Below are 54,421 nucleotides of genomic sequence, written 5' to 3'. Positions count from 1 at the left end.
GCGCGCCCGCGGCGAGGAACGGCGCGTCCGGCACCCTGCGGGTGGCGAGCCGCAGGCCCGCAAGCTCCTCGAGCGAGGAGGAGAGCAGCCGGCCGAGGGAGTCCTGCCGCGCCTCGGCCGCCACCGGCGCGTCCTGAGCGGCGAGCACGACGGCGTCCGCGTCCTCGAGCGCGACGCTCCACTCCGCGCGGAATGGCTCGCCGCGGCCGAGAACCGCCGCCCACGTCAGGGCCGGGTGGCCGGTGGGGAAGCCGTCCGTGTCGTCGGCCTCCTCGTCGATAGCGGTCGTCGCGGCCGCCGGCGTCCCCGACGGCTGCCCGGCGCGGGCGGCGACCTCGGCGGAGTGCGCGCCGTGCGACCACGCCAGCCCGGCGCGGAGCTCGGCGCCGTCCTGCGGCTCCGGGGCCACGGGCTCGCCCGCGCCGCCCACGCGCACGGCGTCCATGGGAGCGAAGTCCGCGCCGAGGTGCACGGCGAGCGTGCACTCGAGCCGGTCCAGGGACGTGCTGAGCTCGATCCGGTGGCGCACGCGGCCGGGCTCGACGCTCCAGTGCTGGCGGACGCGGACGGCCGGGTCGAGGGTGGGGCCGGGGATGGCGCGGGCGAGGCCGTCCACGGTGAGGCGGGAGCCCGAGCCGGAGACCCCGACGGGCTGCGGCTCGGCGCCGTCGACCGTGACAAGCGCGCGGGAGAGGAAGCGGGTGTCCCCGTGGAAGATGCCGGTGAGGCCCCCTCCCGGCGCGCCGGGCTCGAGCCGCCCGTCCGGATCGAGCCAGAGCTGGGTGGGGGCCCCGAGGACCACATGCTGGCGGTGCAGGGACGGCTGAAGCGGTGCCTGGGCGCTCATGCGGGCCACGCTACTTGACCCGCCCGGGCTGCGGGAGGGGTGGCCCGGCGCGGCGCTCCGGCCGACACTGGAACCATGACGTGGTTCCGGCAGGGGCGCCATAGGGGCGCGGAGGGGGAGGCTGAGGGCGTGCCGGCGGACGTACCCGAGGCGCGGCTGCACGCGACCGTGCGGGGGATCGTCCAGGGGGTCGGGTTCCGCTACTGGACCCTCGGCGAGGCCGAGAAGCGCGGGCTCGTCGGCTCGGCGGGGAACCTGCTCGACGGCACGGTCGAGGTGACCGCGGAGGGCACGCGCGAGGAGGTCGAGGGTCTCCTGGACTGGCTGCGCTCGGGGAACACGCCGGGGCGCGTGGACGGCGTCGAGGCCACGATCGGGCCCGCGACCGGGGAGTTCACGCGGTTCAGTCTGTTCTAGGCCCGTCGCCTTTCCGGTTGGGCCGTCGGACTTTCGGGCCGTCGGCCTTTCCGGCCGTGCCGTCGGTTTACGCCCAGCCGCGGAGGTAGTCGAGCTGGGCCGCGACGGAGTTCTCGGCGGCGCGGCGCACGGACGGGTCGATGTCCGTGTACACGGCGTCGGTGACCGCAGCGATCGGGGCGTCTGGTCCCAGCTGCGCGAGCGCCGCGCGGACCTGCCCGAGCCGCTCCTCGCGGTGGGCCAGATAGGCGCGCGCGATCTCGCCGACGCTCGGCAGCACCGGTCCGTGCGCCGGGAGCACAGCGGCGTCCCCGAGGGTCTCGAGGCGGCGCAGGGACGCGAGGTAGTCGCCGAGGCGCCCGTCGGGGAAGGCGATGACCGTGGTGCCGCGGCCCAGGATCGTGTCGCCCGTGAGCACCGAGCCGTCGTCGCCGTCGTCGGGCAGGTGCAGGCAGACCGAGTCCGCGGTGTGCCCCGGGGTCGCGATGACCTCGATGCGCGCGCCGGCGGCCTCCAGGACCTCGCCGTCGGCCAGCGGCGGGGCGCCGAGGCACAGGGCCGCGTCGAGGGCGCGCACCGGCGCCCCCGTCATGCGGTGGAATTCGCCGGCGGCCTCGGTGTGGTCCGGGTGGTGGTGGGTCAGCAGGATGAGCTCGACGCGTCCCGCGGCGGCGAGCTCGGCGAGGTGCTCGCCGTCGAGCGGGCCCGGGTCCACGACGACGGTCGACCCGGCGCCCGGCGCGGCGACCACGTACGAGTTCGTCCCGTCGAGGCTCATGGGGCCGGGGTTCGGTGCGAGCCGCGAGCGGGTCAGCGCGGAGCTCGCGGTCCAACGGTCGGAGGGTGCGTCGGCCATGGAGCCAGCGTAGCGGCGCACGACGGCGGCGGCCGCCCCGGTGCGTCCGGCGGCGCCGGCGCGTGCCCGCCCGGGTGAGTCCCGCCGTCGTGCGTACCAGGAACGGCGAAAGCGCATGGGGGATGCGTACCAGGAACGGGAAAGGTGCGTCGAGATCGAGATGCGTACCCGAAAGGGAAGGGCGGAGGTCAGACGACGGGGAAGGCGACTCCTTCGCCGATGACCTTGAGCGCGAGGTCCATCCCTGCCCGGGCCATGGCCGCGTTCCAGTGCCGGATCGTGATGACCTCGCCGCCGCCGGGGATGCGCGGGTCCGCGGGACGCTCGGGAAGTTTGATCCGGACCGAGGACTCGGGGCCGAAGTAGTCCCAGTCGAGCACCGTGCCGTGGATGGGCGAGTCCGACGCGATCCGGATCTGCTCGGGGCGCAGCATGAGCTGGACCCGGCCTTGGACGGTCGGGCGGCGCACGGGGATCGCCCCGAGCGAGCACATCGCGAGCGAGCCCTCGAGCCACGCGTCGAGGATCACCGCGTCGCCGAGGAACTCCGCCGTCGCGCGGTCCGCGGGCCGCGTGTAGACGACGAACGGGTTGCCGATCTGCACGAGCCTGCCCCCGCGCATGACGGCGACCTGGTCGGCGAAGGAGAGCGCCTCGGCCTGGTCGTGGGTCACGAGGACCGTGGTCACGCCGGCGTGGGCGAGGACCCTGCCGATCGCGCGGCGCGTCGCGACGCGCAGCCCCGCGTCGAGGGCCGAGAACGGCTCGTCGAGGAGCATTATCTCCGGCTCGCGGGCCATCGCGCGGGCGAGGGCGATGCGCTGCTGCTGCCCGCCCGAGAGCTCGTGCGGGCGGCGGCGCACGTACGATCCGTCAAGGGCCACCATGTGCAGGAGCTCCTCGACGCGCGCGGCGACGGCCCGCCGCCCCCGGTACCGCGCGCCGTCGAGCCCGAAGGCGACGTTCTGCCCCACCGACAGGTGCGGGAAGAGGGCGCCGTCCTGCGCGACGTAGCCGACGTTGCGCCGGTGCGCCGGGACCCACGTGCCGCCGGCGACCTCGCGGCCGTCGAGCAGGATCCGGCCGGCGTCGGGGGCCTCGAAGCCCGCGATGAGGCGCAGGAGCGTCGTCTTGCCCGACCCGCTCGGGCCGACGATCGCCGTCGTGCCTGCGCGCAAGACGGTGAGGTCGATGCCCGCGAGCACCTGCAGGGCCCCGAAGGCCTTCGTGACGCCCTCGATCTCGAGGTGCCAGTCGGTGTCCTCGGGGGCCTGTGCGGCCGCCGGCGCGATGCGTGGTTCGGGCGGCCGCGCCGCACCGGCCGCCGGGGCAGGGCCCTGCTTCTGCTCGGTCACTGTCCGGCTGCTTTCTTGGACTGCTGGAACAGCAGGTACGTCATGGGCGCCGACAGCGCGATCATGAGGATCGCGTACGGGGCGGCGCCCCGGTAGTCGATCTCGCTCGAGAGGCTCCAGAACTCCGTCGCGAGGGTCTTGGTACCGATCGGGGAGAGCAGGAGCGTCGCGGTGAGCTCGTTGACGACGGCGAGGAAGACGAGGGCGGCGCCGCCGGCGGCCGCGGGAGCCGAGAGCCGGAGCGTCACCCGCGTGAAGGCGAGTAGCGGGGGAGTGCCGAGGGCCTGGGCGGCCTCCTCGAGCTCCTTCGGCGCCTGGGAGAGGCCCGCGCGGAGGTTCACGAGGGCGCGCGGGAGGAACAGGAGCACATACGCGGCCACGAGCAGGCCCGTCGTCTGGTACGCGCCGGGCACGGAGCGCAGCGACACCGTGACGAGCGCGAGGGCCACGACGATGCCCGGCAGCGCGCTCGTGACGTAGTTGGCCAGCTCGAGGCCGTGGCTGAGCCGGCCCGCGTAGCGCACGGCGAGGAACGCGATCGGGAACGCGACGGCGGTCGCCGCGAGCGCGCCGAGCAGCCCGAGCCCCAGGCTCGAGCCAAGGGCACGGCCGAGCTCCGCCGTCTGCCAGACGCCGGGCCCGCCCGCGGCGGCCCACCGGCCCACGATCCCGAGCGGGACGCCGACGGCGAGGGCCGCGACGACGCCGAGGGCCGCCTGCGCGGGCGCCTGCCACGTGCCGAGCGCGAGCCTCGTCGGGACGGCCTGGGCGCCCGAGCCGAGGCGGGCGTACCTCGCGCTGCCGCGGACTCGGGCCTCCACGAGCAGAAGGGCCAGGCACGCGGCCACGAGGACGCTCGCGAGCATGTTCGCGGCCGCGCCGTTGAAGGTCGAGCGGTACTGCTCCATGATCGCCGTCGTGAACGTGTCGAAGCGGATCATGGCGAAGGCGCCGTATTCGGCGAGCAGGTGCAGTGCGACGAGCAGCGCCCCGCCCGAGATGGCGATGCGCAGCTGGGGCAGGACGACGCGGAGGAAGACAGCCCAGGGGCCGAGCCCCAGCGACGCCCCGGACTGCTCGATGGCCGGGTCGAGGCGGGCGAGGGTCGCGGCCGCGGGGATGTAGACGAGCGGGTAGTAGGACAGAGTCGCGATGAGCGTTCCGGAGAGGACGCCCTCGAGCGAGGGGACAGCCGAGACCCACGCGTAGGAGTTCACGAAGGCCGGGATGGCGAGCGGCGCGGCGAGCACGACGGCCCACAGCCGGTGCCCGCGCAGGGCGGTCCGCTCAACGAGCCACGCGCCGCCCACGCCGAGCAGGACGCACAGGGGCACCGTGAGGGCCATGAGCGCGAGCGTGTTGCCCAACAGCTCGCCCGTGCGGGGCCGCAGGATGAGCGCGAATGCGGTTTCCCAGCCGGTCGCGACCGTCATGGCGACGACGAAGCCCAGCGGGACGAGCGAAGCCGCCGCGACGAGGCAGGCCGCGGCGATCAGCCCGAGGGGCGGGCGGGAGCGCGTGCCCCTGGCCGCCCGCGGGGCCGCGAGGCCGCCTCCCGGGCGGGAGGCGGCCGGCGCGGGTGCTGGGGCCGGGTCCACGGCCTAGAGCAGCCCGGCCTTGGTCATGAGCTCGGTGACCTTGGCCGAGTTGAGCTTGGCGGGGTCGACCACGGGGGCCTTGAGCTCGGCGAGCGGGACGAGCTTCTCGTTGGCTGGGACGCCCGAGGCGATCGCGTACTCGAAGGAGGTGCCCTTCTGCAGGACCTCCTGGCCCTTCTTCCCGGTGATGAACTTCAGGAGGGCCTGCGCCTGCTCCTGCTTCTTCGAGGACTTGAGCACGCCGCCGCCCGAGACGGACACGAACGCGCCCGGGTCCTGGTTCTTGAAGTAGTGCGTCCCGACGTTGGTCGAGTTCTCGCCCGTCTTCGCCTGGTCGCCATAGTAGTAGTAGTGGTAGATGACCGCGCCCTCGACCTCGCCGGCGTTGACCGCCTTCATGGCGGTCGAGTTGCCCTTGTAGGCCTTCGAGTTCTCCTTCATGGCGGTCAGCCACGCCTCGGTGGCGGCCTCGCCCTTGAGCTCGAGGAGGGCCGAGACGATCGCCTGGAAGTCGGCGCCCGACGGCGAGGCGGCCCAGCGGCCCTTCCACTCCGGGTTCGCGAGGTCCAGGAGGGACTTCGGCAGCTTGTCCTCTGTGAGCTTGGTCTTGTCGTAGACGAACACCGTGGAGCGGGCGGCGATGCCGGTCCACTTGTTCGTCGAGGGGCGGTACTCCGCGGGGACCTGGGCCGCGGTGTCGGCGGCGACGTCGGCGAAGAGGCCCGCGTTCTCGACCTGAGTCATCGCGGGGGAGTTCTCGGTGAGGAAGACGTCCGCGGGGGAGTCCGCGCCCTCCTGGATGATCTGGTTGGACATCTCCGTGTCCGAGCCCTGCCGGTAGTTGACCTTGATGCCGGTCTCCGCGGTGAACCCCTCGATCCACTCCTTCGTGAGGGATTCGTGCTGGGCGTTGTACACGGTGAGGGCGTTGGGGTCCTCGGTGGGCTGCTGCTGGCTTCCCGGGGAGGCTCCGCACGCGGCGAGGCCGAGGGCGGCGGCGGCCGCCAGCGCGATGCTGGCGAGGGCTCGGGGGCGGAACGTCATGGTGATTCTCCTCTTGACGCGGCCGCCGCGTGTAGGTTAGCCACACCTAAGAAAACGGCCGATATGGCCGCCATTGTTGCCGACTCCGCGGCGAATAGGCAATTGTTGAGTGCTCTATTTCTCGGCCTCCTTCTCGGCTTCCCCGGGGGCGCGGGTGAGCTGGTGCGCGAACTCGATCACCATCCAGGCCTGCAGCTGCGTGGACAGCTCGACCCTCGCGCTCGGCGGGTAGGCCGTTGACGCCGGCTGGCCGGGATGCATCGGGAAGGTGAGGAGCTGACGCCCTGTGCCGTCCCGCCGCTCCTCGGCCCCGGCCCACAGCGCCTCGGCCGTGTCCACGACGAGCCGCGAGGCCTCCGCTCGCGCCGTCGCCGGGAGCCGGCCATGCACCGCGGCGGCCGTGAGGTAGCGGGCGAGGATGCCCATGAAGAGCCCGCCGTCGCCGTCGCCGTTGGCCTGGAGGGCCCGCACGACGCCGCCCGGCACCTCCGCGCCGCCCGTCGCCGCGCCGCCGTGCTCGCCGGGAATCCCTACCTCGGTGGTGAGCCCGCGCCCGACGGCGGCGATGAGTGCCTCGGCGCGGGCGAGGTTCGCCTCGCCCCCGAGCTCGAGGAGGGCGCCGAGCACGGGGCCCTGGTTGTAGGTCCAGACGTCCGTGACGAGCTCGGCCGTGTCGCCGGGGCCGATGCGCAGGCCGTCGAGGTAGAGGCCCAGGTCTGGATCGAAGAGCCGCGCCCCGAGCCAGTCGACGAGCCGCTGGGCGCGCTCCCGCTTACCGGTGCGCGCGAAGAAGAGCGCGGCGGGGGCCGTCGCTGGGGCGTTCTTGAAGTCTCGCCGGGTGTTCCAGAAGAGCCCGCCGCCGAGCTCGGCGGTGTCGGCGGAGGCGAGCTGTCGGCCCAGGACGCGGGCGGCCGTGCGGGCACCGCGCAGGCCGCGGCGGCGGAGGCGCTGGATGAGCGCCTCGGCGCGGCCCGCGGCGAGGGCGAGCCAGGCCATGTCGTCGTAGTAGTCGTTCTCGAAGCGGAACGCGTTGCGCAGGCGGATGGTGCGCAGGAGCCGGGGGGCGAGGGCCAACGTTGCGGGGTCACCTCCCAACATTGCGGGGTCACGTCCCTGCGATGCGGGGTCACCTCCCAACGTTGCGGGGTCACCTCCCAACATTGCGGGGTCACGTCCCTGCGATGCGGGGTCACCGAGCCGGCGCCACGCGGCATCGACGAGGCAGTCGAGGTAGTGCGCCTGCCACCAGTAGTGCCACGGACCGCCTCCGGCCGGGGCCGGCCTGGCCGTCCGGGCGAGCCACGTGCCCGGGACGAAGCCGAGCAATCGGTGTCCGTAGCCGACGTTGACGCTGTCCGCCGCGGCCTGCGCGCGCCGGGCCCACTCCGCTGCGCTCGTCGGGAGTCCGGGCGACTCGTCCATGCCCGTCAGCCTAGATGGCCTCGATCGCGTGTGAAACTGCATAACTCAGGTGCGCCTGAGGGTGAATCGGACCTGTTTCCGGCGTGACGTGTGCAGCTTCGCCCGCGCTCGCTTCTGCCGTCCTCGTGACGGACCTCACGCGGCTGGCTAGGATGGCCCCAGTTAGCGATGATTAACTCAAGGGGGAGCGATGGAGCTTCAGGGAACGACGGCGCTCGTCACGGGCGGCGCCTCGGGGCTGGGGGCGGCGACGGTGCGGCGCCTGCATGCAGGCGGGGCGGCGGTCGTGATTGCCGACCTCCCGGGAAGTGCTGGGGCCGAGCTGGCCGCCGAGCTCGGCGAGCGGGCGGCGTTCGCCCCCGCCGACGTGACGGACGAGGAGCAGGTGCGTGCCGCCGTCGCGCGCGCGAGTCAGCTCGGGCCGCTGCGCGTCGTCGTGAACTGCGCGGGGATCGCGACGCCGGGCAAGGTCCTCGGGCGCGAGGGCGTGCTCGCGCTCGAGCAGTTCGAGCGCGTCATCCGGGTCAACCTCCTCGGCACGTTCAACGTCGTCCGGCTCGCGGCCGAGGCCATCGCCGCCACCGACCCAGTCGAGACGGAGCTGGGCGGGCCGGAGCGCGGGGTCATCGTGAACACGGCCTCGGTCGCGGCGTTCGACGGGCAGATCGGCCAGCCGGCTTACGCGGCGTCGAAGGGCGGTGTGCACGCGATGACGCTCCCGCTCGCGCGCGAGCTCGCGCGGCACCTCATCCGCGTCGTGACCATCGCCCCGGGCATCTTCGCCACGCCCATGATGGCCGGCCTGCCCGCCGAGGCGCAGGAGTCCCTGGGCAAGCAGATCCCGCATCCGTCCCGCCTCGGCCGGCCTGAGGAGTATGCGGGCCTCGTCGCCCACATCGTGGACAACGCGATGCTCAATGGTGAGACGATCCGGCTCGACGGCGCGATCCGCATGGCCCCACGGTGACCCCGCGTCGCAGGGAGGTGACCCCGCGTCACAGGGAGGTGACCCCGCGTCACAGGGAGGTGACCCCGGGTTGCAGGGCCCTACCCCGCGTTCGGGAGTTTCTCCCCCGCCTCGACGGCGAGGTCCAGAGAGTTCCCCTTGACCGGCATGGGGCACGTGCCGAAGGGCGTGAACGCGCTCGGGTAGTTGATGGCGCGGTTGAAGTCCACGATCACCGTCCCGTCCGGCCGGGGTGCGGCGGTCGTGACCTTGCGCCAGTCGTCCGTGCCCTGGCCGTTCGTCTCGTCGTGGAACGTGATCGTCAGGTCCTTGAGCCGTCCCTGCTCGGCCTGGAGCCGGTACTCGTGCCCGTGCCGGTGGAACACGACCTCCCCGGCCGAGGTGTGCACGCCGTCGACCAGCGGGTTCGCCGTCGAGATCGGCACCTTGCGCGGTTCCGGATACGGCTCCCAGCGGGCCTCGATGACCCACTCGGGGGCGTAGTCGTAGACCGGCACGCCGCGGAACTCGGTGAGCGTGGGCGACTGGGAGTCGCGCGTGCGGATCGCGTAGGAGCCGCCGCGCATCACGAGCTCGACGACGATCGTGCCGTACCGCACCCAGTTGAGGGACTCCTCGTTGTCCAGGTGCGCGGCGAACGTCCCATCCACGGGGTCGCCCTCCTCGACGAAGACGAGGCCTTCATCGGCACGGGCCGTGAGCACGGCGGTCTCAAGCCCCGTGGACTCGTCCGTGTGCCACAGTCCCGGGACGAACTCCATCGGGGAGGGCTCGGGCGTGAGCCATTGGAGGGACGTGAGCGAGAGCCAGCCGTGTTCCTCGGCGAGGGCGTTGTTGCGGTTGTCGCGGAAGCGCTGCCAGCGTTCGAGCTGAGAATCCTCGGTCATGCACCGACAATGCCACGCCGGCCGGGGGAATTCCCAGACCCTGAGGGTTACTTCCGCGACCGGGCCCGCAGCCCGAGGTAGGCCCCCATGAGCCTGGGGACGACGACGTACACGGCGAGCGGCACCACGACCAGCGTGAGCCCCAGGGCGCGCAGCACCGGGTGCCAGCCCTCCATGAGCGGCCCCAAGGCCCACAGTCCGAGCGCCACGAGCGGGAAGATCGCGAGCCAGGTCACGAGCGCTCGCTCGTGCACAGTGGGGACGGCCGGGCTCGTTGCGCTCGACGGCGCGTGGGCACCAGAGGCACCAGAGGGGGTGGCGGCGGTCTGGCTCGGGGCTGGGGCGAGGTCCTGGGAAGTCGTCACAAGGGTCCCCAACCCGCCGACCGGCCGATCTGTTCCCGGGCCGCCTATGCGTGCCGCGGCTCGAGCACGGCGGCGACGCCGAAGGCCCCTAGGACGGTCCCGGTGACCCGGTCGATCCACCGCCGGAACTGCGCCCCGTTGAGCCACTTGGAGAAGAACTGCGCGGCGGTCACGATCGCGGCGAACCACACGATGGCCTCGAGGTTGCTGACAGCCGTGAGCGCCAGGCCCATGAGCACGGGCGGGACGTCCGGGACGAGGAACTGCGGGATCACGGCGATGCAGAACATCCCGTACTTCGGGTTGAGCAGGTTCGAGACGAAGCCCTTGGCCCACGTCCGCCGCAGCGGCTCGAAGCTGTGGTGAGGGAGCACCCCGGGCGGCAGGTCGGCGTCGTCCCCCGCGAACGAGGCGCGCCACAGCCCCACGCCGAGCCACACCATGTACGCGGCGCCGGCGAGGCGCAGGATGTCGTAGGCGACGGTCGAGACCGTCAGGAGGGCCGAGACGCCCGTCGCTGCCGCCGCGCCCCAGACGAACGCGCCGGTGATCATGCCGAGCGCGGCGGTGTAGGCGTGGCGGCGGCCCTGGCTGATCGTGTACCGGAGCACGAGAGCCGTGTCAGTCCCCGGGATGATCGTGATGAGTGCCGCGATCGCAGCGAAGCCAAGGAGGGAGTCCGTCAGGGTCACCGTCCAAGGATACGGTGGGCCCATGCCGAGCTACCGCGCCGTCCTGCAGATCACCGGCCTTCGCCCCGGGAACGCCCCAGAGCGGGTCATGGAGGCGGCGAAGGAGGCTGTCGGGTCGCTGCACCTCGTGGAGGGGGACCGGCTCGACGTCGTCAAAGGCGTCCCCCAGATCACCGTGCGGTACCTCGTCGAGGCCGCGAACGACGGCGACGAGCTCGCCGCGGCGCGCGCCGCCGCCCTCGTCATGCAGGACGCCGTCGAGGACGTCGCGACGACCGGGCGGCTCCAGGTCCTGCGCCGGCGCCGCGGGGCGTGGGTGCCGGTGTAGGGCGGCGCTACTCGGCGGCCTCGCTGCCGAGGGGCCGCCCGCTGTCCCGGCGCCGCCGGTGCCGCGCGGCCGCGACGGCCGCGATGCACAGGCCGACCGTGAGGCCGATCCCCGCCCCGATCGCGCCGCTCGCCCAGAACGGAAGGCCCGTCGCATGGCCCGTGACGAAGCCCAGCCCCACGTGCCACGCCGCCCACAGGACCCCGCCGACGGCGGTGCTCGCCGCGAAGCCGCGCGGGGAGACCTCGGCGATCCCCGCCGTCGCGCTCGTGGCGAGCCGCCCGCCGGGGAGGAATCTGGCCCCGATGATCGCGCCGTAGGTCGAGGACTTGCCGAAGCGCTCGACGGCGTCGTGGATCGTCCGGTGCGTGCGGCGGCCCCAGCCCGTGCGGTCGAGCAGGCCGGTGAGCCGCCGCCGGAACACGAGGTAGACGCCGAGGTCGGAGAGCCACGAGCCCACGGCGGCGACGGCCACGAGCAGGATGGGGTTGGCCCGGCCCTCGGCCGCGATGGTCCCAGCTGTGATCAGCGCGATCTCCGAGGGCACGGGCGGGAGGAAGCCGTCGAGGACGATGATCGGCAGGAGCCATGCGAACAGCCAGGGGCCCGTGAGGTCGGCGGCGACGTCGGGTCCCATGGCCGCGGTCAGCCGAGCTCGTTGAGGGCGGTGCGGAACTCAGCGGCCATCTCGGCGCCGAAGAGGACGAACTCGACGAGCTCGAGGCTGCCCGGCTCGGCGGAGTGGACCGTCCCGACGGCGGTCTCCGCGACGGTCCGGCGGTCCCAGCCGTAGATCCCGGCCGAGATCGCGGGGAACGCGACGGACGCCGCGCCGAGCTCCCGCGCGACCCGCAGGCTCTCGGCGAAGCACGAGGCGAGGAGCTCGGGATCGCGCTCGCCGACGTGCCAGTTGGGGCCGACCGTGTGGATGACCCAGCGGGCCGGGAGCCGGAAGCCCGGTGTCGCGACGGCGGCGCCCACGGGAAGCCCGTCCGGCAGCTCGGCGCGGCGCAGCTCCCGGCATGCCTCGAGCAGCTCGGGGCCTGCGGCCCGATGGATGGCGCCATCCACGCCGCCGCCGCCCAGGAGCGAGGAGTTGGCCGCGTTCACGATCGCGTCCACGGCCCGCGTGGTGATGTCACCTTCGACGATCTCGATGCGCATGGAACCAGTGTGCGCCACGGTGACCCCGGTGGTCGGGAGGTGACCCCGCATCGCAGGGAGGTGACCCCGCATCGCAGGCACCGCGGGGTCAGACCGGCGGGGCTTCCTGGAGCCCGAGCCGGCTGCGGAACTCGGTCTCGGCCCTTGTGAGCGGGTCGCGGTACCGGATCCCGCGGGCGAGGAGCTGGAGCGGGCGCGCGTAGTCGTCGGGGGCCTTGTCCAGGAGCACTGGATAGAACGGGTCGTGCATGATCCCCGCCCCGAGCCCGGCCATGTGCACGCGCAGCTGGTGCGTCTTGCCCGTGTGCGGCTCGAGCCGGAACAGCGCCCGCGGCGCCTCCGCCGGCCCGCCCACGCGCTCGAGGCTCACGCGCGTCTCGGCGTTCGGCTCGCCGTCCACGACCGAGGCGAGCAGGTAGTCGCGCCGCTTCTCCATGCGGTTGCGCACGACGACGGGCGCGGAGAACCGCTGGGAGAAGCCCGCGCCGTCGTGCGCACCACCCAGAGGATGACGCGGCACGGCGGAGACGCACTCGTACTCCTTGACGACCGCGCGCCGCTCGAAGAGGACCTGGTACTTCCCGCGCGTGGCCGGGTTGACCGAGAACAGCAGCACCCCGGCGGTCATGCGGTCGAGGCGGTGCATGGGGATCAGGTCCGGCAGGTCCAGGGCGTTGCGCAGCCGCACGAGCGCGGACTCCTGGATGTACGTCCCGCCCGGGGTCGTGGGCAGGAAGTGCGGCTTATCCACGACGAGCACGTGCTCGTCCCGGTGCAGGATGGCGAGCTCGACCGGCAGCCGCTCCTCTTCGGGGAGCGTGCGGTAGTACCAGATGAAGGTGTGCTCGGCCAGAGGCGTGCCGCGGTGCAGCGGCGAGCCGTCGGCGGCGACGATCTCCCCGCCGTCGAACCTCGCGAGGATCCCCTCGGGGTCGATGTGCCCCCAGCGGTGCAGCATGTAGTCCAGCGCCGTCTCCCAGCCGTGCTCGGGCAGGCGCAGGCGCGTCGCGTTGACGCCGTCGCGCACGGGGAGGGGGGATGCCATCACCCATCTAGGGTACCGGTGAAGGGGAATCGGGCAGCCAGCATGCGGACGCCCGGGGCGGGGGCGGGAGGGGCTCCGGTATCCTCGTTCGCTGGAAACTAGTAGTCTGGCTCACAGTATCCAGCGCCGCATACGAGCCCCTCACCCGCTGGAGTCGCCCATGCCTGCGCCCGCCGATGCCCCGGAAGCCGCAGCGGAAGCCCGCGCCGGGGACGCCGCCCCCGCCGCGGCGCCCGCGGCAGAACTCAGGGCCGACGTCCGCCGCGTCTCGACCCTCCTGGGCGAGTCGCTCGTGCGCCAGCACGGCCCCGAGCTCCTGCGCCTCGTCGAGGAGGTCCGCCTCCTGACCAAGGAGTCGAAGGAGGCGGCCCGGGGCGGCGCGGGCGCGCTGGGGCCGTGGAACGCGGCCGACGTCGCGCAGCAGGTCCGCGAGCTGCTCGCCTCCCTGCCGCTCGACGAGGCGACCGAGCTCGTGCGCGCCTTCGCGTTCTACTTCCACCTGGCGAACGCGGCGGAGCAGCTGCACCGCGTGCGCGAGCTCGGAGGCCGGGCGGAGGACGCCGGCTGGCTCGCCTCCGCGGTCCGGGACATTGCCGAGCAGGTCGGGCCCGAGGGACTCCAGCAGGCGGTCGACAGGCTCGACGTCCGGCCCGTGTTCACCGCCCACCCCACTGAGGCCTCGCGCCGGTCCGTACTCGACAAGCTGCGCGCGATCTCCCGGACCCTCGCCGTGCCGTCCACCGAAGGAACGGCGCTGCGCCGCCGCCAGGACCGCCACCTCGCCGAGCTGATCGACCAGATGTGGCAGACCGACGAGCTGCGCCAGGTCCGCCCGAGTCCGCTCGACGAGGCCCGCAACGCCGTCTACTACCTCGGCGAGATCCTCACCGACGCCATGCCGCACGTCCTCGACGAGCTCTCGGGACTGCTCGCCGAGCATGGCGTGTCCCTCCCCGAGGACCGGGCGCCGCTGCGCTTCGGCTCGTGGATCGGCGGCGACCGGGACGGCAACCCCAACGTCACCCCCGAGGTCACGGGCGAGATCCTCGCGCTGCAGAACCAGGCGGCGGTGCGCATCGCCGTCGGCCTCGTGGACGAGCTCATCAGCACGCTCTCGAACTCGACGGCGCTGGCCGGCGTCGAGCCCGCGCTTGAGGAGTCGATCCGCGTGGACCTCGAGAAGCTGCCGGGTCTCGACAAGCGGATCCTCGCGCTCAACGCGCAGGAGCCCTACCGGCTCAAGCTCACGTGCATCAAGGCCAAGCTGCTCAACACGGGCCGCCGCGTGGCCGCCGGGACGCCGCACGAGCCCGGGCGGGACTACGTCAACGCCGACCAGCTCGGCGCGGACCTCGCAGTGCTCGAGCACTCGCTGCGCGCCCACGCCCCGCTCGCGGCCGACGGCGTGCTCGCCACGACGCGCCGCGTGCTCTCCTCGTTCGGGCTGCACCTCGCGACGCTCGACATCCGCGAGCACGCCGACTACCACCACGAGGCCGTGGGCCTCCTGCTCGACCCCCTCGCCGAGCTGTCCCGCCCGTACACCGAGCTGCCGCGCGCCGAGCGACGCCGGATCCTCGCGCAGGAGCTCGGCTCGCGCCGCCCGCTCTCGGGCCACCCCGTCGAGCTGCCCGGCCACGCGGGCCGGGTGTACGAGACGATGCGCGTCATCCGCCAGGCCCGCCGCGTCTACGGCCCGGACGTCATCGAGACCTACATCGTCTCCATGACCCGCGGCGCGGACGACGTCCTGGCCCCCGCGCTCCTGGCCCGCGAGGCCGGGCTCGTGCGGCTCTACGGCGAGGCGCCGTACGCGCACGTGGGCTTCGCGCCGCTGCTCGAGACGGTCGAGGAGCTGCGCGCCTCCGCGGAGATCATTGACCAGCTGCTCTCGGAACCGGCCTACCGCGAGATCGTGCGCCTGCGCGGGGACGTGCAGGAGGTCATGCTCGGCTATTCGGACTCGAACAAGGAGTCCGGCGTGCTCACGAGCCAATGGGAGATCCACAAGACCCAGCGCAGGCTGCGCGACGTCGCCGCCCGGCACGGCGTGCGCCTGCGCCTCTTCCACGGCCGCGGCGGATCGGTGGGCCGCGGCGGCGGCCCGACCTACGAGGCGATCCTGGCCCAGCCCAACGGCGTCCTCGAGGGCGAGATCAAGTTCACCGAGCAGGGCGAGGTGATCAGCGACAAGTACTCGCTGCCCGAGCTCGCGCGGGAGAACCTCGAGCTCTCGCTCGCCGCCGTCATGCGCGCGTCGGCCCTGCACGTCGCGCCCCGCACGACCGTGGACGAGCGGGAGCGCTACTCCGGGGTCATGGACCTCATCTCGGATGCGGCGTTCGCGCGGTACCGGAGCCTCATCGAGGACCCCGACCTGCCCGCCTACTTCCTGGCCTCGACGCCGGTCGAGCAGCTCGGCCAGCTGAACATCGGCTCGCGCCCGTCCAAGCGTCCCGACTCGGGCGCGGGCCTCGAGGGCCTGCGCGCGATCCCGTGGGTCTTCGGCTGGACCCAGTCGCGGCAGATCGTGCCCGGCTGGTTCGGCGTCGGCTCGGGCCTCAGGGCCGCCCGGGCTGCGGGCAAGGAGGCCGAGCTCCGCGAGATCGCCGAGCGCTGGCACTTCTTCCGCTCGGTCATCTCCAACGTCGAGATGACCCTCGCGAAGACGGACCTCGAGATCGCCTCGCACTACGTCTCGACCCTCGTGCCGCCCCCGCTGCACCACGTCTTCGAGGCCATCCGGGCGGAGTACGAGCTGACCGTGGCCGAGGTCGAGTGGCTCACGGGGGAGTCCGAGCTCCTCGATGCGACGCCGACGCTCAAGCGAACGCTCGAGATCCGGGACCAGTACCTCGATCCGATCAGCTACCTGCAGGTCGAGCTGCTGCGAAGGATTCGCGAGAACAGCATGCGTCAGGAGCGCACCAGCGAGGAGGGCGCGGGGGGCCAGGCGGCCGATTCGGAGACCGCCGAGAGGCTTCAGCGTGCCCTGCTCATCACGATCAACGGCGTCGCCGCCGGCCTGCGCAACACGGGCTGAGAGAGGGGTTTCCCCTGCGCCACGGGCGTCCGATCCTTAAAGGGGCGGCCCGCTCCAAGGTGTCTCGCAGGGAAAGGGGAAGGCGATGTCAGAGTTGACCAAGTGGTTTGACAGCCGCCGCACGCCGTTCGAGCTGATCGAGCGGCTCTTCGAAGGGGATGCGTCCAGCGCTGCCATCAAGGTCGAGGAGGTTCAGGAGGGCGACGCCCTCGTGGTCAGGGCCGAGCTCCCGGGCATCGACCCCGAGAAGGACGTCGACGTGAGCATCACGGACGACGGGCTGCACATCAGGGCGTACCGGGAGGAGAGGGCGGAACAGAAGGACAAACACTCGTACCGCAGTGAGTTCCGGTACGGCTCGTTCTCCCGCACGGTCCCGCTGCCCGAGGGCGCGACGGCGGACGACGTCACCGCGACCTACAAGGACGGCGTCCTCGAGGTCCGCGTGCCCGTCCCCGCCCAGCCGTCCCCGCCGCCGTCGTCCAAGATCCAGGTCAAGCGCGGCTGACCAACTCGGGTACGTATCTCGTCGCCCTCAGGGCAATCCGGGTACGACGCCGGGTGCCCGGCCCGCGCGGGCCGGGCACCCGGCGTCGTGCGTACCAGAAACGAAGGCGAGCGTCTCCCGTCCTGCCCCCGCCCCGCCTGCGGGTACCCTCGGACCGGAGCTTTGAGGTTTGCTGCGTCAAGCGCTTGCCGGCATGGTGCTCGTCAGCTGATGGGTCAGCTGCTTGGCGGCGTCGAGCAAGGTCCCCAGACGGCGTTGGATGGTGTCCTCGACGTCGATCCGATGCTTCGGGGCGACCATGGCCAGCGCTGCGAAGAGTTGGCCGACGTTGTCCCGGAGCGGGACGGCGATCGCGAAGATGCCGTCCTCGAGCTCGTCGTCGATGTGTGCCCATCCTTGCTGCCGGACACGGTCGAGCTCTGCGTGCAGTTGGCCCATGTCCGTGATGGTGCGGGCAGCCAGCTTGGGCAGCTCCCCGCCGATGACGCTCGTCACCTGTTCGGGGCTGAGTTCGGCCAGGAGCAGCTTTCCGGTGGCCGAGGCGTAGAGGGGCCAGCGCATGCCGCGCATGTCGGACATCGTCACCCCGATGGTGCGGGGCGACTCCTGGAGGACGAGGTCGTAGTCGAAGAGGCCCTGGCGCAGGCTGAGCGTCACCGTCTCTCCGAGCCCTTCGGCCAGGGCGTGGACGGTGTCCCGTACCCGGGCGACGAGCCCGGCGGCCGGGTCCGCAGACCGTGCGACGCGGGCCAGGTCCCAGCCCAGCGAATAGAGCGTGTCTCTCCGGTCGACGAAGCCCTCCTCCTCGAGGGTCAGCAGGAGCCGGAACACCGTCGGACGAGGCAGACCGACCATCTTGGCCACCTCTGTGGCAGAGCTTCCCCGCGGGCTGACGGCCAAGGCCCGTAGCACGCTGATGGCGCGTGCTACGGACCTGTTGGCGCTGATGGTGCTCTTGGACCGTGGGTCCTGGTCGCTCACGGGAGAGGCTGCCTTCCGAGTTGTTTTCTCTCAGGCTAGCCGCCTCCCGGCGATTTCCGCTCGGCGCTGCGGTCAGCTGGCGCTGTCGAACCAGCTGTCCGCCGTCTTGCGGTTCTCGGGCGTCTCGAGCCACTTCTTGGCGCCCTCGACGGGGTCCTTGGCCTCGCTGACGGCCAGCATGAGGCTCGCGAACTGCTCTTCGCTGAGCTTGCTGTTGGACATCCACGTGACGACCTCGGGCGCCTTCTCCGCGAACTTCTTAGAGAGCACGGGGTAAGAGCCGTCGGGCTTGGGCCAGCCACCCAGGTCGTCCTCAAGCGCTTTGATGGGCATCGAGGCGAAGGCCCAGTGCGGGGTCCACAGGGTTGCCACGACCGGCTCGTTCTTGGCGGCCGCGTCCTTCAGGGCGGCGAGGGCCGCGGGCGTGCTGCCCTCGACGATCGAGAGCTTGTCCTGGGCGCCGTAGGTCTTGAGGACGTCCGGGAGGATCTTCATCATGCCAGCGCCGGCTTCGATGCCGACGACCTTCGACCCGTACTTGTCCGCGTTCGCGACGACCTCGCTGATGGTGTTCTCGGGCACGGATTCGGGGGCTGCGAGCACGAGGCGGTCGTTGTCGAAGAAGGGCTTCTCGGGGATGACGAGCTGGTCCCGGTACTTGTCGACGTACGAGGCGTGCGTGGTGGGCAGCCAGGCATTGAGGTAGCCGTCGAGGTCGCCGCGGGCGATGCCGGAGAAGCCCGCCGCCAGGTCGACGGTCTTGGTCTCGAGCTTGTAGCCGTGCTCGTCGAGCAGCGCGGTCCACAGCCCGGTGATGGCTACGGTGTCATCGAACCCGGGAACTTCGGCAACGGTGATGGTCTTCTCGTTGGCCTGGGGGCCAGCGGCAACGCCCGAGCAGGCGCTCATGGCCGCGGTGAGGGCCGCGCAGGCCAGGGCGGCGCTGATCTTTGTGATCATGTCAGTCTCCAGAGGGTGGAACGGGATAGTGGGTGAAATGGGGGTGAGTAGGGGAAGGTGGGTCTAGCCCGCGGCCGCGGCGACCGGGGCGGTTGCGGCCGCGGCGCGCTGTTCCTTCTTGGCGCGCCGGCTGCGCAGGACGTCGCCGAGGGAGCGGGCGCCGCTCGTGACGCGGTCGAGGTACACGGCGAGGATGACGACGGCGAGGCCGCCTTCGAAGCCGCGGGCGGTGTCCAGCTGGGCCACACCCTGGACGACGACGCCGCCGAGGCCTCCGGCTCCGACGAGCCCTGCGACCACGACCATGGACAGGGCCAGCATGATGACCTGGTTGACCCCGGCCATGATCGAGGAGAAGGCCAGCGGCAGCTGGACGTCCTTGAGGATGAGGCCCTTCTTGGCTCCGAAGGCCATGGCCGCCTCGAGCAGCTCGAGGTCGAGCTTGCGGATGCCGAGCTCGGTCAGGCGCACGGCCGGGGGGACGGCGAACACGATGGTGGCCGCGATGCCGGGAACCATGCCGACGCCGAAGAAGAAGACCGCCGGGATGAGGTACACGAACACGGGCATGGCCTGCATGAGATCGAGGACGGGACGCACGACCGCGCTCACGGTGTTGTTCAGCGCGGCCCAGATCCCCAGGGGGATGCCGATGGCCAGGGAGAACATCACGGACACGAGCACGACGGCGAGGGTGGACATGCTCTCGACCCACAGTCCCATGGCGACGATGACCGCAAACGCCGCCGCCGAGAAGAGCGTCAGGCCCAGGCTCCGTGTCAGGGCGAGGGCGGCGCCGGCGAGCAGGGCGATGATCAGGAAGGGATGCAGGCCGATCAGCACGATCTCCACGGCGCCAACGATCTGGCTCACGAGCCAGGCGACGCCGTCGAAGAACCACCCGACATTGGCCAGCATCCAGTCGATGACCGAGGCGAACCAGTCTCCGATGTTAAAGCGCATGGCTGTACTCCTTGGGGGCGAGGGCTGCAAGGACCGTCTCCGCGGTCACGTGGCCGACCGGTGTTCCGTGCTCGTCGACGACCTCGACCCGCTCTGTCCCCGCCGCCAGGAGCGGGAGCAGCTCGGTCAGCACCGTGGCCTCGGACACGCGCACGGCGTCGTGTCCTGAACGTGCGGGCACGCCCGGCGCGGCGGCGGCCATGCCCGGATCCGGATCCTTGGAGATCATCCCGGCCGTGAGGACTTTGCTGCGGTCGACCTCGGCGACGAATTCCTCGATGTAGGGGTCGGCGGGCGCCTCGAGCAGGTCCAGCGCGGTGCCCGTCTGGACGTTCCTGCCCTGCTTCATGACCATGATCCGGTCGCCGAGGTACATGGCCTCGTTGAGATCGTGGGTGACGAAGACGATCGTCTTCTTGAAGTTGCGCTGCAGCTTGACCAGGAGTTCCTGCATGTCCTTGCGGATGAGTGGGTCGAGGGCGCTGAAGGGCTCGTCCATGAGCAGGATCTCGGCGTCCGTGGCCAGGGCGCGGGCGAGGCCGACGCGCTGCTTCATGCCTCCGCTGAGCTGGTCGGGCATCGCGTGGATGCGGTCGCCGAGCCCCACGAGGGTCAGGGCCTCGGCGGCCTTGGCCTCCCGGGTGGCCCTGTCCACGCCGCGGACCTTGAGGCCGAAGGCGACGTTGTCGATGAGGGACTTGTGCGGGAAGAGCCCGAAGTGCTGGAAGACCATGTTGATGGTCTGGTTCCTGTACGCGCGCAGCTGGGCGGGCGGAAGTGAGCGGACGTCCCTGCCGTCGACGGTGATGGACCCGTCGCTGGCGTCGATGAGCCGGTTCAGCATGCGGATGATGGTCGACTTCCCCGAGCCGGACAGGCCCATGATGACGAAGATCTGCCCGCGCTTCACGTCGAAGGAGACATCGTCGACGGCGGTGAACCCCTTCGCCTGGGACCTTCTGCCCGGCAGCCCAAGCCTGGCGGACTTGCCCAGGCTGTAGACCTTGGTGAGGTGGTCCACCCGGATGAAGGGGCCTTCTGTGTTCATGGCGTCCCCGCGATCGCCTGCCGGTGCCTTGACGGGTGCGGCGCTCACGCGTTCCTCCTGATCTGCTCGCCGAGATGCCAGATGTTCATGGAGGAGAGGAGCTCCCGGGGGTCCCAGACGGTCCATTCCTCGGTGATGAGCCCGTCTCGGTGGCGCAGGAACGACGCGCCGTTGACGGTCACCGTGCGGTTCGTGGGCGGGACGCCCATGAACGTCCCGGTGTGCGTGCCGACGCTCTGCCAGTGGATGGCGATGAGGTCGTCGCCTTCGACGGCGTGCAGGACCTCGACCGTGAAGTCCGTGAACGCGGCGTGGGAATCCTCGACCTGGCGGAGGACGTCGGGGAGGGACACGTCCGCGCCGCCCTTCGAGTGGCGGACGTAGCCCTCGGCGGTGATGCGCTCGAAGGCGCTCGTGTCGCCGTCGCCCCAGGCGCGGCTCCAGGCCTCGGTGATGGTCTGCAGCATGGTCATCGGTCTTCTGCTTTCTGGGTGGGTGTGGGTGCGGGTGCGGGGGTGGGCGTGGGCCAGAGCGTGAACTCGCCGAACGTGCCTCCGCGGAACACGAGGGCCTCCCCGGTGCCGGGCTCCATCGCGGTGACGGAGCCGACGATCATGTAGGCGCTGTCCTCACGGGGCCTTGACTGAGAGGGCGTCGCGGTAGGCGGCGCCGGGATGGTCAGCGGCCAGCCGGGCCTGGCCGGCGCCGAAGAGGTTCTCGCGCAGGGTCGAGCCGTCGTAGCCCGTGCGCATCAGCCCTCGCTGCTGCAGCTCGGGGACGACGACGTCGACGAAGTCCTTGATGTCCTGGTACTTGACCGCGTGCGCGATGTTGAAGCCGCTGATGCCGGTCTCGTTGACCCAGGAGGTGAGCTCGTCGGCGACTGTCTGGGGGCTGCCCACGATGACGGGGGACGTGCCGTCCGATGCCGATGTAGTCGGCGATGTCCCGTGGCGTCCACTCCTTGGTGGGGTCCATCTTCGAGAACAGGTCGACCATGGTCTGGCCGGCGTTGGTCTTGACGTTCTTGAAGGGCACGTCCGGGTCGAAGGCGGACATGTCGAGCCCGGCCCAGCCGCTGTAGCGGGCCATGGCGCCCTCGTAGGAGACGTAGCTCTTGTACTCCTCGTACTTCGCCTGGGCCTCGGCGTCGGTCGGCGCCGTGATGACCGTGATCATCTGCAGCACGGCGATGTGCGACGGGTCGCGGCCGGCCTCGACGGCCTTCGCGCGGAGGGTGTCTACCTGCTTCTTGAGCCCGGCCTTGGACGTCGCGTTCATGAACACGGCCTCCGCGGTGGCGGCCGCGAGGGCCACGCCCTTGCTCGAGCCGCCGGCCTGGAAGATGACCGGGGTGCGCTGCGGGGACGGCTCGCACAGGGCGATGCCGGGGACGGTGAAGTGCTTGCCCTGATGCCCGATCGGGTGGATGCGCGTCGGGTCCGTGTAGGTGCCGGAGGCGGCGTCGGCCGGGACGGAGCCGTCCTCCCACGATGCCTCCCAGAGCTTGAGGGCGACCTCGATGAACTCCTCGGCGAGCTCGTAGCGGTCGTCGTGCGCCTTCTGGACGCCGGTGCCCAGGTTCTTCGCGGCGCTGTCCGAGTACGAGGTCACGACGTTCCAGCCGATGCGGCCGTTCGTGAGGTGGTCCAGCGTGGAGAACTTGCGGGCGAGCGCGTAGGGGTGGTCGTACGCCGTCGTCGACGTCACGCCGAATCCCAGGTGCTTGGTCGCCGCGGCCATCGCCGGGATCAGGTAGGCCGGGTCGTTCGCGGGGATCTGCGCGCCGTCCTTGAGGGCGGCATCGACGCTGCCCTTGTAGACGTCGTGGTAGCCGACGTTGTCGGCGAAGAAGATGCCGTCGAAGCACGCGTCCTCGAGCATCTTGGCGTACTCCACCCAGTACTTCAGGGACCTGTAGTCGCGTCCACGGTCTGCCGGGTGCCTCCACAGGCCCGCCGAGAGGTGTGCAGGGCCATTGAAGTCGAAGGCGAAGAGCCTCATCTGGTTCATGGGGGAGTCTTTCGTTCGTTCACCTGTTCACTGAATGAACTAAGTGATTACTCGATGAACAACAAGCTAGGTGAGCGCAGTCACAGCGTCAACAGCCATTCCGCGAAGCGCCTCTGGGGAGTCATGTGACGGCGCTCACTTGACGTTCTCGACCCAGCGACCGTACCTTGAACGGACCGCTCATTCTATGAACGCGACCACGGTCCAGAACAAGGAGAAACCAGGAATGTCAGAGCAACTCAGGGGCATCCTCACGGCCCTGACCGTTCCCTTCGCTGAGGACGGCAGCGTCGACTACCAGCGCCTCCGCGACGTGGTGGAGCGCTCGATCGACGGCGGAGTCCATGGGGTTGTCGCCTGTGGCTCGACGGGCGAAGTCTCGGCGTTGAGCGGCGACGAGCGCCGCCAGATCGTCGAGACGGTCGTCGACCAGACGGCAGGGCGCGTGCCGGTGATCGCCCAGACCGGGGCCACGAGCACCGCTGAGGCCATCGCGCTCTCGCGGCACGCCGCGGCCGCGGGCGCCGACGTCCTCATGACCCTTGCCCCGTACTACGAGCCGCTGTCCCTGGACGAGACGCTCAGGTACTTCCGCGCCGTCGCCGGGTCCGTGGACATCCCGGTCATGCTCTACAACATCCCCTCGGTCACGGGCGTGAATCTGGAGCCCGAGATCGTCGGGAGGCTCGCGCGCGAGGTCGAGAACATCCAGTACGTCAAGAACACGAGTCCGGACGCGGCGCAGTCCGCGCAGCTCATCCACCACTTCGGCGACGTCGTCTCGACCTTCGTCGGTTGGGACACCCTCATCCTGTCCTCGCTCGTCGAGGGCGCGGCCGGTGTCATGGCCGGAACGGCCAACATCATCCCCGCCCGGATCGTCGCGGTCTACGACGCCGTCGCGGCGGGCAGGATCGACATCGCGCGCCAGGAGTGGAACCGCATCTACCCGCTGCTCGACGCGATCATCAGCGGCCCCTTCGTCCCGGCCGTCAAGGCGGCCCTCGCGGCGGACGGGTTCCCGATCGGGGAGCCCCGCGAACCGATGACGCCGCTCGACGCCGAGTCCGCGGCAAGGATTGCGGGGCTCCTTGCGCGGGTGCAGGAAGCACCCGTGCCGACCGTCGGCGTCGTCCGCTGACGCCTTCCCCATCCACCCATCCATGACGGAGGTACAGCCCATGTCCGTTTCAGTTCCCAGCACTACGTCCATCCGGCGCGCCCCGGGGAGCGAGCCGCTCCTCGCATCCGGTGACCTCGCGCCCGCAGGCCACTTCATCAACGGGGCCTTCCAGCCCGGCTCCGGTCCGGCCCGGCAGGTCATCGACCCCTGCACGGGTGAGACCATCGCCTCCGTGGCAGATGGCACCGTCGAGGAGGTCGACGCCGCGGTGGCGGCGGCGCTCGCGGCCAAGGACGCGTGGGGCCGGCTCGTTCCCAAGGAACGCTCCGAGATCCTGCACCGCATCGCCGACCGTCTCGCCGAGAACGCCGAGCTCCTGGCACGCCTCGAGTCCGCCAACTGCGGCAAGCCGTCCATGGTCTCCGAGGACGACGTTGCGGGAACCATCGACACGTTCCGCTTCATGGCCGGCGCGCTCCGGGCGACCACGTCCATGGCCGCCGGCGAGTACGCCCAAGACCACCTGTCCCTCATCCTGCGCGAGCCGCTCGGCGTCGTCGGCGTCGTGACGCCGTGGAACTACCCGCTGCTCATGGCCGCGTGGAAGATCGCGCCGATCCTGGCGGCCGGCAACACCCTGGTCCTCAAGCCCTCGGAGCAGACCCCGCTCACGACGCTCAAGTTCGCCGAGCTGGTCGCCGACATCCTGCCGGCGGGGGTGTTCAACGTGGTCGCGGGCGCTGGGTCCGTCGTCGGCTCCCGCCTCTCGGAGCATCCGAACGTGGACATGATCGCGCTCACTGGCTCGGTCCGGAGCGGCCGGGCCGTGGCCCGCGGCGCCGCTGAGTCCCTCAAGCGCGTCCACCTCGAGCTCGGCGGCAAGGCGCCCGTCGTCGTCTTCGCCGACGCGGAACTCGCCGCGGCCGCCGAGTCGCTGCGCGCCGCCGGCTACTGGAACTCCGGCCAGGAGTGCGGCGCCGGCTGCCGCGTCCTCGTGCACGAGTCCGTCGCCTCGGCGTTCACCGACCTGCTCGTGAAGGAAGTGGGCACGCTCGTGGTGGGCGAGCCGGGTGCCGGCTCCGACGTCGAGATCGGCCCGCTGACGTCCAAGGAGCACTTCGAGCGCGTCCTCGGCTACCTCGAGCGGGCGCAGGCTCAGGGCATCCGCGCCGCCCTCGGTGGCGGGGCGATCGAGGGCCCCGGCTATTTCGTCGCCCCGACTGTCCTCGTCGACGTGCCCGACGGCGCCGAGTGCTCGCGTGAGGAGATCTTCGGCCCCGTCGTGACCGTCGAGACGTTCTCCGACGAGGCCGAGGCGATCGCCCGCGCCAACGACGTGCCCTTCGGCCTCGCCGCCTCGGTCTGGACCAACGACGCCCGGCGCAGCCACAGCGTCGCCTCGAAGCTCGACTTCGGCACCGTCTGGGTCAACTCGCACCTCGTCCTCGCCAACGAGGTCCCCTGGGGCGGGTTCAAGGGCTCCGGCTACGGCCGCGACCTGTCTGTCTACGCCCTGGACGACTACTCAAGGACGAAGCACGTCATGCACCACCAGAGCCGGTGATCCTCACCCGCTGACTCGCGGAGCTCCGAGGGGCCCCTGCCCTTCGCGCCTGGTGCGCGGGAAGCAGGGGCCCTTCCGCGTGGCGCTCCGCTCCTCGGGTCATCCGAATGCCTGAGAGTTCTTGACAAAAAAAATTGTCGGTGGAATCCTCGAGGCATGCAGGATGTCGTGGTCATCGAGGATGCGGCCGCCGCCGCGGCGAGCCTGGACCCGCTCAGGGCGAGGCTCCTGCGGGAGCTGGCCACGCCGTCGTCCGCGGCCGGGCTCGCCGCGAAGGTGGGCCTGCCACGGCAGAAGGTCAACTACCACCTCCGCTCGCTCGAGGAGCACGGGCTCGTGACGCTCGTCGAGGAGCGGCGCAAGGGCAACGTCATGGAGCGGGTGCTCCAGGCGACCGCAGCCGCCTACGTCATCTCGCCCGCCGCGCTCGCCGTGGTCCAGCCGGACCCCGGACACCTGCGCGACCGGTTCAGCGCCTACTGGCTGCTCGCGCTCGCCTCGCGCATGGTGCGCGAGGTCGGCCGGCTCATCGCGGGCGCGGCGGCAGCGCGGAAGCAGCTCGCGACGTTCGCGGTCGACGGCGAGATCGCCTTCGCGTCCGCGGCCGCCCGGGCGGCGTTCGCCGAGGAGCTCGGCGCCGAGGTGGCCCGGCTCGCCGCGAAGTACCATGACGCCGCGGCGCCGGGGGCGCGCAGGCACCGCCTCGTCGTCGCCCTCCACCCCAGCCTCACGGAAGACGCAGGCCCCGCCGAGAACACAGCCGACAAGGAGATCCAGCCATGACCCAGAACGAGAGCCCGCAGAACCACCCCTTCGAGATCGTCCTGGACACCGTGCTCCGCGCGGAGCCCGAGCGGGTCTGGACCGCGGTCACGGACGGCACGGCCGCGTGGATGTACCCCTTCCCGGAGCGCTACCCGCACGAGCGGCTCACCGAGGACTTCCCGGCGCGGCTCGTGCAGCGCATGGAGGGCCCGGACGGCTGGTACAACCAGCTCGAACACGTCCTCACTCCGGGCCCCGACGGCACGCACCTGCACTACGTGCATTCGGGCGTGCTCACCGACGACTGGGAGCAGCAGTACGACGGCGCCGTGAAGCACACGTGGTTCTACCTCCACACGCTCGGGGAGTACCTCGAGCACTTCGACGGCCGCGCGGTCGCCTTCGGCGAGGCCTTCGGGCCCGACGGCGCGACGGCTCCGGACGCGTTCGAGCGGTTCGTCGCGGCCCTCGGGCTCGAGGGCGCGATGCCGGGGGAGAAGCGTGACCTCGACCTTCCCGGCCTGGGCCGCGTCGAGGCCACCGTGGACTACCTCGACGAGAACTTCCTCGGCCTGCGCACCGGGACCGCCCTCGTGCGGGTCTTCGGGCGCAACGCGTTCGGCGACCGCGTGGGCCTGACGGTCCACGACTTCTCCCTCGACACCGCCTCCGAGGACGAGCGGCGGGCGCGCGCCGCGCGGCACGAGGCGGCGTGGGGGACGTACCTCGAGGGCCTGTACGCCTAGTCCGAGCGCGGCCTAGGTGAGACCCCGCGGCGGTGCTTCTGGAAGCCCCCGAGCGCCGCGAGCGTCTCGAAGCGGACACCCCGGGCCAGGAGGTCCGGCAGGGCGCGCGCAAATCCGGCGGCGGTCCCGGATCCGGGGCGGTTCATGTGGCCGATCGAGATGTCTCCCGGCTGGATGGTCGCGAGCCGCGCGGCGACCTGATCGGACGTGAACGTCGCGCCGCCGTCCGCGTTGACGCTGAAGTTGACCGGGAGGCTGCCCAGCGCACGGCAGACCTGTACTGCCACGTCGTCGACGTGCGCGGTTCCGGAGCGGAACCAGGGGATCTCGCGCTGGAGCTCCTGCTCGAGCGCGTCGCGGCTCGCGCGGACCTCCTCGGCGGCCTCGGCGACGTTGGCCGTCCCAGGGATCCCGTAGGCCGCATGACTCCGGACCGAGAGCGGGAGATGCCGGGCCCCATGGCTCCCGATCGCGAAGAGGGGGTCGGCGGCGAGCTCGTGGGCCAGCCCCGGATTCGCGGCCACCCAGCGCGTGTTGAGGAACACGGTCGCGGGCACGCGCTGGGCGCGCAGGGTGGTGATGAGCCGCTCGTCGAACCCGAGGCCCTGCGGGCCCCCGCAGGCGTCGAAGGTCAGCGCCACGCTATGGGGCTCGGTCCTTGTGACCACTCCCGTGACCTCGAGCCCCCATTCGCGCGGCACCGCGGTGCCGAAGCGGGCCACGAGCTCCGCGGTGGACGGGAGGGACGCCCGATCGGGGACGGCGCGCGTGGGGGACGGGACCGCCCGGGCGCTCGCGATGCCGCCAGGGACAGGCATCGAGGTCGAGTCATCCGGGTCCGGGGAGGGGAGGTCGGCCGCCGTCGCTCTGAGGGAGACCAAGGCGTCGGCGTCGGGCGCGCATGCGGCCAGCGTCGGGAGGACGAGGCCGAGCGCGGCGAGGGCGGCTCGGCGGCTGAGGCGGGGCATGGCACGGTCGTGTGACTGGTCCATGGACAAGGAAGATCTCCCGAGGGAAAGGGTGCAGGACGGGCATAGCCCCTCGGAAGGCCGGACGCGTTCCGGGTCAACCGTAGTGCATGTGCCGCGCGCGGTCCCGGTCCATGCCGCTGTGTGTCACCGGCGGGGCTGGCAGCTGGGGCACCAGTAGATGTCGCGTTCCCGCAGGTCCCCGGTCCGTGCCCCCGTGCCGGGGACGGGCTCGCCGAGCGTGCCATGCTCGATCCGGGTGCGGCAGCGCAGGCACGGCTGGCCCGTGCGCCCATACACCCACGTGGCGTTGCGCGGTCCGAAGCCGCCGACGGTGTTGCGGGGCCGCGACTTGTTGGCCTCGAGCAGCCGCTTGGCGGTCGCGACCATGCCTGGAAGGTCCGGGACGGACGCGACCGGGTCGGCGGGGTGGACGCGCCCGAGGAAGCACAGCTCGCAGCGGTACACGTTGCCGATCCCGGCGAGGTTGCGCTGATCGAGGAGGGCCTGGCCGACGGCGCGCCCCGGCCGGGCGCGCAGGTTCCCCTCCGCGAGGGCGGGGTCCCAGTCGGGGCCGAGGAGGTCCGGGCCCAGATACCCGACGGCGGAGCCCTCCTCGGCGGTCGGGATCACCTCGAGCGACCCGAGCGAGAAGCCGACGGCGCTCGTCCCATCCTCGGCCGTGAGCACCGCCCGGGCGGTGTGCGCCGGTTTGCGCCACCGGGAGCCCGGGGGATAGACCTGCCAGCTGCCCTCCATCGACAGGTGCGAGTGGATGCTCAGGCGTTCGCCGCCGTCGTGCGCGCGATGTCCGCCGCGCGCTCCGCCGCCCCCGCTGTGCCCCGCGGGCGGGGCGAGCCGGTGCAGGAGGTGCTTGCCGCGCGAGACGACCTCGAGGACGGTCCAGCCCGCGAGGTCGAGGGTCGCGAACGCGGGGACGCGGAAGTCGCTGCCCGCGAGCCGTTTCCCCCCGAGCGCTGCGTGCATGGCCTGCGCTGCCTGATAGACGTTGTCTCCCTCGGGCATCAGGGACGGATCCTGACGCCGCGGGGAGTCGAATAGGCACCGGCGTCCATGAGGGCCCGGGCGAGGGGCGTGTCGAGGAGGTCGTGGCCGTTGACCTTCTCCATCGCGAGCCTGTCCACGGCCCCGGCCCGCACGACGCCGACGAGCGCCGCCGCAGCGGGGGCGAGCACCTCGTCGTCGTCCGAAAAGGCGAGCAGCGTCTTGCCGCCGCGCTCGACGTAGAGGGCAAGCGCGCCGTCGACCGTCACGACGAGGGCGCCGGCCTTGCGGCCCGGCCGGTGCCCCGTGGCCGCGCCGGGGACCTCGGGCCAGGCGAGGGCGGCGCCGTACGGGTTCGCCGGGTCGGTGGCCGCGAGGGCGAGGGCCTCGCGCGGGGGCGGCTCGCCGCCGAACGCCTCGTCCCTGGCGTACGAGCGCAGCCGGTCCACGGTCGCGGGGACGGCGAACTGGGCCGCGCCGAGCCTGTCGACGAAGTAGCCGCGGCGGCACTTTCCCGCCTCCTCGAGCCGAGAGAGGACCTTGTACAGCAGTCCGAAGCCGCCGGGCACGTCCTCGGCCATGACCGAGCCGCGGGTCAGGACGCCGTAGCGGTCCATGAGGAGCTCCGCGTACGCGTGCGCCTTGACCGTCGGGTCCAGGGAGGTCCGCGGGACCGCGGACCAGCGGCCGGCGGCCAGCGGCGGCGCCGCTGTCGAGGGCGCGTCGAAGCCATGGCCCGCGACGGCCCCGAGCCGGCCGACCCGCGGGAGGCGTCCCGCCCGGAGCGAGCCCCCGTAGGAGCGGGCCCGGGGCGTCCGCGCCGGCTGCCGGTGGGCCGTGCGGCCGCCGTCGAGCAGTGCGCGGACAGGGGCGAACGTGTCCCCGGTGACGCGGCCGGCCCACACGAGGTCCCAGAGCACCTGCACCGCCGCCTGGTCCGAGAGCACTGCATCCATCCCGCCGGCCTGCTCGGCGATCTGGCGGAAGAAGTACCCGCCCCCTCCGGCGAGGAAGTCCAGCACGCGCTGCTGGGCGTCGTCGGGTGCGAACTCCTCGTCGGGGGAGAGGGTCAGCGCCGCCGACTCCGCGACGTGCAGGCTGATCCAGCCGTCGTTGCCCGGGAGGGCGCCGGCTCCGGTCCACAGGATCTCCCCGCTGGCCATGAGCTCGTCGAGCAGCGCGGGCGTGTAGTCCTCCACGCGCGAGCGCAGGACGAGCGGCTCCCACGCGCTCGCCGGGACCGGCACGCCGGCGAGCTGGTCGACGGCGGTCAGCACGCCGTCGTGCCCGCGCAGGCCCGCGCCGCCGCGGCGCGCCCCGCGGCCCGCGGCGGCCGGGCCCACGTCCCCGACGTGCTGCCACGCCGTGAGGAAGCGCGCGAAGGCCGGCTGGTCCACGGGCTCGACGTCGGCCCGCAGTGCCGCGAGCGAGCGGCGGCGGATCTTCCGCAGCACCTCGGCGTCGCACCACTCCTCGCGGGGAATCGCTGCGGCGTGGGGCGCGTCCTCGGGTGCTGGGGCGGCGGGCGTGGCTGGGCGGAAGGTTCCCTCGATGACCCTGCTGTCCGCGGCGAGCCGCTTGAGCGTCGTGTGGACGACGGCGACGCCGAGCCCCAGCCTGGCCGCCGCCTCCGCGGCGGTGAAGGGCCCATGCGTGCGCGCGTACCGCCCGACGAGGTCCCCGAGCGGGTCAGCCACAGGCTCGATGAACGCCACGGGAACGCCCATCGGAAGCGGCACGCCGAGCGCATCCCGCAGCCGGGAGGCATCCTCGATCGCGGCGTACCGCTCCGCCCCACCAACAGAAACAAGGAGCGCGCGGCGGGACGCGACGAGCTCGGCGAGATGCGATGCCGCTTCGACCTCTCCGGCCTGGAGCCGCTCGGCGACCTCATCGGCCGACAGCGGCCCCAGGAGGCGCAGCAGGTCCGCCGCGCCCTCGAGGTCCTTGAGCTTCCGGTCCTCGGCGAGCCGCTGCAGCTCGCGCTCGGTCTGCTCGATGACCTGGGCGTCGAGCAGTTCGCTGAGCTCCGCGCGGCCGAGGAGCTCGTTCAGGAGCGTCGAGTCGAGCGACAGGGCGGCGGCGCGGCGCTCGGCCAGGGGCGAGTCGCCCTCGTAGAGGAACTGTGCGACGTAGCCGAAGAGCAGGGACCGGGCGAAGGGCGAGGGCTGCTGCGTCGTCGTCTCGACCAGCCGGAGCTCGCGGCGCTGCACGGAAGCGGCGATGTCGCGCAGGGCCGGGAGGTCGTAGACGTCCTGGAGGCACTCGCGCACGGCCTCGAGGACGATCGGGAACTGCGGGAACTTCTTGGCGACGTCGAGCAGCTGGGACGCGCGCTGGCGCTGCTGCCAGAGGGGCTGGCGCTTGGCCGGGTTCTGCCGGGGGAGCAGGAGGGCCCGGGCGGCGCACTCGCGGAAGCGCGCGGCGAAGAGCGCCGAGCCGCCGACCTCCTCCGTGACGATTCCGTCGAGCTCCTCGGGCTCGAACACGAACAGCTCGGCGCCGGGAGGCTCGTCCTCCATCATGGGCACGCGCAGCACGATCCCGTCGTCGGCCGCCATGGCCGAGCCGTCGAGGCCGTAGCGCTCGCTCAGGCGGCGCCCGACGGCGAGGGCCCACGGGGCGTGCACGGGCATGCCGAAGGGGGAGTGCAGCACGACGCGCCAGTCACCGAGCTCGTCCTGGAAGCGCTCGACCACGAGGGTCCGATCGCTCGGGACGACCGAGGTGGCCTGCTGCTGCTCGTCGAGGTACTGCAGGAGGTTGCCGGCGGCGAACGCGTCGAGCCCCGCCGCCTCGATCCGTTCCAGCGCGCGCTCGCGGTCGGCGCCGGAGACCTCGCGCTGGAACGCGCCGAGGGCGCGGCCGAGCTCGACGGGCCGCCCCACGCCGTCTCCCTTCCAGAACGGCAGCTTGCCGGGCTGGCCGAACGCGGGGGAGACGAGGACACGGTCGTGGGTGATGTCCTCGATCTTCCAGCTCGTCGCCCCGAGGGCGAAGATGTCCCCGACCCGCGACTCGTACACCATCTCCTCGTCGAGCTCGCCGACGCGGCGGCCGCCCCGCGTGCCCTCCTCCGAGCCCACGATGTACACGCCGAAGAGCCCACGGTCCGGGATCGTCCCGCCGCTCGTGACGGCGAGCCGCTGCGCGCCCGGCCGGCCCTCGATGACGCCCTCGGTGCGGTCCCACACGATGCGGGGGCGCAGCTCGGCGAACTCGTCGGAGGGGTACTTGCCCGAGAGCAGGTCGAGGGTCGCGTCGAACGCGGAGCGCGGCAGGGTCGCGAACGGCGCGGCGCGGCGGACGACGTCGAACCACTCCTCGACGTCGACCGGCCCGAGCGCCGTGGCCGCCACGGTCTGCTGGGCGAGGATGTCGAGCGGGTTCGCCGGGATGCGCAGGGGCTCGATCCGGCCGGCGAGCATGCGCTCGACCGTGATGGCCGTGTGCACGAGGTCTGCGCGGTGCTTGGGGAAGAGCACGCCCTGGGAGACCTCGCCGACCTGGTGCCCCGCGCGGCCCACGCGCTGCAGGCCTGAAGCGACCGACGGCGGCGACTCGACCTGGACCACGAGGTCCACGAGCCCCATGTCGATGCCGAGCTCGAGGCTGCTCGTGGCCACGACGCAGCGCAGCCGGCCGGACTTGAGGTCGTCCTCGATCTGGGCCCGCTGCTCCTTGGACACCGAGCCGTGGTGCGCCCTGGCCAGGACCGGCTCGGCCCCCGAGGTCTGCCCGGCCTGCGCCATCATCTCGGCGGGCGTGCGCTTGGCGACCGCCGCCGCGGCGGCCCCGGCGGCCGCGCCCGCCGTCGTGAGCCCCCGCTCGGCGTCGGGCACCGGCTCGTCCCACGCGCTCGGCTGCAGGCGCTCGGTGTAGATCTCGTTGAGCCGGCCCGTGAGCCGCTCGGCGAGGCGGCGGGAGTTGGAGAAGACGATCGTCGAGCGGTTCTCGAGGACGAGGTCCACGATCTTCTCCTCGACGTGCGGCCAGATCGAGGCCTGCGGCTGCAGGCCCGAGGCCGGGCCGGTATCGTGCGCGGCGGCCGCGCCCTGCAGGTCGCTCATGTCCTCCACGGGGACCGTGACGGTGAGCTCCCACGTCTTGGCCGCGGGCGGGGCGACGATCTCGCACGGGGCCTGGCCGGCGAGGAACTGGGCGACGAGCTCGCGCGGCTCGACCGTCGCGGAGAGGCCGATACGCTGCGCCGGCCGCGGCAGGAGCGTGTCGAGCCGCTCGAGCGAGACCGCGAGGTGCGCGCCGCGCTTGGTCCCGGCGACGGCGTGCACCTCGTCCACGATCACGGTCTCGATGCCCGCGAGGGTGTCGCGGGCCTGGGACGTGAGCATGAGGTAGAGGGACTCGGGCGTCGTGATGAGGATGTCCGGCGGGTTGGCCAGGAGCGCCCTGCGGTCCGAGGCGCTCGTGTCCCCCGAGCGGACGCCCACGCTCACGTCGGGGGCGGGCAGGCCGATCCGTCGGGCCGTCTGCGAGATGCCGATGAGCGGCGCGCGCAGGTTCCGCTCGACGTCGACCCCTAGCGCCTTGAGCGGGGAGATGTAGAGGACCTTGGTGCGGTTCTTCGGCGGACGACGGCGCCGCCCCCCGCGCGCGGGCGCCTCGCCCTCCGCCGTGGTCGGCGGCAGGGCCGCGGCGCCCAGCCCCGGCAGGGCGCCGTCGTCCGCGCCGGGATCCTGGCCCGCGCCGTCGTGCCGCATGAGGCGGTCGAGCGACCAGAGGAACGCGGCGAGGGTCTTGCCGGAGCCCGTCGGGGCGACCACGAGCGCGTGCCTGCCGGAGGACACGGCCTCCCACGCCCCGGCCTGCGCGGGCGTCGGGGCCCGGAAGGCGCCGAGGAACCACTCGCGGGTCGCGGCGCCGAAGCGCTGCATGACCGCGGCGTCCCTGCTCCGTCCGCCGGGCGTCCTCTCCGTCACGCGTCCATCATCCCCCACTGCACCGACAGTTCTCGGGGTCGGGGATCAGCGGTGGTCTGGGCGCCTCTGCGGCTCAGGCGGGCTGGAAGGCGCGCAGGGTGAGCAGGTGGATGTCGGCGTTGCTGCACGCCGTCGACGGCGCCGGGATGAAGAGCGAGCCGTAGTCCTCCGGCGGGTAGACGCGGAAGCCCGCCGCCTCGACGACCACGCAGTCGGTGTAGTTGCGCGCCTGGGTCAGCCCGAAGTCCGCCGCGCCGCTCTGCCCGGGCGCGAGCGTGATCGCCACGACGGGCGCGGCCGCGTCCCGGTCCGCGGGCGCGCCGATCGGGGCGCCCTCCGGGCCGTCCGTGAGCGAGACGCCCGCGAAGCCCTGGAGGAGGCAGGGGGCCTGGGAGACGTTCGTCAGGACGATCTTCTGGTAGACGGTCCCCGCGGCGCCGCCCGAGCCGGGCTGGATGCTGCCCTCGAGCTGGGTTGAGAGGCAGCGGGCGAGGCCGCCCGCCGTCGGGGACGCAGTCTCTGACGGCGTCTCCGACGGCGTCGGGCTGGCCGTTCCGGTGGGGGTCGGCGAGGCAGTGGTCGGCGACGGCGACGACGTCGTTCCGGTGGTGGTGCCCTGGCCGCACCCGGCGAGCCCGGCGACGAGCAGGAGCGGGGCGAGGGCGGCGGCGGCCCGGGGCATGAGACTCATAGTCCCACCATTCACTTCAGTCACACGTGCGTCAAGACTCCGAAGACTCGGCGCTGTGTCTGCCCCGCACCCGGCGCGCACCGCCGAGTGCGGGGCCGGGCGCGGGGCAGGGCGGCCCGCCCGGGCCACGCAGGCCCTTCCGGGCTCAGGCCCCGCGAGAGCGCGTCCGGTAGAGCGCGACGCCGCCGAGGCCGAGGCCAGCGAGGCCCGCCGCAAGCCCGGCCCAGCCGGCGGCCGCCGAGCCGGCCGCTGCCGAGCCCCCATCCGCGGGCACCGCCGCCTCCGTACTGGCAGTCTCCGCTGCGGTCACGGCGACTGAGGGCGCCGGTGAGTCGAGGTCATGCGGGTCCTGGCCCGCTGCGGGGATCTCGGCCCAGTCCGTCTGGCCGTCTGCGCACGTCTGCAGGGTGGGGAAGTACAGGGTCTTGCCCGCGGCGTCGGCGGGCAGCTTCACCGAGAGCACGAACTCGTCGCGCAGGTGCGCGTCGAGCGGGGTCTCGGCGCTGTAGACGATCGCGCCCGTGCGCTCCGTGACCTTCGACCCGTCGGCGAGGATCTGGGGCCTGTCGAGCTTCTCGGTGACCTTCTCGACGGTCCAGTTCGCGTTGACGGTCGGGGTCGCGTCGGTGAGCTCGGCGGGGAGGGAGATCGCGACCTTCGTCGTGGGGCTCGAGCCGCAGCCGTGCGGGACGCCGAAGCTCAGCAGGGCGTAGCCGCCGGCCTCGGTCGTGGAGGGGTCGACGCCGACGTGGGCCGAGGCTGCCCCGGCTCCGGCGAGCAGGAGGCCCGCGGCGAGGGCGGCGGGGGCAGCGAGAACGGCGGCCTTGCGGGCAGGGGAGAGGGAGGTGTTCTTCACAGCGGTGCCTTTCGCGGCGCGTCACAGGGCGCGCCTGAGGACGTGAGGGGGGCGCCGCAGGCTGGGCCGGGGCGCGGGTCAGGCGAAGGCGGGTGCTGGGGGTGGGCCGCGCAGGGGCGGCGGGGCGAGCTGCCGCCAGGGCAGCATGCGGCGCGCGGGCCGCGGTGGGACGGGCCGCAGGCGGGCGGTGGGCACGACGGCGGCTGGCCGCGGCAGGCGGACCAGCGGACGCAGCCACGCGGCCAGGGCCTCGACGGCGCGTTCGGCGCGGCGGATCACGACGGCGCACGCGAGCGTCGCGGCGGCGTGCAGTCCCAGCATGGCCGGCGAGGCGTGCGAGTGGTCCGCGAGGACGTCCGGCGCGGGGTGCAGCGAGCCCAGCGCCGCGGCGGCGTCGCCGGCGTGCTGGTGCCGGCCGCGGGCGAGCGCCTCTGCCGCCCCGGGGGAGGCCGCCTGCGAGCCGGAGAACGCCGCGAAGGCCTCGTGCAGGGCCAGCTGGCCCGCGCCCAGGACGCCGACGAGCGCCGGGAGCCGGAGCGTCAGGCGGGCCAGCGCCGTCGAGGCCAGGGCCACGAGCGCGAGCAGCGCGGCGAGGATGAGCGGATGCGGAAGGGCCCCGCCCGCCCAGGCATGCGCCCCGGCGGCGAGCGCCGTGACCGTGCCGCCGACCGCCGTCGCCCGCGCCCAGCCGAGCGCCGTCAGGGGCCTGCGGGAGCGAAAGGGAAGCTGCACAGCTGGCATGCGGCACCTCCCCGGTTCGTCGGCGGCCTGGAGCGGGCCGCCGACCAGTCTACCGGGGGCGCCTGGCGTGCCAGTGGCGCCGGGCTCCCGCCTACGCGGGCCTGACCTCGACCTCGATCTCCTGCACGGCGTTGTTGGCCATGCCCTGGTAGTTCCAGGGGATCTCGACCGGCTGGATGTTCCCGGCGTCGTCCGTCGCGCGCGAGGCGAGCGTGTGGGTCCCGGGCGTCGCGACCCACGGGAAGCTGAAGCCGTGCCACGCGTGCGGGCCGGGAGCGGGGTCGAGGTGGGCGTCGGCCCAGTGGCCGTCGACGGCGACCTCGACCCGGCGAACCGGCCCCGCGCCGGACCAGGCCCGGCCCGTCAGCATCGTGGGCCCGGCGTCGACGAGGCGTCGGCGCGTGAGGAAGTCGGGGATTCCGGGCGGGGCCAGCAGCGACCGGACGCGGATGCGCGTGACCGGGGTCCCGGCGTCATCCGCGGCGTTCTGGAAGCGGTAGGCGACCTCGTTCTGGAACACTCGGGCCGGTTCGGTGACGGCCTCGATCGCGACGAGCCACTTGACGCTCGCCATGCCGTACCAGCCGGGCACGAGGAGCCGCAGGGGATACCCGTGCTGCGGCGGGAGCGGAAGGCCGCCCATCTCGTAGGCGAGCAGGACCTCGTCCGCGCTCGCGTCCGCGATGCTCAGGGACCGGGCATAGTCCTGCTCGACGCCGCCCTGGATGCCGCGGTCCGCGCCCGTGAAGACGATCTCGACGGCCTCGGGCGCGAGCCCTGCCTCGTGCAGGAGCGGGGCGAGCGGGGTGCCCGTCCACTCGGCCGTGCCGAACGCGCCGGTGTCCCACGGGACGCTCATAGGCCGCGGGTCAAGGCGGGCCCGGCCGTTGCCCGCGCACTCGAGGGTCACGGGGACGGTGCGGCGGGGACGGCGGCGGAGGTCGCTGAGGCTCAGCTCGAGGGGGTGCTCAACGGCGCCGTGGATCCGGAGCCGCCACGCCTCCCGGTCGAGGTGGGGGACGTCGAAGTGGATGAGCGTGTAGTGCATGCCGGGCGGGGTGATGGCCCAGCGGAGCGATTCGAGCGGCGCCGAATGGTTGCGGCGGCCGAGCTCGAGCTCGTCCCGGGTGAGCGGCCCCGAGCTCGTGGCCGGGAGCTGGGCCGGAGGCGCGTCGTCCGGGGCGGGGGAAGGGGCGGACGACGGCGGCCCGGCGGGTGCGTCGGTGCCTGCTGTTCCGCTCGTGGCCGGTGGCCGGTGCGGCCGGTGAGTGCTGCTGATCTTGGCTCGCATGCGGCAAGTCTGGGCGCGTTCCCGGGGTCTGTCCAGAGCCTTTCGCGGGCCTGCCCGAGGTAGGCAGAAAGCCCGCCCCGGTCTCCCGGGACGGGCTCTCACTGTGCGGTGGTGGAGGGATTTGAACCCCCGTTGGCTTTTACACCAAACATCATTTCGAGTGATGCACCTTCGGCCGCTCGGACACACCACCAGCAGATGAATACTCTACCCGGGACGGGGGACAGGACCAAACCGAGGCGCTGGGGGCCGGCGTGGCGGGCATCCGGGGCGAGGTTCAGATGGGCACGAGCGGGTAGAGCCATCGCAGCACCGTGCACGGGAAGGAGTCCCCCTGGTTCTCAGCGAAGCGCCGCCTGCCGACGAGCTCGGCGGATTCGGCGCCTGGGCCGTCAGCGTGATCGAGTCCCTCGGAGGCCTCGGCGCCGCGCTGCTCATCGCCCTCGAGAGCGTCCTTCCCCCGGTGCCCAGCGAGGTCATCCTGCCGCTGGCCGGCTTCACGACGTCCAAGAGCCCCCTGGGCCTCGTGCAGATGATCCTGTGGTGCACCGCGGGATCGCTCGTGGGGGCGTGGGTGCTGTACGCCGTCGGTGCGCTGCTCGGCCGCAGGCGCACCCGCAGGCTCATCGACAGGCTTCCGCTCGTGAGGCTTGAGGACGTGGACAGGGCCGAGGAGTGGTTCGGCAAGCATGCCAAGAGCAGCGTCTTCTTCGGCCGGATGGTCCCCGTGGTCCGAAGCCTCGTCTCCATTCCCGCCGGCGTGACCAGGATGCCACCGCTGCTGTTCACCGTCCTCACCGCCGGCGGCTCGCTGCTGTGGAACGGCGGGCTCATCCTGGCCGGCTACCTGCTCGGGGAGAACTGGCACGCCGTCCGGCCCTACGTCGGGGGCTTCAGCAATCTCGTCCTCGCCGCACTGGGCCTCATGGTGGCGGTGTGGGTGGTCAAGCGCCTGCGGGCGAGCCGCTGAGGGGCCAGACGCCCGAGCTCCCGCGCCGGTGGCTGCCCACGAGGTGGTTGTCGATCATCCCGATGGCCTCCATGAGCGCGAACATCGTGGTCGGGCCCACGAAGGAGAAGCCCTTCTTCCGCAGGGCCTTGGACAGGGCCACGGACTCTGGCGAGGTCGAGGGGATGTCCGCGTAGGAGAGTGGCGCGGGGGTCTCGTCCGGCTGGAAGGACCAGACGAACTGAACGAGCCCGCCCTCCTCCCGCAGGGCGACGGTCGCTTTGGCATTCGTGATGGCCGCGTTGATCTTGGCGCGGTTCCGGACAATGCCCTCATCGTGCAGGAGCCGCTCGACGTCGTCCTCGGTGAAGGCCGCCACGACATCGGGGTCGAAGTACGCGAAGGCAGCGCGGAAGGCTGGCCGCTTCCGGAGGATCGTGGCCCAGGACAGCCCCGACTGGAAGCCCTCGAGGCAGATCCGCTCGTAGAGGCCCTGCTCGTCCGTCACGGGCATGCCCCACTCGGTGTCGTAGTACTCGCGCATGAGCGCATCCGCGCTCGCCCAGGACGGCCTGGCCAGGCCGTCCTCTCCGGTGATGAGTGCCTCGCTCATGCCGTTCTCCTTCCATCCAGGCGGGGCGCGTCAGGCCTTGCCCGTGACGCGCAGGGTGATGTTGATGCGACCCGCCTCGAGCCCGCAGCCCGGAGGGGCCGTTCCGGGGTAGAGGGCGGGGACGCCGTGGTAGGCGAGCCGCGAGGGCCCGCCGAAGACGAACAGGTCGCCCGAGGCGAGGAGGAGGTCCTCGTAGGGCTTGGCTCGCGTCTCGGTGTTGCAAAACCGGAACAGGCAGCTGTCGCCGATCGAGAGGGAGACGACCGGCTCGCGGGAGGCCTCGTCCTTGTCTTGGTGCATGCCCATGCGTGCCTCGGAGTCGTAGAAGTTCGCGAGCGCCGTATCCGGAGTGTATTCCCGGGCGGGATAGTCGTCCCCGTAGGCCTCGGCGAGTGCCAAGCGTCCGACGCGCACGAGCCAGTCGGGGAAGCCGAGCACGCGGGCTCCGTTCACGTCGGTGGCCTCGCGCGTGTACCGGTAGGGCTGCCAGTGCCAGCCGAGGCACACGGTCCGCACCGACATCCGGTGCCCACGCACGGACGCGGCCCGCGGAGGCACGGGCCCGGCGGCCCACCCGCGGAACCTCTCGGCGATCCACGCCTGCTGGTCCAGCCTGAGCCAGCCGGGCACGTGTACCGCCCCCGGGGCGATCTCGCGGCGCGGCCTGGACAGGAGCTCGTCGCCGAAGAGCGTGCTCATGGGGCCGCCTCGAGGGCCAAGAGAGCCGACTTCGCCTCGAGGCCGCCGATGTAGCCGCCCAGGCTGCCGTCGGAGCGCAGCACGCGGTGGCACGGGACGACGACGGGCAGCGGGTTCGTCGCGCAGGCGGTGCCCACGGCCCGGACGGCCTTGGGGTTGCCGACCGCCCGGGCGACCTCCGTGTAGCTTTCGGTGACGCCGAAGGGGATGCCCTCGAGGTGCTGGATGACGGTGCGGCGGAAGCCGGCTGACAGGCTCAGGTCCAGGGGGACGTCGAAGCCGCGGCGCCTGCCGGCGAAGTACTCATCGAGCTGCGCTGCCGCTGAGCCGAGGCGGGCGGGGGCTTCGAGGATGCGCGGGCTCAGGCGTTCGGCGAGCTGCTGCAGGACCGCGTCGTGGTCCTCACGCTCGTAGGCGACGCGGACGAGGCCCCGGTCTGTGGCCGCGAGCAGGAGCTGCCCCACGGGCGAATCGACGATGCGATAGGCGATGTCGAGGACCCCCTCGCGCGTCGCGGTCTCAGCGAGGGCGCTGCGCAGGCGGTGGAGCGCACCCGGCTCGATCGCCGTCAGGTGCGGCGCGAACGCCAGGTCGACGGGGCCGGTGCGGCTCGTGCGGTCGGTGCTGGTCATGGTGTTCCTCCTTGCGGCGGCGTCTCCGCCATGAGGGTCCGGAGCTTCTTGAGCCCGTCCGCCGCCGAGCGGCGCGCGGCGGCGGGCGTGCCGCCGAGGATCCCGGCGATGTCGGCGAACGGCAGGTCTGCGAGGTATCGGTAGGCGATGACGCGCCGCTGCTTGTCTGGCAGCCGCGCCACCTGGTCCCACACGCCGTCGCCGTCCGGGCCCGGGTTGCCGAGCGGCGAGCGACCGTCCGGCATCTCGCCCACGGGCATCGCCCTCCTCCCGGCGGCGCGGACGGAGTCGAGCGAGCGCCGGTGCGCGATCGTCACGAGCCAGGCCTCGTGGTTCGCGTCCGCGGGCAGTTCCGGGTAGGCGCGCAAGGCCGAGAGGAAGGTCTCCTGCCACACGTCGTCCGCCTCGCCCGGCCCGACGACGGCGCGGCACACCCTCAGCACCGTCGCGCCGTGGAGCTCGACGAGCTTCTCGAAGGGCTGTTTCGTGTCCATCACCATGCAGACGCCGCAGGGGCCCGGAATGTGAGGTCGACTTCGGCCAGTGTCATTGCCCGGGCTGCCGGTGCTTCTCGAAGAACGCCCGGAGGAGGTCCCCGCACTCGTCCGCGAGGACACCGCTGAACACCTCGACCCAGTGGTTGAGCCGCCGCTCACGCAGGATGTCGAACACGCTCCCCGCCGCCCCGGCCTTCTCGTCCCAGGCCCCGAACACGACTCTGGGGATCCGTGCGAGGACGATCGCGCCGGCGCACATCGCGCACGGCTCGAGCGTGACCACGAGCGTGCAGTCCTCGAGCCGCCAGCCGTCCCCGGCGCCGTCGTGCGCGAGCCGCGCCGCGGCCCCCCGGATGGCCTGGACCTCGGCGTGCGCGGTCGGGTCGCCCACGGCCTCACGCTCGTTGCGCCCGACGGCGAGCACCCCGCCGTCTGGACCGACCACGATAGCCCCGATCGGCACGTCTCCGGTCTCCTCCGCCGCCCGGGCCTGATCGAGCGCGAGCCGCATCCAGGCCTCGTGCCGCCGGTCCTGGCCGAGGGGGCCGGCATCGGCGTCGAGGTCGGTGGTCTCGGGGGCGGGCATGGCTCCAATGATAGGTTCGAGGCCAGTCGACCTGGGGAGGAAGCGTGCGCCGCCTGATCGATGCCCTGGCCCACCGGCTGGGGCCCAACGCCTCGATGTGGACGCTGCTCGCGGTGGGGGCGGCGCTCACGCTCGGCTTCAGCTGGGCCGGCGGCGAGGTCTACGAGTCGGTCGTCGAGAGGGGCGCGCTCTGGTCGATGGACCAGCCGGTGCTCGAGGCGGCGGTCGGATCGCGGACGCCCGAGCTCATGGCGGCGATCACGGCCTTCACGAACCTCGGCGGTGGCATCGTCGCCCCCATCACGGCGGCCGCGGCCATGCTCCTGATCGCGATCCGCACCCGGCACTGGCGGGCCCTCGTCCTCATGCCGGCCGCGGCGGCGGGCTCGCTCCTCGTGACCGCCTTCGGCAAGGGCCTCACGGGCAGGACCCGGCCCCCGCTCGAGTCCGCCGTCGCGCCGTACGAATACTCGGCGTCGTTCCCGAGCGGGCACACGCTCAACGCGACGGTCCTGGCCGGCATCGTCGTCTACCTCGTGTGCCTCCGGCTCCAGGGCGGGTGGCAGCGCGCGGCGGCCATCGCCCTCGGCGGCCTCTACGCGTTCGCGATGGGGTTCTCGCGCGTGTACCTCGGCCACCACTGGCTCACGGACGTCCTTGCGGCCTGGTTCCTCGGCCTCGCGTGGCTGAGCATGGTGATCTTCGCCCACCGGGTGTTCCGCGTCGTGCGCGACCGGCGCGCAGTGGCACGGGCCCTCCGGCAGTCCCGGGAGAGCACATCCGGCCCGCCCGACGGCGGCGACATCGACAGCGGTTCGCCGGAGTCGTCACCGTCCGCATCCTGAGACTGATAGCTTTTCCCGCATGCGCACACTGGTCGTGGATCACCCTCTCGTCGCCCACAAGCTGACCGTCCTGCGGGACAAGAACACGCCCAGCCCGGTGTTCCGGCAGCTGGCCGAGGAGCTCGTGACGCTCCTCGCGTACGAGGCCACGCGGGACGTGCGCACGCAGCCCGTCACGATCGAGACGCCCATCGCGACCACCGTGGGCACCACGTTCCGCAAGCCCACGCCGCTCGTCGTGCCGATCCTGCGCGCGGGGCTCGGCATGCTCGAGGGCATGGTCAAGCTTGTCCCGACGGCGGAGGTCGGCTTCCTCGGCATGGCCAGGGACGAGGAGACGCTCGACATCATCACCTACGCCGAGCGCCTGCCCGAGGACCTCACGGGCCGTCAGGTGTTCGTGCTGGACCCGATGCTCGCCACGGGCGGTACGCTGCGGGAGGCCATCAAGTTCCTCTTCCGCCGCGGCGCCTCGGACGTCACGTGCATCTGCCTCCTCGCCGCCCCGGAGGGCCTCGCGACGCTCGAGGAGGAGCTCTCGGACCAGGACGTCACGATCGTGCTCGCCTCGATCGACGAGCGGCTCAACGAGAAGGCCTACATCGTCCCGGGCCTCGGCGACGCCGGCGATCGGCTGTACGGCCTCGCGAAATAGCCCGCGGGCCGTCCCCGAGGCGCGGGGCAGCTACGGCACCCGCGTCCCGGAGACCCCGCCGGTGTCCGCCGACGGCAGCGTGCCCGCCGGCGGGGCGGGGAGCTCGGCGGGAAGCGTCGGCGGGGTGAGCGGCGCGTCGATCGGCAGGCTCGGCAGGCTCGGGGCGTTGAGCCCCTGGGTGGGGGCAGCGGACGACGCCGGGGCCCCGGCCGGGGCGGTCGCCGCGCCCGGCGTCGTGGGAGCCGACGTGGGCGTCGGTGCCGCCGGAATCTCGGTGGCCACATCCGCGGACGCGGGCAGCTCGGGTGCAGGCGGCGACTGCGGTGCCGGGGCGGGGGCAGGGCTGCCGGTGATGGTGCCGACGATCGTCGCGATCCCCTGGCTGAGGCTCTCCCGGAAGCCGGCATCGGCCACGGCCGCGGCGGCGGTTCCCACACCGAGGACGCCGGTCAGGGCGAGCGACGCGACGAGCGTGCGGCGGCGGCCGCCGGCCGTCCTGCGGCCTCGCTTCTCACGGGCGGCGTCGAGGCTTACGACGGGGGCGGCCGGGGCCTCGTCGGCGGAGGCGAGGAGGGCCCTGACGGCGGGGCTGGGCTCGACGGGGTCGCCCTTGCCGAGCGAACGGAGGCCCGTCAGCACGGGCCGAAGGACGGCGGCGTCGTCGGCCTTGAGCTCGGCGAGCAGCTGGTCGACGGCGCCCAGGCCGTCCTGGTCACGGGTGGCGTTCATGCGGGACTCAGTTCCGTTCTCAGCGCGTGGGTCTTGAGGGCGTCGAGCGCCCGGCGCTGGAGCTGCTTGACGGCGCCGGTGGACCTGCCCATGATGTCCGCGGTCTGCTCGATCGAGAGGTCGGCGACGACGCGCAGGAGCAGGACCTCGCGGTGGTCCTCGGTCAGGGAGCCGAGGAGCTGGAGCGTGTCCTGCTGGGACATCGTCAGGTCCTCGGGGGTCGCGGGGGCAGTGCGGGGATCCGTCTCGGCCTCGTGGGGAACGAGGGACGGCGTGCGGCCCCGCCGGCGGTGGTGGTCCACGGCCCGCGAGTGGGCGATGGTGAAGAGGAGGGCCTTGGCCCCGTCGAGCCCGCCGGTCAGGCGCGGACGCGCCGCGGACGGATCCTCGGGCCTGCCGTCGCTGTCGACGGTGCTCACGACGTCGGCCCCGGCCTCGTTCCCGGCCTCCGGCTGAGGTGTGATGCGCGTGTAGAAGGCGAGGAAGACGTCCTGGGTGACGGCCTCGGGGTCGTCGACGCCCCGGGCACGGAGGTAGCCCAGGATGGCAGGGGAGAGCGTGCGGTACGCGGTGGTGAAGAGCTCGCCCGCGGTGTCGGCGTCCTCAGGCGCCCGTGCGCGGCGGCGTTCCTTCCACAGCTGCAAGCCGTCCCCTCTCCTCATTGCCCGCGCGCAACGTCCGCGCGGGACTGGATACGTCCACCGTGCGCGCCCCCGACGGGGCCAGGGGCGCACACGGTCAGACAGCCTACCCGAGAACTACTAGCGGAGGTCGGTCGAGGGGAGGTTCTGGGCGTCCACAGCCGGGGCGGAGGGCAGCGCCGGAGCGGTGGGGACGGCGGCCTCGGCCGGCAGCGACGGAAGAGCCTTGGCGGCGTCCGGCAGGGAGGCGCCGACCTCGGCCTGGGCGTCCACGCCGGCCTCGGCCCCGACGCCCGCCGACGTGCCGGCAACCTCGCAGTACGCGCCGATGTTCGCCTCGCCCTGGGCCGCAGCGCTCAGGTTGCGGTAGGCGACGGAGGAGACGTCGAGGCCGCCCGCGCCGAAGGCCTTGCACAGGGCGGCGGCCTCGAGGCCGAGGGCGTCCGGGCCGACGGGGGCAGCGGAGGCCTTGGCCTCGGCGGCAGCGGACGGCGAGGCGGACGGCGCGGCCGTCGGCAGCTCCGGGGCGGCCGAGACGATGTCCTCGACGCTCGGGGCCGGGGCACCGATGAGCTCGTGGGCCGCCTGCTGGACGGGCTCCGGCAGCGCGCCGGTGTACGCAGCGGTGCCGACGCCGCCGACGGCGAGGGTGCCGAGGGCAACGGCGCTTGCGGCGAGCTTGCTCGAGGCGATGAGGGTGAAGAGGGACATGCTCGTGCTCCTGGGAATTGGCGTTCAGGTCTGTGGGCGGCCGCTCGGGGGCGGCCGACACTCTCTCAACCGATGCGGGCCCCCGGGAGGTCACGCGGAACGCAAAGCTTTTTTTCGCGCCCGCGGAACGCGCCTGGCCGAGCGGTCGTCGCAGCCCGGCAATCTCCCGCCGGAGGGCCTCCACCGGGACCCGGCCAGAGGCGAGACCCCGGGCGAGCCGGACCACGCCCCGCGCGTCCGTCAGTGCGGTGCGCACGAGGTCAACCTCCGCCACGGGCTCGGTCCAGGCCACCGGCACCTCGCGGCACACGAGCCCGCACCGTTCGGCGAGCACCAGGAGCTCGGTGTCGAAGAACCAGTTGGGGTCGGTCGCATGCGGCAGGAGCACGCGCGCGGCGTCGGCGCGGATCGCCTTGAGGCTGCACTGGGCGTCGCCGAGGCCGGTGGCGAAGACGGCGCGCAGGAGCGTGTTGTAGGCGCGCGAGGCGGCGGCCCTCCCGGGGCGCCGCCTCGCCCGTGACGAGCGGGCAACACGGGTCCCCGCGGCGAGGTCCGCATCGCCCGTGAGCACGGGTGCGAGGAGGGCTCCGAGCGCGCCGAGGTCCACGGGGAGGGCGGCGTCGACATAGGCGAGCACGGGCGCTTCCGAGGCGAGCCAGGCCGTCCGGAGCGCATCGCTCCTCGTTGTACACGGGGATCACGAGGTCGAACACGGGGATCCCCGCGGCATCGTGGGCCTCGCCGTCGACCGCCGCGTGCGGGGCGTTGGCGGCGCGGGGGGCCGCGAGGATTCGGCCCTGCCCGAAGCGTGACGTCTGTCGGAGAGGGCTCCTATGGTGGTCGAGTGATCTGCACCTCATCCGCGTGGTCCTTTCGGCGAGGCTGCCCATGACCCGCCGCACGTGGGGCCTCTTCGTTGCCATGGGCGTCATCTGGGGCGTTCCCTACCTCCTCATCCGCGAGGCCGTCGAGGAGGTGAGCCCCGCCGTTGTCGTGTTCGCGCGGACGGCGGTCGGCGCCGTCGTCCTCCTGCCGTTCGCCTGGCGCGGCCTGCGCGCGGTGTGGGAGCACCGCTGGCCCGTGCTCGCCTTCGCGCTCATCGAGATGGTCGGCCCGTGGTTCCTGCTCAGCGACGCGGAGCGGCACATCACAAGCTCGCTCGCGGGCCTCCTCATCGCGTTCGCGCCGGTCATCGCGCTCGTCGTGGCCCGCGCGACGGGGCTCGAGGGCCGGATCGGCCGCGTGCGCGTCCTGGGCCTCGTGCTGGCCGTCGGCGGCGTCGTGGCGCTCGGCGGGGGCGGGATGGAGGCCTCGGGCGCGTGGCCCGTCATCGAGATGCTGCTCGTCGCGCTCGGCTATGGCGTCGCTCCGCAGATCGCCGCCGTCCGGCTGCGCGAGGTCCCGCCGCTGTCACTCACGGCCGTGTGTCTGAGCATCGCCGCCGTGATCTCGGCTCCCTTCGCGTCGCTCACCTGGCCCGCCGAGGTTCCGAGCGTGACGGCTCTGGGCTCCCTCGCGCTCCTCGGGCTGCTGTGCACGGCGCTCGCCTTCCTGCTGTTCTTCCGGCTCATCGCCGCGGCGGGCCCCTCCCGGGCGACGGCGATCGCGTACGTGAACCCCGTCGTCGCCCTCGCCCTGGGGGTCGCGCTGCACGGCGACCCGCTCACCCTGCTCATCGGGGCAGGGGCGGTCCTCGTGCTCGCCGGGACGTTCCTCGCGACGCGGCCGAGCGGGCGGGACGGCGGCCCTACGCCGGAAGGCGGACGGCGAACTCGGTCCGCCCGGGCCGCGACATGAGCTCGACCGTGCCGCCGTGGGCCTCGACAATCGCCTGGACGATCGCGAGCCCGAGCCCCGTCGATCCCTCGTGCCCCGAGCGCGCCATGTCCGCCCGGGCGAACCGCGCGAAGGCGCGCTCCTGGAGCTCGGGAGGGATCCCGGGTCCGTCGTCAGTGACGGTGATGACGGCGTCGCCCCGGCCCGAGCGCGCGACGGCCGCGGTCACCGTGGTCCCGGCGGGCGTGTGCTTGCGCGCGTTGGAGAGCAGGTTGACGAGGACTTGGTGGAGCTTCGCGCCGTCGGCGCGGACGTCGATGGGCTCGTCGGGCAGCTCGAGCCTCCACACGTGGTCCGGAGCGATGACCTTCTGATCGGTGACGGTCTCGACGAGCAGCTGCGTGAGGTCCACGGCACCGAGCGTGAGCGGCTGGCCCTCGTCGAGCCGCGCGAGCAGGAGGAGGTCCTCGACGAGGCGGCTCATCCGCAGCGATTGGCTCTCGACGCGCCCCAAGGACTCGGAGCCCTGCGCCGTGAGCGGTTCGGTGAGCCGCAGCATGTCGGTGTAGCCGCGGATCGCCGTGAGCGGCGTGCGGAGCTCGTGCGAGGCGTCCGCGACGAACTGCCGGACCTTCGTCTCCGAGGCCTGGCGGGCCTGGAGCGCGCCGGCGACGTTGTCGAGCATGCGGTTGAGCGCCTGGCCGACCTGCCCCACTTCGGTGGTGGGGTGGGCGGCCGACGCCGGGACGCGGACGGCGAGGGCGACCTCGCCGGAGTCGAGCCGCAGTCGGGCAACCTGACCGGCGACCGCCGAGAGCTGCTCGAGCGGGGCCATCGTGCGCCGTATGATCCAGCCCCCGAGGAGGCCGGCGAGCACGAGCCCGGCCGCTGAGACGAGCCCCGTCGTGACGACGAGCGCGCCGAGCGTGGCCTGCTTCTGCGACAGCGGCAGACCGGTGACGACGACGTCGCCGTAGGAGGTCTCGACGGCGACGAGGCGGTAGTCGCCGGTGCTCAGCGAGCGGTTCACTGCTTCGAGGCCGTCGGCGCCCCGGCCCTGCGCCGCCACCTCCTCGGCAACGGGAAGGCGCGCGAGGACGGCGGTGTCCGATGGGCGGAGGGGTATGCGCTTGCCCTCGGCGGTGAGGACGCCGCTGACCTCGACGCTGCCCCCGCTGAGCCGCGCGTTGAGCGTGCCGGCACCCTGGCCCCGCGCCTCGAGCGGGTCCGGACGCTTCCCGGTCAGCCCGGGCGGGGCGCCGAACTCCGCGGCCCGGCGGCTGGCCTGGGCGAGCTGGGCGTCGAGCTGTCGCGTGAGCTGCCCCTCCATGAAGGCGTACAGGAGCGCTCCCACGACCGTGCATACGCCCACGAGCAGGAACATGGTCGCGAGCAGGAGCTTGGTGCGCAGGTGCCACGTGTCGGGGTTCCACCACGAGCTGCCGGTGCGGCGCTCGGCGGCGGACAGCGTGCCCATGCGCGCGCTCACCCCTCCGCGGGCTTGATGACGTAGCCGGCGCCGCGCACCGTGTGGATCATGGGCGCGCGGTCGACGTCGATCTTCTTGCGCAGGTAGGAGATGTACAGCTCGACGATGTTGGCTTGCCCGCCGAAGTCGTACTGCCACACACGGTCGAGGATCTGGGCCTTGCTGACCACGCGGCGCGGGTTCTCCATGAGATAGCGCAGGAGCTCGAACTGGGTCGCCGTGAGCTGGATGTCCTCGCCGCCCCGCGTGACCCCGCGCGTGTCGGTGTTGAGCACGAGGTCGCCGACGACGAGCTCGGCGTCGTCCTGCGCAGCGACGCCCGAGCGCTGGACGAGGCGATGGAGCCGGAGCATGACCTCCTCCATGCTGAACGGCTTCGCGACGTAGTCGTCGCCCCCCGCGGCGAGTCCCGTGATCCGGTCCTCGACGGCGTCCTTCGCGGTGAGGAACAGCGCGGGGACCTCCGGAAGGAACTGGCGGACGCGGGTGAGGACCTCGACGCCGTCGAACCCCGGCATCATGATGTCGAGCACCAGCACGTCGGGGCGGAAGTCGCGTGCGGCCTTGACCGCCGAGGGGCCGTCGCCCGCCACGAGGACGCTCCAGCCCGCCATGCGGAGGCCCATGCTCATGAGTTCGGCGAGGCTCGGCTCGTCGTCGGCCACGAGGGCCCGGATCGGCGTCCCGTCCGGGTGGGTCAGGGCGGGCAGGTTGTTCGTGGAGTAGGGGGTTGCCATGGATCCAGCCTCCCGTGCAGTCGTGGTCCGAGCCTGAGCCGCAGCTGTGAACGAGCTGTGCAGGCAAAGCCTAGTGCGGGCGCCCGGATTAAACGCTGCGTCGCGGCACGCCATGGGACGGGTGTCCGCAGGGCGTGCCGCGACGGCGGGGGGGGGGGAAGGGGGGAAGAAGGGGGCTCAGTACCAGTTGTTGGCGTAGTGGAACCCGAGGGCGTTCGACGGCGAGCCGTACCGCTCCTTGATGTAGTCCAGTCCCCACTCGATCTGCGTGCGGAAGTTGGTCTGCCAGTCCGCACCGACGGAGGACATCTTGGTCGCCGGCAGGGACTGGACGATGCCGTACGCGCCGCTCGTGGGGTTGGTAGCGGTCGTGCGCCAGCCCGATTCCTTGGTCCAGAGGATCTCGAGGGCGCTCATCTGATCCTGGCTCCAGCCATAGGCAGCGAGCCGGGACGCTGCGTAGGCCTTGGCGGCGGTCGGATCGTCGACCGGCTGCGCGGCCGCCTTGGCCTCCTCGGCCTTCCGTGCCTCCTCCGCGGCGCGGAGCTCCTCCGCCTTGCGCGCCTCCTCGGCGGCACGGGCCGCGGCGGCCTGGCGCGCGGCCTCCGCGGCGGCCGCCGCTGCGGCGGCCTCGGAACGGACCTCCTCGGCCTTCACCCGGGCCTGGGCGTCGGTGGTGAGTGCGGCATGTGCGGTGCCCGTGCCCTCGGCGGCTGCCTCGACCATGGACGTCGACTCGAGGTCGGGGCCGGCCGTCGTCGCCACCGCGCCGCCCCCTGCCAGGGCGATGAGCCCCAGGGAGAGGGCGACGGCGGCGCTGCGGTGGCCGAGTCGCTCGACGGGGCTGCCCGGGGTGGCGCCGGCGGATGCGGCGATGCGGGAAAGGGACGTCTGGGTGTGCGTGCTTCGCGTGGCGCTGCGGCGGCCCTGAGGGCGCGCGGCAGCGCGGAAGGGGGACTTGCTCAAGCGAATGGGCCTCTCGTTGGCGCCTGCGAAGTTAGCTGTCGGGTTCGGATGAGAGTCATCCGGCCCAGCCGTCGGCATGGGCTTCACCCCGAGGCCACGACGCATCCCTGGGGGGCGGGGCGCGCGGCCGGACCTGGGTCCTCCGTCTCTGCCTGATCTGTCCTCTCGGGCCGTTGGCAGAGCTCGGCGGACGGTACCCGGGGGAGCCCGCCGTGGCGCGGGCACCCGTCAACGGTAACGGATTGATCACGGCAAGTCACATTTGGATAACAGCGGATTCGCTCGAGCGCCGTTTCTGATACATCAATCCTTGGGGCCGCGTCCAGCCGGCCAGCATTGAACAGGCGGTCGTCCAGTCACGTCCACATGGTGAGACTGAATGGGACCCCGCAGTCGTCCGCCTGTCCCGCCAAGCGCAATCGAATAATCTTCGACCGATGAGTCAAAAAAGGCCCTAGCGTCGAAAAATGCAGAGCGCAAGGCCCTTCTGCCGAATCGTGATGATCGTCACATCGCCCGCCCATATCTCACAATGTGAGACAAATCCGGCATTGTTACTTGCTTGTAGGCATTGTTACGAGACACACTCGTCAATGTGAACAAGGACTCAGCAGCACCTGTCGCCGCCGACCGCGCCGGAAGCTCACCCGCCATCCGGGCAATGTGCTGCTGTCGAATGTCGAGCTGACTGCACCACCCCAGCAACTAGCACGTCCACAGCCCAGCGTCGGGCATCCTCCGCCACGCGGGCGTCAACGCTCCGCATTCGATGCCGCAACCGCGGCTAGTCACCAACGAGGTCAGCGCACTATGTCTGTTGCATCCGGCTACGTCCACATCTCCGTCCGCAACGCCCAGAAGGCCCAGCAGGGAAGCCAGCGCCAGCCGTTCGGCACCCGCGGCCCGGGCCAGGCCGATCCGCATGTCCCCGGCTACACGCACCCTGTCCGCCCGCAGCAGCAGCCGGTGCGGCCCATCGCCGACGACTACGCCCCGATGACCGCCCCGACCCCGGTCATCGCGCCGTCGGCCGAGCCCGTCCGCGCCGTCGCCGCCGACAACGTCGCGCACGGCTTCGTCCTCTATGTCGGCCTCTCCGAGCAGGAGGCCGCCGCAGCAGGCACCTCGATCGCCCGCATCGCCCAGGAGATCCGGGCCTATGCCCAGAATCTCGTCGCCGGCGTCGAGAGCTATGCCGCCGTCGCGGTGGCGCCCGCAAGCGCACCCGGGTCCTCGCTGGACGTCGTCCGCTCGACCTTCGGCGACCCGACGATCGCCTCCCGCCAGCAGCGTCCCGAGCCCCGCCAGGCGCCCCAGCAGGATGCCCGCCCGTCCGGAGTGCTCATCGATCTGGCCCGCCGCGAGGTCCATCTGGACGGCGAGACCGTCAATCTCACGTTCAAGGAGTTCGAGCTCCTGAATTTCCTCGTGGAGAACGGCACCCGCACGGTCAGCCGCGACGAGCTCCTCGACGGCCTGTGGAAGAACGCCGAGGAGGTGCCCAACGAGCGCACGATCGACGTGCACATCCGCCGCCTGCGGTCCAAGCTCGGCAGGCTCGCGAACACGGTCCGCACCGTTCGTGGCCAGGGATACCGCTTCTACGAGCACCCCGAGGTCATCGTCTGGGCTGCGCCCGAGTACTCCATCTGACCCGGCTCCACCCCGGGGGAGCCCCCAGCGGGCCTAGGCTTGGCGCATGAGCAACCACCACCTCAAGCGGCTCGTGGTCCTGCGCCACGCGAAGGCGGCCTGGCCGGACGGAGTGCCGGACGTCGAGCGGCCGCTGGCGAAGCGCGGCCATGCCGACGCCCCCGAGGCCGGCAAGTGGCTCCTGGCGCACGAGGTGGTCCCCGACTTCATCCTGTGCTCGATCGCGCTGCGCACGCGGCAGACCTGCACGTGGGTGTGCGATCAGCTGGGCGACCTCGCCCCGACGCCCAAGCTCGAGTCGGGCCTGTACGCCGCGGGCGCGGCGCGGATGCTCGCCGTCGTCAACCACGTGCCCGAGACCGTGCGCACCCTCCTGCTCATCGCGCACATGCCCGGGGTCCAGGACCTTGTCCTTCGCCTCGCCTCGCGGGACTCGGACCACGAGGCCTACATGGACGCTGCGAGCCACTTCCCGACCACAGGCCTTGCGGTCTTCGAGGTCGAGGGGCCGTGGGCGGAGCTCGACGGGCAGGACGCCCGGCTCACCGACTTCGCTGTACCGCGCGCTGCGGGGCACTGACGACGGGCCGCCGCGCCGTGGCTCCCGCTGCAGCCCGCTGGGCGGAACGGGGCGCGGCCGACGCCGACTGCGGACGCCGGGGAGCCGCGGACGGGCGGCGCAGGGACGGGCGGCGCTGGGCCATCCGGGAGGCACGGGCCCGGCGCCGCGGCTGCGGCCACACGGCGCCCACGAACAGGACCGCGAGCGTCCCGGCGGCGGCCAGCATCGCGCCGAGGAAGAACGGGTCGGCGTCCCTGCTCGAGATCGTCGAGACGGCATCCGGGTCCTGGTCCCAGGCGAGCCCGATGAGCCGCAGGAAGGCCAGCCCCGCACCGATCGCGATGGCCGCGCCGACGGCCGCGACCGCGGCCACGGCGTAGCGGGACATGCCGAGGATCGCGTAGAGCGCGCACGCGACGAAGGCGCCGAGTGCCGTGAGGGTGAGCGAGGCCGCGCCGCCGTCGAGGGTCAGGGCCGTGACAAAGGCCGATGCCGCCGCCGCCCCCGCAGACCAGAGGGTCGCCCGGGCGCTCGGGCGCAGGGGCTGGAAACGCGGGTGCGGGGCGGCCATGCCCCCATTCTGGCAGCACCCCCCGACGTTTCTCGGGCGGCGCGCTCACACGCCGTCAAGAGCCCCTCGCCCCGCCGTCGGGAGGCCTCACCGCATGCGCCGGCAGCGCTCGGGAGTCAGAGCCCGTACGCCTCGAGGAGGCGCAGCCAGACCTCGGAGAGGGTCGGGAAGGCCGGCACGGCGTGCCAGAGACGTTCGAGCGGAACCTCGCCGACGATCGCGATCGTCGCGGCCTGGACGAGCTCGGCGACGTCCGGCCCGGCGAAGCACGCGCCCACGATCGTGCGCAGGTCCTCGTCGACGAGGATCTGCGCCCAGCCCTCGTAGTCCTCCGCGCGCAGGGAGGCGCCGGTGACGTTGATCGGCAGGGCCACGGGGCGCACCCGCAGGCCCGCCTCCCACGCCTCCTCCTCGCTGAGCCCCACGATGCCGACCTGCGGGTCGGTGAACACGACCTGCGGCACGGCGAGCCTGTCTGCCGTGCGGGCCCAGGCGCTCCACGGCTCGGCTGTGGCGCCGGCTTCCAGTTCCCCCCGGGCGCGGGCGGCGATCGCATCCCCGGTGATGCGCGCCTGGTACTTGCCCTGGTGGGTGAGCTTGGGTCCGCCGGCACAGTCCCCCACGGCATAGAGCCACGAGAGCCCCTGGACGCGGCCCGTCTCGTCCACGCGCATCGAGACGGGCTCGATCCCGAAGGCCGGGAGGCCGAGGCCATCGAGCGCTGGACGCCGCCCCGTCGCGACGAGCAGCCTCGCCGCCTCGAGAGCGCGGCCGTCCGTAAGCGTGGTCCGCACGCCGTCGTCCGCCCGCTCCACGAGCTCCAGGGACGCGTTCTCCAGGATGTCGACGCCGTCGGCCCTCAGGCCGGCGGCCACGAGCTCGCGGGCGTCGACCGGGAAGCCAGCCAGGAACGGTCCGCGGGCCACGACGGTCACGCCCGCACCGAGCCGCGCGAACCCCTGGGCGAGCTCGGCGCCCGCGACGCCGCCGCCCACGACGACGAGGCTCTCGGGCACCTCGCGTGCGCTCGTGGCGTCCTTGGTCGTCCAGAAGGGGGCGTCGTGGAGCCCCGGGATGCGGGGGATGGAGGGCGCGGATCCGGTCGCGAGCACGACGGCGTGCCGCGCGGTGAGCATGAGGCGGTCGCCGCGGGCGTCGGTGACGCTGAGTCGGCGGGCGCCGGACAGGCGGGCCCTGCCGCGCAGGATCGCGATGCCGGCCTCGGCGGCCCACTCGACCTGGGCTGAGTCCTCCCAGGAGTTGGCGGCGGCGTCGCGGCGGCCGAGGACGGAAGGGACGTCGAGCGAGCCGGTCACGGCCTCGCGGGCGCCCGCCACCGAGCGGGCGGCCTTAAGGGCTGCTCCTGGCCGCAGGAGGGCCTTCGACGGCTGGCAGGCCCAGTAGGAGCACGAGCCGCCCACAAGATCGGCTTCGACGATCGCCGCGCTCAGGCCGCCCTTCACCGCGCGCGCCGCGGCGTTCTCGCCTGCGGCCCCGCCCCCGATCACGATGACGTCGTAGTCGTAGTCCACGGCGTCGATCGTACGCCACCCCTCGGGATCGCCCGGGTCCCGAAAAGCGGTCACCGCGCGCCGGCGCGGCGCACCCCGGGGCCGGGCCGCGGTCGGCCACGTTCCGGCCTCGGCCCGGCTTATAACGCAGAAATCCCCCGGTCGGCAGACCGGGGGATTTCCGTCACTGTGCGCCCAAAGGGATTCGAACCCCTGACCTTCTGTTCCGTAGACAGACGCTCTATCCAGCTGAGCTATGGGCGCTTACCTGCCGTTCGGAGCGTTCCCGCCCCGCTCGGCCTCGAACAACTTTACGCGAACTCGTCCGCAGTTCCAAATCGAGCGAGCATGGCGCCCGACACCCCAAGATGACGCGCCCCAACTAGACCGGTCTACGTGACCTTCA

General features: G+C 72.5%; 54 protein-coding genes, 2 tRNA genes and 1 riboswitch (1 of these 57 cut by a window edge). Of the genes, 15 read left to right on the top strand and 41 right to left on the bottom strand.

Annotated elements, in window-relative coordinates; translation table 11 throughout:
• Positions 1–847 carry the beginning of a glycogen debranching N-terminal domain-containing protein gene (locus tag BV907_RS08985; protein ID WP_077489382.1) on the bottom strand. The gene continues 1,139 nt to the left of window position 1, outside the view, so only the first 847 of its 1,986 coding nucleotides appear in the window; its start codon is at positions 845–847; the stop codon falls past the left edge of the window.
• Between the two features lie 75 nt (positions 848–922).
• On the opposite strand from BV907_RS08985, the gene BV907_RS08980 reads away from it, so the two are divergent.
• Positions 923–1,264, top strand: a complete 342-nt coding sequence (locus tag BV907_RS08980; protein ID WP_077489381.1) for an acylphosphatase — start codon at positions 923–925, stop codon at positions 1,262–1,264.
• A gap of 67 nt (positions 1,265–1,331) precedes the next feature.
• Here the strand turns inward: BV907_RS08980 and BV907_RS08975 are convergent, their stop codons facing one another.
• The 5 genes from BV907_RS08975 to BV907_RS08955 all read right to left on the bottom strand — a co-directional run bounded on the left by BV907_RS08975 (position 1,332) and on the right by BV907_RS08955 (position 7,539).
• Positions 1,332–2,120, bottom strand: coding sequence for an MBL fold metallo-hydrolase (locus BV907_RS08975; RefSeq protein ID WP_077489380.1), 789 nt, complete (start codon positions 2,118–2,120; stop codon positions 1,332–1,334).
• A gap of 188 nt (positions 2,121–2,308) precedes the next feature.
• On the bottom strand, positions 2,309–3,412 hold the full coding sequence (locus BV907_RS08970) for an ABC transporter ATP-binding protein (protein ID WP_077489420.1): 1,104 nt from the start codon (positions 3,410–3,412) through the stop codon (positions 2,309–2,311).
• Between the two features lie 59 nt (positions 3,413–3,471).
• Positions 3,472–4,971, bottom strand: coding sequence for an ABC transporter permease (locus BV907_RS08965; protein ID WP_139346686.1), 1,500 nt, complete (start codon positions 4,969–4,971; stop codon positions 3,472–3,474).
• 105 nt (positions 4,972–5,076) lie between these two features.
• Positions 5,077–6,117 (bottom strand): iron ABC transporter substrate-binding protein, encoded by a 1,041-nt coding sequence (locus BV907_RS08960; RefSeq protein ID WP_077489379.1) that lies wholly within the window; start codon positions 6,115–6,117, stop codon positions 5,077–5,079.
• Positions 6,118–6,231: 114 nt separating this feature from the next.
• Positions 6,232–7,539, bottom strand: coding sequence for a glycoside hydrolase family 76 protein (locus tag BV907_RS08955; protein ID WP_077489378.1), 1,308 nt, complete (start codon positions 7,537–7,539; stop codon positions 6,232–6,234).
• A gap of 190 nt (positions 7,540–7,729) precedes the next feature.
• Here BV907_RS08955 and BV907_RS08950 point away from each other — a divergent pair, with 190 nt between their 5' ends.
• The gene (locus tag BV907_RS08950; protein ID WP_077489377.1) at positions 7,730–8,506 is read left to right on the top strand and encodes a 3-hydroxyacyl-CoA dehydrogenase; all 777 of its coding nucleotides are present in this window, start codon (positions 7,730–7,732) and stop codon (positions 8,504–8,506) included.
• Between the two features lie 80 nt (positions 8,507–8,586).
• Here BV907_RS08950 and BV907_RS08945 read toward each other — a convergent pair whose 3' ends face one another.
• From BV907_RS08945 to BV907_RS08935, 3 genes are read right to left on the bottom strand one after another with little or no spacing between them, the layout of a single operon-like run.
• Positions 8,587–9,393, bottom strand: coding sequence for a DUF1684 domain-containing protein (locus BV907_RS08945; protein ID WP_077489376.1), 807 nt, complete (start codon positions 9,391–9,393; stop codon positions 8,587–8,589).
• A 47-nt stretch (positions 9,394–9,440) separates the two neighbouring features.
• Complete coding sequence (locus tag BV907_RS08940; RefSeq protein WP_077489375.1) at positions 9,441–9,758, bottom strand: putative antibiotic biosynthesis monooxygenase; 318 nt, start codon at positions 9,756–9,758, stop codon at positions 9,441–9,443.
• Positions 9,759–9,802: 44 nt separating this feature from the next.
• A complete protein-coding gene (locus BV907_RS08935) occupies positions 9,803–10,450 on the bottom strand; it encodes a LysE family translocator (RefSeq protein ID WP_175637421.1) in 648 nt (215 codons plus the stop codon).
• 22 nt (positions 10,451–10,472) lie between these two features.
• Here BV907_RS08935 and BV907_RS08930 point away from each other — a divergent pair, with 22 nt between their 5' ends.
• Positions 10,473–10,778, top strand: a complete 306-nt coding sequence (locus BV907_RS08930; RefSeq protein ID WP_077489373.1) for a hypothetical protein — start codon at positions 10,473–10,475, stop codon at positions 10,776–10,778.
• A 7-nt stretch (positions 10,779–10,785) separates the two neighbouring features.
• Here BV907_RS08930 and BV907_RS08925 read toward each other — a convergent pair whose 3' ends face one another.
• From BV907_RS08925 to BV907_RS08915, 3 genes are all read right to left on the bottom strand, one after another.
• Positions 10,786–11,415: a DedA family protein gene (locus tag BV907_RS08925; protein WP_077489372.1), complete on the bottom strand. Its 630-nt coding sequence runs from the start codon at positions 11,413–11,415 to the stop codon at positions 10,786–10,788.
• An 8-nt stretch (positions 11,416–11,423) separates the two neighbouring features.
• Complete coding sequence (locus BV907_RS08920; protein WP_077489418.1) at positions 11,424–11,942, bottom strand: O-acetyl-ADP-ribose deacetylase; 519 nt, start codon at positions 11,940–11,942, stop codon at positions 11,424–11,426.
• A gap of 88 nt (positions 11,943–12,030) precedes the next feature.
• The gene (locus tag BV907_RS08915; protein WP_077489371.1) at positions 12,031–12,987 is read right to left on the bottom strand and encodes a pseudouridine synthase; all 957 of its coding nucleotides are present in this window, start codon (positions 12,985–12,987) and stop codon (positions 12,031–12,033) included.
• A gap of 160 nt (positions 12,988–13,147) precedes the next feature.
• On the opposite strand from BV907_RS08915, the gene ppc reads away from it, so the two are divergent.
• Together ppc and BV907_RS08905 are read left to right on the top strand one after the other, a co-directional pair.
• Positions 13,148–16,030 carry a phosphoenolpyruvate carboxylase gene (gene ppc / locus BV907_RS08910; protein ID WP_077489370.1) on the top strand — a complete coding sequence of 961 codons (2,883 nt, stop codon included), beginning with the start codon at positions 13,148–13,150 and terminating at the stop codon, positions 16,028–16,030.
• A gap of 85 nt (positions 16,031–16,115) precedes the next feature.
• The gene (locus BV907_RS08905; RefSeq protein WP_077489369.1) at positions 16,116–16,538 is read left to right on the top strand and encodes an Hsp20/alpha crystallin family protein; all 423 of its coding nucleotides are present in this window, start codon (positions 16,116–16,118) and stop codon (positions 16,536–16,538) included.
• Positions 16,539–16,715: 177 nt separating this feature from the next.
• Here the strand turns inward: BV907_RS08905 and BV907_RS08900 are convergent, their stop codons facing one another.
• From BV907_RS08900 to BV907_RS08875, 7 genes are all read right to left on the bottom strand, one after another.
• On the bottom strand, positions 16,716–17,519 hold the full coding sequence (locus tag BV907_RS08900; RefSeq protein ID WP_077489368.1) for an IclR family transcriptional regulator: 804 nt from the start codon (positions 17,517–17,519) through the stop codon (positions 16,716–16,718).
• Positions 17,520–17,591: 72 nt separating this feature from the next.
• Positions 17,592–18,479, bottom strand: coding sequence for a glycine betaine ABC transporter substrate-binding protein (locus BV907_RS08895; RefSeq protein ID WP_077489367.1), 888 nt, complete (start codon positions 18,477–18,479; stop codon positions 17,592–17,594).
• Positions 18,480–18,542: 63 nt separating this feature from the next.
• The gene (locus BV907_RS08890; protein WP_077489366.1) at positions 18,543–19,442 is read right to left on the bottom strand and encodes an ABC transporter permease; all 900 of its coding nucleotides are present in this window, start codon (positions 19,440–19,442) and stop codon (positions 18,543–18,545) included.
• Positions 19,432–20,538 carry a quaternary amine ABC transporter ATP-binding protein gene (locus BV907_RS08885; RefSeq protein ID WP_245827871.1) on the bottom strand — a complete coding sequence of 369 codons (1,107 nt, stop codon included), beginning with the start codon at positions 20,536–20,538 and terminating at the stop codon, positions 19,432–19,434. Before BV907_RS08885 ends, BV907_RS08890 begins: the two co-directional genes overlap by 11 nt.
• Positions 20,535–20,963, bottom strand: coding sequence for an ester cyclase (locus BV907_RS08880; RefSeq protein ID WP_077489365.1), 429 nt, complete (start codon positions 20,961–20,963; stop codon positions 20,535–20,537). The genes BV907_RS08885 and BV907_RS08880 overlap by 4 nt, the downstream gene beginning before the upstream one ends.
• Positions 20,960–21,106 carry a hypothetical protein gene (locus BV907_RS18830; protein ID WP_175637420.1) on the bottom strand — a complete coding sequence of 49 codons (147 nt, stop codon included), beginning with the start codon at positions 21,104–21,106 and terminating at the stop codon, positions 20,960–20,962. The genes BV907_RS08880 and BV907_RS18830 overlap by 4 nt, the downstream gene beginning before the upstream one ends.
• A gap of 62 nt (positions 21,107–21,168) precedes the next feature.
• Positions 21,169–22,503: an NtaA/DmoA family FMN-dependent monooxygenase gene (locus BV907_RS08875; RefSeq protein WP_342745541.1), complete on the bottom strand. Its 1,335-nt coding sequence runs from the start codon at positions 22,501–22,503 to the stop codon at positions 21,169–21,171.
• A 226-nt stretch (positions 22,504–22,729) separates the two neighbouring features.
• Between BV907_RS08875 and dapA the strand changes: the two genes are divergently transcribed.
• The 4 genes from dapA (at position 22,730) to BV907_RS08855 (ending at position 26,701) form a co-directional block, all read left to right on the top strand.
• Positions 22,730–23,644 (top strand): 4-hydroxy-tetrahydrodipicolinate synthase, encoded by a 915-nt coding sequence (gene dapA / locus BV907_RS08870; protein WP_077489364.1) that lies wholly within the window; start codon positions 22,730–22,732, stop codon positions 23,642–23,644.
• A 40-nt stretch (positions 23,645–23,684) separates the two neighbouring features.
• Complete coding sequence (locus BV907_RS08865; protein WP_077489363.1) at positions 23,685–25,190, top strand: aminobutyraldehyde dehydrogenase; 1,506 nt, start codon at positions 23,685–23,687, stop codon at positions 25,188–25,190.
• A gap of 156 nt (positions 25,191–25,346) precedes the next feature.
• Positions 25,347–25,973: a winged helix-turn-helix domain-containing protein gene (locus tag BV907_RS08860; protein WP_077489362.1), complete on the top strand. Its 627-nt coding sequence runs from the start codon at positions 25,347–25,349 to the stop codon at positions 25,971–25,973.
• Entirely contained in the window at positions 25,970–26,701 is a 732-nt protein-coding gene (locus BV907_RS08855; RefSeq protein ID WP_077489361.1) for an SRPBCC family protein, read from the top strand. The genes BV907_RS08860 and BV907_RS08855 overlap by 4 nt, the downstream gene beginning before the upstream one ends.
• On the opposite strand, the gene BV907_RS08850 is transcribed toward BV907_RS08855, so the two are convergent.
• The 8 genes from BV907_RS08850 to BV907_RS08815 form a co-directional block, all read right to left on the bottom strand.
• A complete protein-coding gene (locus tag BV907_RS08850; RefSeq protein WP_245827870.1) occupies positions 26,698–27,693 on the bottom strand; it encodes a polysaccharide deacetylase family protein in 996 nt (331 codons plus the stop codon). The genes BV907_RS08855 and BV907_RS08850 overlap by 4 nt on opposite strands.
• A 123-nt stretch (positions 27,694–27,816) precedes the next feature.
• Positions 27,817–28,695, bottom strand: a complete 879-nt coding sequence (locus BV907_RS08845; protein WP_077489359.1) for a DNA-formamidopyrimidine glycosylase family protein — start codon at positions 28,693–28,695, stop codon at positions 27,817–27,819.
• A complete protein-coding gene (locus BV907_RS08840; protein WP_077489416.1) occupies positions 28,695–33,569 on the bottom strand; it encodes an ATP-dependent helicase in 4,875 nt (1,624 codons plus the stop codon). Before BV907_RS08840 ends, BV907_RS08845 begins: the two co-directional genes overlap by 1 nt.
• 118 nt (positions 33,570–33,687) lie before the next feature.
• On the bottom strand, positions 33,688–34,305 hold the full coding sequence (locus BV907_RS08835) for a DUF4232 domain-containing protein (protein WP_175637419.1): 618 nt from the start codon (positions 34,303–34,305) through the stop codon (positions 33,688–33,690).
• A 145-nt stretch (positions 34,306–34,450) separates the two neighbouring features.
• The gene (locus tag BV907_RS08830) at positions 34,451–35,161 is read right to left on the bottom strand and encodes a DUF1775 domain-containing protein (protein WP_077489357.1); all 711 of its coding nucleotides are present in this window, start codon (positions 35,159–35,161) and stop codon (positions 34,451–34,453) included.
• A gap of 78 nt (positions 35,162–35,239) precedes the next feature.
• Positions 35,240–35,902: a hypothetical protein gene (locus BV907_RS08825; protein ID WP_077489356.1), complete on the bottom strand. Its 663-nt coding sequence runs from the start codon at positions 35,900–35,902 to the stop codon at positions 35,240–35,242.
• A 91-nt stretch (positions 35,903–35,993) separates the two neighbouring features.
• The gene (locus tag BV907_RS08820; RefSeq protein WP_077489355.1) at positions 35,994–37,193 is read right to left on the bottom strand and encodes a sulfite oxidase; all 1,200 of its coding nucleotides are present in this window, start codon (positions 37,191–37,193) and stop codon (positions 35,994–35,996) included.
• A 106-nt stretch (positions 37,194–37,299) separates the two neighbouring features.
• Positions 37,300–37,386: transfer RNA gene (locus BV907_RS08815), tRNA-Ser, on the bottom strand.
• Between the two features lie 204 nt (positions 37,387–37,590).
• Between BV907_RS08815 and BV907_RS08810 the strand changes: the two genes are divergently transcribed.
• A complete protein-coding gene (locus tag BV907_RS08810) occupies positions 37,591–38,163 on the top strand; it encodes a DedA family protein (RefSeq protein ID WP_245827869.1) in 573 nt (190 codons plus the stop codon).
• Here the strand turns inward: BV907_RS08810 and BV907_RS08805 are convergent.
• Genes BV907_RS08805 through BV907_RS08785 form a run of 5 tightly spaced genes read right to left on the bottom strand, consistent with a single transcriptional unit; the run spans position 38,138 to position 41,094 of the window.
• Positions 38,138–38,755: a DNA-3-methyladenine glycosylase I gene (locus tag BV907_RS08805; protein WP_077489353.1), complete on the bottom strand. Its 618-nt coding sequence runs from the start codon at positions 38,753–38,755 to the stop codon at positions 38,138–38,140. The two genes, BV907_RS08810 and BV907_RS08805, sit on opposite strands and share 26 nt — an antisense overlap.
• A gap of 30 nt (positions 38,756–38,785) precedes the next feature.
• A complete protein-coding gene (locus BV907_RS08800) occupies positions 38,786–39,454 on the bottom strand; it encodes an alpha-ketoglutarate-dependent dioxygenase AlkB family protein (RefSeq protein WP_077489352.1) in 669 nt (222 codons plus the stop codon).
• Complete coding sequence (locus BV907_RS08795; RefSeq protein WP_077489351.1) at positions 39,451–40,086, bottom strand: methylated-DNA--[protein]-cysteine S-methyltransferase; 636 nt, start codon at positions 40,084–40,086, stop codon at positions 39,451–39,453. Before BV907_RS08795 ends, BV907_RS08800 begins: the two co-directional genes overlap by 4 nt.
• On the bottom strand, positions 40,083–40,580 hold the full coding sequence (locus BV907_RS08790) for an RNA polymerase sigma factor (RefSeq protein ID WP_077489415.1): 498 nt from the start codon (positions 40,578–40,580) through the stop codon (positions 40,083–40,085). Before BV907_RS08790 ends, BV907_RS08795 begins: the two co-directional genes overlap by 4 nt.
• Before the next feature lie 52 nt (positions 40,581–40,632).
• Positions 40,633–41,094, bottom strand: coding sequence for a nucleoside deaminase (locus BV907_RS08785; protein WP_245827877.1), 462 nt, complete (start codon positions 41,092–41,094; stop codon positions 40,633–40,635).
• A 119-nt stretch (positions 41,095–41,213) separates the two neighbouring features.
• On the opposite strand from BV907_RS08785, the gene BV907_RS08780 reads away from it, so the two are divergent.
• Together BV907_RS08780 and upp are read left to right on the top strand one after the other, a co-directional pair.
• Complete coding sequence (locus tag BV907_RS08780; protein ID WP_245827868.1) at positions 41,214–42,014, top strand: phosphatase PAP2 family protein; 801 nt, start codon at positions 41,214–41,216, stop codon at positions 42,012–42,014.
• A gap of 19 nt (positions 42,015–42,033) precedes the next feature.
• The gene (upp, locus tag BV907_RS08775; protein WP_077489349.1) at positions 42,034–42,669 is read left to right on the top strand and encodes a uracil phosphoribosyltransferase; all 636 of its coding nucleotides are present in this window, start codon (positions 42,034–42,036) and stop codon (positions 42,667–42,669) included.
• 30 nt (positions 42,670–42,699) lie between these two features.
• On the opposite strand, the gene BV907_RS08770 is transcribed toward upp, so the two are convergent.
• From BV907_RS08770 to BV907_RS08760, 3 genes are all read right to left on the bottom strand, one after another.
• Positions 42,700–43,398 carry a hypothetical protein gene (locus tag BV907_RS08770; protein WP_077489348.1) on the bottom strand — a complete coding sequence of 233 codons (699 nt, stop codon included), beginning with the start codon at positions 43,396–43,398 and terminating at the stop codon, positions 42,700–42,702.
• Entirely contained in the window at positions 43,395–44,036 is a 642-nt protein-coding gene (locus tag BV907_RS08765) for an RNA polymerase sigma factor (RefSeq protein ID WP_245827876.1), read from the bottom strand. Before BV907_RS08765 ends, BV907_RS08770 begins: the two co-directional genes overlap by 4 nt.
• A gap of 123 nt (positions 44,037–44,159) precedes the next feature.
• Positions 44,160–44,750 carry a hypothetical protein gene (locus tag BV907_RS08760; RefSeq protein WP_077489346.1) on the bottom strand — a complete coding sequence of 197 codons (591 nt, stop codon included), beginning with the start codon at positions 44,748–44,750 and terminating at the stop codon, positions 44,160–44,162.
• 888 nt (positions 44,751–45,638) lie between these two features.
• Between BV907_RS08760 and BV907_RS08755 the strand changes: the two genes are divergently transcribed.
• Positions 45,639–46,547 (top strand): DMT family transporter, encoded by a 909-nt coding sequence (locus tag BV907_RS08755; RefSeq protein ID WP_077489345.1) that lies wholly within the window; start codon positions 45,639–45,641, stop codon positions 46,545–46,547.
• On the opposite strand, the gene BV907_RS08750 is transcribed toward BV907_RS08755, so the two are convergent.
• From BV907_RS08750 to BV907_RS08740, 3 genes are all read right to left on the bottom strand, one after another.
• On the bottom strand, positions 46,498–48,003 hold the full coding sequence (locus tag BV907_RS08750; RefSeq protein WP_077489344.1) for a sensor histidine kinase: 1,506 nt from the start codon (positions 48,001–48,003) through the stop codon (positions 46,498–46,500). The genes BV907_RS08755 and BV907_RS08750 overlap by 50 nt on opposite strands.
• Positions 48,004–48,011: 8 nt before the next feature.
• Complete coding sequence (locus BV907_RS08745; protein WP_077489343.1) at positions 48,012–48,752, bottom strand: response regulator transcription factor; 741 nt, start codon at positions 48,750–48,752, stop codon at positions 48,012–48,014.
• Positions 48,753–48,929: 177 nt separating this feature from the next.
• Positions 48,930–49,718 carry an aggregation-promoting factor C-terminal-like domain-containing protein gene (locus BV907_RS08740; RefSeq protein WP_139346678.1) on the bottom strand — a complete coding sequence of 263 codons (789 nt, stop codon included), beginning with the start codon at positions 49,716–49,718 and terminating at the stop codon, positions 48,930–48,932.
• 5 nt (positions 49,719–49,723) lie between these two features.
• Positions 49,724–49,914, bottom strand: a riboswitch (cyclic di-AMP (ydaO/yuaA leader).
• 614 nt (positions 49,915–50,528) lie between these two features.
• On the opposite strand from BV907_RS08740, the gene BV907_RS08735 reads away from it, so the two are divergent.
• The gene (locus BV907_RS08735; protein WP_077489341.1) at positions 50,529–51,371 is read left to right on the top strand and encodes a winged helix-turn-helix domain-containing protein; all 843 of its coding nucleotides are present in this window, start codon (positions 50,529–50,531) and stop codon (positions 51,369–51,371) included.
• Positions 51,372–51,417: 46 nt separating this feature from the next.
• On the top strand, positions 51,418–51,951 hold the full coding sequence (locus BV907_RS08730; protein WP_077489340.1) for a SixA phosphatase family protein: 534 nt from the start codon (positions 51,418–51,420) through the stop codon (positions 51,949–51,951).
• On the opposite strand, the gene BV907_RS08725 is transcribed toward BV907_RS08730, so the two are convergent.
• The 3 genes from BV907_RS08725 to BV907_RS08715 all read right to left on the bottom strand — a co-directional run bounded on the left by BV907_RS08725 (position 51,914) and on the right by BV907_RS08715 (position 54,279).
• A complete protein-coding gene (locus BV907_RS08725) occupies positions 51,914–52,504 on the bottom strand; it encodes a hypothetical protein (RefSeq protein WP_077489339.1) in 591 nt (196 codons plus the stop codon). The genes BV907_RS08730 and BV907_RS08725 overlap by 38 nt on opposite strands.
• 116 nt (positions 52,505–52,620) lie before the next feature.
• A complete protein-coding gene (locus tag BV907_RS08720; protein WP_139346677.1) occupies positions 52,621–54,036 on the bottom strand; it encodes a dihydrolipoyl dehydrogenase family protein in 1,416 nt (471 codons plus the stop codon).
• Positions 54,037–54,205: 169 nt separating this feature from the next.
• Positions 54,206–54,279, bottom strand: a tRNA-Arg gene (locus tag BV907_RS08715).
• Between the last annotated feature and the right edge of the window lie 142 nt (positions 54,280–54,421).

The organism is Sinomonas mesophila (genome assembly GCF_001999765.1).
Taxonomy (GTDB): Bacteria; Actinomycetota; Actinomycetes; order Actinomycetales; family Micrococcaceae; genus Sinomonas; species Sinomonas mesophila.
This window is presented reverse-complemented; position numbering and strand designations above follow the sequence as displayed.

Bases quoted from the DNA above. Each gene is read 5' to 3' on its own strand.
- BV907_RS08730 (WP_077489340.1), top strand. From the start codon at position 51,418: ATGAGCAACCACCACCTCAAGCGGCTCGTGGTCCTGCGCCACGCGAAG.
- BV907_RS08875 (WP_342745541.1), bottom strand. From the start codon at position 22,503: ATGAACCAGATGAGGCTCTTCGCCTTCGACTTCAATGGCCCTGCACAC.
- BV907_RS18830 (WP_175637420.1), bottom strand. From the start codon at position 21,106: ATGATCGTCGGCTCCGTCACCGCGATGGAGCCCGGCACCGGGGAGGCC.
- BV907_RS08795 (WP_077489351.1), bottom strand. From the start codon at position 40,086: ATGACCAGCACCGACCGCACGAGCCGCACCGGCCCCGTCGACCTGGCG.
- BV907_RS08820 (WP_077489355.1), bottom strand. From the start codon at position 37,193: ATGCGAGCCAAGATCAGCAGCACTCACCGGCCGCACCGGCCACCGGCC.
- BV907_RS08835 (WP_175637419.1), bottom strand. From the start codon at position 34,305: ATGAGTCTCATGCCCCGGGCCGCCGCCGCCCTCGCCCCGCTCCTGCTC.
- BV907_RS08755 (WP_077489345.1), top strand. From the start codon at position 45,639: ATGACCCGCCGCACGTGGGGCCTCTTCGTTGCCATGGGCGTCATCTGG.
- BV907_RS08770 (WP_077489348.1), bottom strand. From the start codon at position 43,398: ATGAACGCCACCCGTGACCAGGACGGCCTGGGCGCCGTCGACCAGCTG.
- BV907_RS08825 (WP_077489356.1), bottom strand. From the start codon at position 35,902: ATGCCAGCTGTGCAGCTTCCCTTTCGCTCCCGCAGGCCCCTGACGGCG.
- BV907_RS08790 (WP_077489415.1), bottom strand. From the start codon at position 40,580: ATGGACACGAAACAGCCCTTCGAGAAGCTCGTCGAGCTCCACGGCGCG.
- BV907_RS08955 (WP_077489378.1), bottom strand. From the start codon at position 7,539: ATGGACGAGTCGCCCGGACTCCCGACGAGCGCAGCGGAGTGGGCCCGG.
- BV907_RS08880 (WP_077489365.1), bottom strand. From the start codon at position 20,963: ATGACCATGCTGCAGACCATCACCGAGGCCTGGAGCCGCGCCTGGGGC.
- BV907_RS08805 (WP_077489353.1), bottom strand. From the start codon at position 38,755: ATGAGCGAGGCACTCATCACCGGAGAGGACGGCCTGGCCAGGCCGTCC.
- BV907_RS08950 (WP_077489377.1), top strand. From the start codon at position 7,730: ATGGAGCTTCAGGGAACGACGGCGCTCGTCACGGGCGGCGCCTCGGGG.
- BV907_RS08760 (WP_077489346.1), bottom strand. From the start codon at position 44,750: ATGTCCCTCTTCACCCTCATCGCCTCGAGCAAGCTCGCCGCAAGCGCC.
- BV907_RS08735 (WP_077489341.1), top strand. From the start codon at position 50,529: ATGTCTGTTGCATCCGGCTACGTCCACATCTCCGTCCGCAACGCCCAG.
- BV907_RS08865 (WP_077489363.1), top strand. From the start codon at position 23,685: ATGTCCGTTTCAGTTCCCAGCACTACGTCCATCCGGCGCGCCCCGGGG.
- BV907_RS08845 (WP_077489359.1), bottom strand. From the start codon at position 28,695: ATGCCCGAGGGAGACAACGTCTATCAGGCAGCGCAGGCCATGCACGCA.
- BV907_RS08920 (WP_077489418.1), bottom strand. From the start codon at position 11,942: ATGCGCATCGAGATCGTCGAAGGTGACATCACCACGCGGGCCGTGGAC.
- dapA (WP_077489364.1), top strand. From the start codon at position 22,730: ATGTCAGAGCAACTCAGGGGCATCCTCACGGCCCTGACCGTTCCCTTC.
- BV907_RS08930 (WP_077489373.1), top strand. From the start codon at position 10,473: ATGCCGAGCTACCGCGCCGTCCTGCAGATCACCGGCCTTCGCCCCGGG.
- BV907_RS08800 (WP_077489352.1), bottom strand. From the start codon at position 39,454: ATGAGCACGCTCTTCGGCGACGAGCTCCTGTCCAGGCCGCGCCGCGAG.
- BV907_RS08890 (WP_077489366.1), bottom strand. From the start codon at position 19,442: ATGCGCTTTAACATCGGAGACTGGTTCGCCTCGGTCATCGACTGGATG.
- BV907_RS08925 (WP_077489372.1), bottom strand. From the start codon at position 11,415: ATGGGACCCGACGTCGCCGCCGACCTCACGGGCCCCTGGCTGTTCGCA.
- BV907_RS08905 (WP_077489369.1), top strand. From the start codon at position 16,116: ATGTCAGAGTTGACCAAGTGGTTTGACAGCCGCCGCACGCCGTTCGAG.
- BV907_RS08895 (WP_077489367.1), bottom strand. From the start codon at position 18,479: ATGATCACAAAGATCAGCGCCGCCCTGGCCTGCGCGGCCCTCACCGCG.
- BV907_RS08855 (WP_077489361.1), top strand. From the start codon at position 25,970: ATGACCCAGAACGAGAGCCCGCAGAACCACCCCTTCGAGATCGTCCTG.
- BV907_RS08725 (WP_077489339.1), bottom strand. From the start codon at position 52,504: ATGGCCGCCCCGCACCCGCGTTTCCAGCCCCTGCGCCCGAGCGCCCGG.
- ppc (WP_077489370.1), top strand. From the start codon at position 13,148: ATGCCTGCGCCCGCCGATGCCCCGGAAGCCGCAGCGGAAGCCCGCGCC.
- BV907_RS08750 (WP_077489344.1), bottom strand. From the start codon at position 48,003: ATGGGCACGCTGTCCGCCGCCGAGCGCCGCACCGGCAGCTCGTGGTGG.
- upp (WP_077489349.1), top strand. From the start codon at position 42,034: ATGCGCACACTGGTCGTGGATCACCCTCTCGTCGCCCACAAGCTGACC.
- BV907_RS08860 (WP_077489362.1), top strand. From the start codon at position 25,347: ATGCAGGATGTCGTGGTCATCGAGGATGCGGCCGCCGCCGCGGCGAGC.
- BV907_RS08975 (WP_077489380.1), bottom strand. From the start codon at position 2,120: ATGGCCGACGCACCCTCCGACCGTTGGACCGCGAGCTCCGCGCTGACC.
- BV907_RS08850 (WP_245827870.1), bottom strand. From the start codon at position 27,693: ATGGACCAGTCACACGACCGTGCCATGCCCCGCCTCAGCCGCCGAGCC.
- BV907_RS08980 (WP_077489381.1), top strand. From the start codon at position 923: ATGACGTGGTTCCGGCAGGGGCGCCATAGGGGCGCGGAGGGGGAGGCT.
- BV907_RS08840 (WP_077489416.1), bottom strand. From the start codon at position 33,569: ATGCAGCGCTTCGGCGCCGCGACCCGCGAGTGGTTCCTCGGCGCCTTC.
- BV907_RS08915 (WP_077489371.1), bottom strand. From the start codon at position 12,987: ATGGCATCCCCCCTCCCCGTGCGCGACGGCGTCAACGCGACGCGCCTG.
- BV907_RS08945 (WP_077489376.1), bottom strand. From the start codon at position 9,393: ATGACCGAGGATTCTCAGCTCGAACGCTGGCAGCGCTTCCGCGACAAC.
- BV907_RS08785 (WP_245827877.1), bottom strand. From the start codon at position 41,094: ATGCGGCTCGCGCTCGATCAGGCCCGGGCGGCGGAGGAGACCGGAGAC.
- BV907_RS08960 (WP_077489379.1), bottom strand. From the start codon at position 6,117: ATGACGTTCCGCCCCCGAGCCCTCGCCAGCATCGCGCTGGCGGCCGCC.
- BV907_RS08745 (WP_077489343.1), bottom strand. From the start codon at position 48,752: ATGGCAACCCCCTACTCCACGAACAACCTGCCCGCCCTGACCCACCCG.